Origin of the sequence: Vibrio mimicus CAIM 602, assembly GCF_000338875.1 — a bacterium.
In the GTDB taxonomy this organism is placed as follows: domain Bacteria; phylum Pseudomonadota; class Gammaproteobacteria; order Enterobacterales; family Vibrionaceae; genus Vibrio; species Vibrio mimicus.
This window is the reverse complement of the sequence record NZ_AOMO01000034.1, coordinates 1-57,671: the sequence shown is the minus strand read 5'-3', so window position 1 is coordinate 57,671 and position 57,671 is coordinate 1. Positions and strand designations below refer to the sequence as shown.

46 protein-coding genes and 3 pseudogenes (1 of these 49 running past the window's edge) are annotated in these 57,671 nt (G+C 45.9%); 9 read left to right on the top strand and 40 right to left on the bottom strand.

Annotated features, from left to right (window positions below; genetic code table 11):
* On the top strand, positions 1–485 hold the 3' end of the coding sequence (locus tag D908_RS07910; protein WP_005525035.1) for a methyl-accepting chemotaxis protein. 811 nt of this gene lie to the left of the window's left edge; only the last 485 of its 1,296 coding nucleotides appear in the window; its start codon lies off the left edge, out of view; it ends in the stop codon at positions 483–485.
* 21 nt (positions 486–506) lie between these two features.
* Entirely contained in the window at positions 507–2,345 is a 1,839-nt protein-coding gene (locus D908_RS07915) for a sensor domain-containing diguanylate cyclase (RefSeq protein WP_005525033.1), read from the top strand.
* Between the two features lie 135 nt (positions 2,346–2,480).
* Here the strand turns inward: D908_RS07915 and D908_RS0119535 are convergent.
* Both D908_RS0119535 and ompW read right to left on the bottom strand, forming a co-directional pair.
* Positions 2,481–4,317 (bottom strand): annotated as a pseudogene (locus D908_RS0119535) (M4 family metallopeptidase).
* A 386-nt stretch (positions 4,318–4,703) separates the two neighbouring features.
* Entirely contained in the window at positions 4,704–5,348 is a 645-nt protein-coding gene (gene ompW, locus D908_RS07920; RefSeq protein WP_005525031.1) for an outer membrane protein OmpW, read from the bottom strand.
* 242 nt (positions 5,349–5,590) lie between these two features.
* Here ompW and D908_RS07925 point away from each other — a divergent pair, with 242 nt between their 5' ends.
* From D908_RS07925 to D908_RS07945, 5 genes are all read left to right on the top strand, one after another.
* The gene (locus tag D908_RS07925) at positions 5,591–5,827 is read left to right on the top strand and encodes a hypothetical protein (RefSeq protein WP_000369569.1); all 237 of its coding nucleotides are present in this window, start codon (positions 5,591–5,593) and stop codon (positions 5,825–5,827) included.
* 396 nt (positions 5,828–6,223) lie between these two features.
* Positions 6,224–7,171 (top strand): D-alanyl-D-alanine endopeptidase, encoded by a 948-nt coding sequence (gene pbpG / locus D908_RS07930; RefSeq protein WP_005525029.1) that lies wholly within the window; start codon positions 6,224–6,226, stop codon positions 7,169–7,171.
* Between the two features lie 324 nt (positions 7,172–7,495).
* Positions 7,496–7,873, top strand: a complete 378-nt coding sequence (locus D908_RS07935) for a DUF3316 domain-containing protein (protein WP_005525027.1) — start codon at positions 7,496–7,498, stop codon at positions 7,871–7,873.
* A gap of 98 nt (positions 7,874–7,971) precedes the next feature.
* Positions 7,972–8,664, top strand: a complete 693-nt coding sequence (locus tag D908_RS07940) for a heavy metal response regulator transcription factor (protein ID WP_005525025.1) — start codon at positions 7,972–7,974, stop codon at positions 8,662–8,664.
* Entirely contained in the window at positions 8,657–10,018 is a 1,362-nt protein-coding gene (locus D908_RS07945) for a heavy metal sensor histidine kinase (protein ID WP_005525023.1), read from the top strand. The genes D908_RS07940 and D908_RS07945 overlap by 8 nt, the downstream gene beginning before the upstream one ends.
* 83 nt (positions 10,019–10,101) lie before the next feature.
* Here D908_RS07945 and D908_RS07950 read toward each other — a convergent pair whose 3' ends face one another.
* The 7 genes and pseudogenes from D908_RS07950 to D908_RS07960 form a co-directional block, all read right to left on the bottom strand.
* Complete coding sequence (locus tag D908_RS07950) at positions 10,102–11,133, bottom strand: methionine synthase (protein WP_005525021.1); 1,032 nt, start codon at positions 11,131–11,133, stop codon at positions 10,102–10,104.
* A gap of 30 nt (positions 11,134–11,163) precedes the next feature.
* Positions 11,164–12,138: a DUF1852 domain-containing protein gene (locus tag D908_RS07955; RefSeq protein WP_005525019.1), complete on the bottom strand. Its 975-nt coding sequence runs from the start codon at positions 12,136–12,138 to the stop codon at positions 11,164–11,166.
* 338 nt (positions 12,139–12,476) lie between these two features.
* Positions 12,477–12,638: pseudogene (locus tag D908_RS20505) on the bottom strand (L-threonine 3-dehydrogenase); the annotation flags it as partial.
* A gap of 160 nt (positions 12,639–12,798) precedes the next feature.
* Positions 12,799–13,026, bottom strand: coding sequence for a hypothetical protein (locus D908_RS0119525; RefSeq protein WP_002022671.1), 228 nt, complete (start codon positions 13,024–13,026; stop codon positions 12,799–12,801).
* 281 nt (positions 13,027–13,307) lie between these two features.
* The gene (locus tag D908_RS23275; RefSeq protein WP_005525017.1) at positions 13,308–19,562 is read right to left on the bottom strand and encodes a PLxRFG domain-containing protein; all 6,255 of its coding nucleotides are present in this window, start codon (positions 19,560–19,562) and stop codon (positions 13,308–13,310) included.
* Positions 19,563–21,613: 2,051 nt separating this feature from the next.
* Positions 21,614–26,016 (bottom strand): annotated as a pseudogene (locus tag D908_RS23270) (Eco57I restriction-modification methylase domain-containing protein); the annotation flags it as partial.
* A gap of 1,213 nt (positions 26,017–27,229) precedes the next feature.
* Positions 27,230–27,433 (bottom strand): hypothetical protein, encoded by a 204-nt coding sequence (locus D908_RS07960; RefSeq protein WP_005525008.1) that lies wholly within the window; start codon positions 27,431–27,433, stop codon positions 27,230–27,232.
* A gap of 749 nt (positions 27,434–28,182) precedes the next feature.
* Between D908_RS07960 and D908_RS07965 the strand changes: the two genes are divergently transcribed.
* Together D908_RS07965 and rnr are read left to right on the top strand one after the other, a co-directional pair.
* Positions 28,183–28,395, top strand: a complete 213-nt coding sequence (locus D908_RS07965; RefSeq protein ID WP_005525006.1) for a cold-shock protein — start codon at positions 28,183–28,185, stop codon at positions 28,393–28,395.
* A gap of 308 nt (positions 28,396–28,703) precedes the next feature.
* Complete coding sequence (rnr, locus tag D908_RS07970) at positions 28,704–30,920, top strand: ribonuclease R (protein ID WP_032467622.1); 2,217 nt, start codon at positions 28,704–28,706, stop codon at positions 30,918–30,920.
* A 132-nt stretch (positions 30,921–31,052) separates the two neighbouring features.
* Here the strand turns inward: rnr and D908_RS07975 are convergent, their stop codons facing one another.
* From D908_RS07975 to cspE, 31 genes are all read right to left on the bottom strand, one after another.
* On the bottom strand, positions 31,053–32,531 hold the full coding sequence (locus D908_RS07975) for a hypothetical protein (RefSeq protein WP_005525002.1): 1,479 nt from the start codon (positions 32,529–32,531) through the stop codon (positions 31,053–31,055).
* Positions 32,531–32,791, bottom strand: a complete 261-nt coding sequence (locus D908_RS07980) for a hypothetical protein (protein WP_005525000.1) — start codon at positions 32,789–32,791, stop codon at positions 32,531–32,533. The genes D908_RS07975 and D908_RS07980 overlap by 1 nt, the downstream gene beginning before the upstream one ends.
* Positions 32,792–32,793: 2 nt before the next feature.
* The gene (locus D908_RS07985; protein ID WP_005524998.1) at positions 32,794–33,171 is read right to left on the bottom strand and encodes a hypothetical protein; all 378 of its coding nucleotides are present in this window, start codon (positions 33,169–33,171) and stop codon (positions 32,794–32,796) included.
* 3 nt (positions 33,172–33,174) lie between these two features.
* Positions 33,175–33,825, bottom strand: coding sequence for a hypothetical protein (locus D908_RS07990; protein WP_000509013.1), 651 nt, complete (start codon positions 33,823–33,825; stop codon positions 33,175–33,177).
* On the bottom strand, positions 33,825–34,166 hold the full coding sequence (locus D908_RS07995) for a hypothetical protein (RefSeq protein WP_005524995.1): 342 nt from the start codon (positions 34,164–34,166) through the stop codon (positions 33,825–33,827). Before D908_RS07995 ends, D908_RS07990 begins: the two co-directional genes overlap by 1 nt.
* A 40-nt stretch (positions 34,167–34,206) precedes the next feature.
* Entirely contained in the window at positions 34,207–34,569 is a 363-nt protein-coding gene (locus tag D908_RS08000; protein ID WP_005524993.1) for a hypothetical protein, read from the bottom strand.
* Positions 34,570–34,573: 4 nt separating this feature from the next.
* On the bottom strand, positions 34,574–36,550 hold the full coding sequence (locus D908_RS08005) for a phage tail tip fiber protein (protein ID WP_005524986.1): 1,977 nt from the start codon (positions 36,548–36,550) through the stop codon (positions 34,574–34,576).
* On the bottom strand, positions 36,550–38,157 hold the full coding sequence (locus D908_RS08010; RefSeq protein ID WP_005524984.1) for a hypothetical protein: 1,608 nt from the start codon (positions 38,155–38,157) through the stop codon (positions 36,550–36,552). The genes D908_RS08005 and D908_RS08010 overlap by 1 nt, the downstream gene beginning before the upstream one ends.
* A 167-nt stretch (positions 38,158–38,324) precedes the next feature.
* Positions 38,325–40,748, bottom strand: coding sequence for a right-handed parallel beta-helix repeat-containing protein (locus D908_RS08015; protein WP_005524981.1), 2,424 nt, complete (start codon positions 40,746–40,748; stop codon positions 38,325–38,327).
* Positions 40,748–41,377, bottom strand: coding sequence for a phage adaptor protein (locus tag D908_RS08020; protein ID WP_005524977.1), 630 nt, complete (start codon positions 41,375–41,377; stop codon positions 40,748–40,750). The genes D908_RS08015 and D908_RS08020 overlap by 1 nt, the downstream gene beginning before the upstream one ends.
* Positions 41,377–41,976: a hypothetical protein gene (locus D908_RS08025; protein ID WP_005524976.1), complete on the bottom strand. Its 600-nt coding sequence runs from the start codon at positions 41,974–41,976 to the stop codon at positions 41,377–41,379. The genes D908_RS08020 and D908_RS08025 overlap by 1 nt, the downstream gene beginning before the upstream one ends.
* 2 nt (positions 41,977–41,978) lie before the next feature.
* Positions 41,979–42,443 carry a hypothetical protein gene (locus tag D908_RS08030; RefSeq protein WP_001896392.1) on the bottom strand — a complete coding sequence of 155 codons (465 nt, stop codon included), beginning with the start codon at positions 42,441–42,443 and terminating at the stop codon, positions 41,979–41,981.
* A gap of 57 nt (positions 42,444–42,500) precedes the next feature.
* The gene (locus tag D908_RS08035) at positions 42,501–42,881 is read right to left on the bottom strand and encodes a hypothetical protein (RefSeq protein ID WP_005524975.1); all 381 of its coding nucleotides are present in this window, start codon (positions 42,879–42,881) and stop codon (positions 42,501–42,503) included.
* A 14-nt stretch (positions 42,882–42,895) separates the two neighbouring features.
* Positions 42,896–44,101, bottom strand: coding sequence for a phage capsid family protein (locus tag D908_RS08040; protein ID WP_005524973.1), 1,206 nt, complete (start codon positions 44,099–44,101; stop codon positions 42,896–42,898).
* A 62-nt stretch (positions 44,102–44,163) separates the two neighbouring features.
* Positions 44,164–45,168, bottom strand: coding sequence for a hypothetical protein (locus tag D908_RS08045; protein ID WP_005524972.1), 1,005 nt, complete (start codon positions 45,166–45,168; stop codon positions 44,164–44,166).
* Positions 45,169–45,284: 116 nt separating this feature from the next.
* Entirely contained in the window at positions 45,285–45,545 is a 261-nt protein-coding gene (locus D908_RS08050; protein ID WP_032467626.1) for a hypothetical protein, read from the bottom strand.
* Between the two features lie 11 nt (positions 45,546–45,556).
* Positions 45,557–46,135 carry a hypothetical protein gene (locus D908_RS08055; RefSeq protein ID WP_005524969.1) on the bottom strand — a complete coding sequence of 193 codons (579 nt, stop codon included), beginning with the start codon at positions 46,133–46,135 and terminating at the stop codon, positions 45,557–45,559.
* 2 nt (positions 46,136–46,137) lie between these two features.
* A complete protein-coding gene (locus D908_RS08060) occupies positions 46,138–46,359 on the bottom strand; it encodes a hypothetical protein (RefSeq protein ID WP_005524967.1) in 222 nt (73 codons plus the stop codon).
* 94 nt (positions 46,360–46,453) lie between these two features.
* Positions 46,454–46,630: a hypothetical protein gene (locus tag D908_RS22310; protein WP_022578699.1), complete on the bottom strand. Its 177-nt coding sequence runs from the start codon at positions 46,628–46,630 to the stop codon at positions 46,454–46,456.
* Positions 46,631–46,634: 4 nt separating this feature from the next.
* Positions 46,635–46,793, bottom strand: coding sequence for a hypothetical protein (locus D908_RS22305; RefSeq protein WP_005524965.1), 159 nt, complete (start codon positions 46,791–46,793; stop codon positions 46,635–46,637).
* Between the two features lie 9 nt (positions 46,794–46,802).
* Complete coding sequence (locus D908_RS08065; protein ID WP_005524964.1) at positions 46,803–47,321, bottom strand: glycoside hydrolase family 108 protein; 519 nt, start codon at positions 47,319–47,321, stop codon at positions 46,803–46,805.
* A gap of 68 nt (positions 47,322–47,389) precedes the next feature.
* A complete protein-coding gene (locus D908_RS08070; RefSeq protein ID WP_001128531.1) occupies positions 47,390–47,701 on the bottom strand; it encodes a phage holin family protein in 312 nt (103 codons plus the stop codon).
* A 131-nt stretch (positions 47,702–47,832) separates the two neighbouring features.
* Positions 47,833–48,951, bottom strand: a complete 1,119-nt coding sequence (locus D908_RS08075; RefSeq protein ID WP_005524963.1) for an HNH endonuclease — start codon at positions 48,949–48,951, stop codon at positions 47,833–47,835.
* Complete coding sequence (locus D908_RS08080) at positions 48,948–49,655, bottom strand: OmpA family protein (protein ID WP_005524962.1); 708 nt, start codon at positions 49,653–49,655, stop codon at positions 48,948–48,950. The genes D908_RS08075 and D908_RS08080 overlap by 4 nt, the downstream gene beginning before the upstream one ends.
* A 2-nt stretch (positions 49,656–49,657) precedes the next feature.
* A complete protein-coding gene (locus D908_RS0119510; protein WP_032467621.1) occupies positions 49,658–51,412 on the bottom strand; it encodes a MotA/TolQ/ExbB proton channel family protein in 1,755 nt (584 codons plus the stop codon).
* A 303-nt stretch (positions 51,413–51,715) separates the two neighbouring features.
* A complete protein-coding gene (locus D908_RS08085) occupies positions 51,716–52,972 on the bottom strand; it encodes a Y-family DNA polymerase (protein WP_005524958.1) in 1,257 nt (418 codons plus the stop codon).
* A complete protein-coding gene (locus D908_RS08090; RefSeq protein ID WP_000864710.1) occupies positions 52,972–53,379 on the bottom strand; it encodes a LexA family protein in 408 nt (135 codons plus the stop codon). The genes D908_RS08085 and D908_RS08090 overlap by 1 nt, the downstream gene beginning before the upstream one ends.
* 425 nt (positions 53,380–53,804) lie before the next feature.
* The gene (locus D908_RS08100; RefSeq protein ID WP_032467620.1) at positions 53,805–54,953 is read right to left on the bottom strand and encodes an N-acetyltransferase DgcN family protein; all 1,149 of its coding nucleotides are present in this window, start codon (positions 54,951–54,953) and stop codon (positions 53,805–53,807) included.
* A gap of 267 nt (positions 54,954–55,220) precedes the next feature.
* Complete coding sequence (gene nhaA, locus D908_RS08105) at positions 55,221–56,585, bottom strand: Na+/H+ antiporter NhaA (RefSeq protein WP_005524950.1); 1,365 nt, start codon at positions 56,583–56,585, stop codon at positions 55,221–55,223.
* A gap of 133 nt (positions 56,586–56,718) precedes the next feature.
* Entirely contained in the window at positions 56,719–56,946 is a 228-nt protein-coding gene (locus tag D908_RS22300; protein WP_167733109.1) for a hypothetical protein, read from the bottom strand.
* A 311-nt stretch (positions 56,947–57,257) separates the two neighbouring features.
* The gene (gene cspE / locus D908_RS08115; protein WP_005524947.1) at positions 57,258–57,470 is read right to left on the bottom strand and encodes a transcription antiterminator/RNA stability regulator CspE; all 213 of its coding nucleotides are present in this window, start codon (positions 57,468–57,470) and stop codon (positions 57,258–57,260) included.
* Positions 57,471–57,671: the final 201 nt, after the last annotated feature.

Genomic DNA, 57,671 nt, shown 5'->3' with positions numbered 1-57,671 from the left:
TTGCAAATGATACGGTTGAAAGCTCAAATAAAGGGCATGATGTGATTCGAAAATTATTGAATGCCACCAACAATGTCACCCTATCAGTCGGTCATGTCAGCGAACAAATCAGCATGCTAAATACACAATCTAAGGATATCGAATCCATTATTTCCACCATAAGTGGCATTGCTGACCAAACCAACTTATTGGCACTCAATGCGGCGATTGAAGCCGCACGCGCTGGTGAGCAAGGTAGAGGCTTTGCGGTGGTGGCAGACGAGGTGCGGCAACTTGCCGGAAGAACCTCCAGCTCGGCCGATGAGATTGTTACCGTTATTAGAAAAAATTCAGATATTGCCTCAAAAATAACGAAAACCGTGGAAACGGTTTCAAAAAATGCGTCAGAAGGACAGCTTCAAGCGAATGATATTGCAAGTGTGATAGATGAAATTATGCACGATGCAAATTCTGTATCCGAAACCGTACAGAAATTATCGCTATGAAGCCAACAGGAGTAATTGGTGATGATCTACTTTGATTCAACAAAGGATAATTCGATTAAGCTGTACGATGAAAAAGCAAAAATTGATGCGCTTGATCGAGCGTTTAGCATTGTTGAGTTTGATACACAAGGGAACATCGTCACTTTAAATGATAATTTCTTAAATTTATTTGGCTACACTAAAGAAGAATTAATTGGTTTCCATCATCGAAAGCTTTTGAATAGAAATGATCAGGATAAACATGATGCATTTTGGTCTCGAGTTTTGCGTGGTGACATTATGTCAGGTGAGTTTAGACGCATCAATAAGTTCGGAATGGATGTCTGGATTAATGCGTCTTACACTCAAATTAAAGATAATAGCGGAGCTGTCATCGGCATTTTAAAGCTCGCGGTAGATACTACCGAGAAAAGGAATAAAGAGGCCTATAACAAATCGAGAATCGACGCTATATATCGTTCTCAATCAGTCATAGAGTTTGATTTGGATGGTCATATCTCATATGTAAATGCTAACTACTGCAAGCTATCTGGTTATAATCCAAAACAAATCACGGGGGAACACCACAGCGTATTATGCCCTCCTGAGTTTACTGGCTCCCCCGACTATGCGCTGTTTTGGAATAGATTACGAAATGGTGAGTTCATCAGTGGAAAATTTGAAAGAATCGGTTTTGATGGGAAACATTTTTGGATTCAAGCCTCTTACAACCCCATTTATGATTCAGATGGAAAAATATTCAAAATCACAAAATACGCTTATGATATAAGCGAAAACATTAAAATGGAAAAGTCATTAAAAATGCAGCATGACATTTCCTCCATCATCGCTAATGCCCAACAAAATTTTTTACTGAATAGAAATTTACCTCATGCCTGCGATCAGATATTAGATCCCATCCTACACCTGACTGACAGCGAATTTGGCTTCATTGGGATCATCCAAAAACAGCAAGATGAAGTCTTGCTATATATTCCTTCTATCACAAATTTAAGTTGGAATAAGGACACGAAAGAATGGTATGAAAATCAAAAAAGCACTAATAATGGGCTTTTATTCCGAAACTTTGACAATTTATTTGGTCAAGTTATTAAAGAGAATGTCATTGTTTGCACGAATGACCCCGAATCACATTCAGCCAGTAAAGGAACTCCACCTGGCCACCCAAAAATCAAATCGTTTTTAGGCATTCCGATTCGTACGAACGATACCATTACAGGGATGATAGCGATTGCGAATAGAGCCGATGGATATCATCAAGATATCATTGATGCTCTGATGCCTTTGGTCGCCATGATGGGCAGTCTCATCCATGCCAGAAAGCTTGAAGATGAACGCAACATTATAGAGGAAACACTTCGATTTAATGCCGAGCATGACTTCCTGACTGGCTTACCCAACCGAAATAGTTTCTTCCAACATACTGATAAAATTTTCCATAGTTTTAATATCGCCTCGCATCCTTTGAATAACAATTGCCTGGCCATAATAGACATCGACCATTTCAAAAAAATCAACGATACATACGGCCATATGGCTGGAGACTCGATATTAAAACAATTCTCAGAGCTGCTATCTAAGCAATTTCGGGATATTGATATATTCGCTCGCATTGGTGGTGAGGAATTTATCGTCCTTCTCAAAGCAACGAGTCTACCATTGTCCTTAAAAATTATTGAACGCTGCCGGGAAATTGTAGAAAACCATATTTTTAAATTCGATGATGCAATCATCAAGGTTACATTTAGTGCGGGTGTCTCACAATTTTCAACTGCCTTTAAAAATGTAGATGAATGGGCTCGTGATGCCGACGAAAAACTGTATGAATCAAAGAGCAAAGGACGAAATAACGTATCTTAACCGCCTGACTTTCTCAAATAATATCTTACAGAAACAGGGCTTTGAAAAAGAATAGATTTTCCAACCGAAGAAATAAACGCCCCATAAAAATATGGAGCGTTTGCTTTCACTTAGGTTATTACATTAATCACTCGACTAATTGAGGCTTAATGTGACACCAGAGTAGTTACTGTAACCACGCAACATTACATGGTAAGTCGTGCCCGCTAATGCTGAAATGGTACATTGTTCCGCATTGCCTGGACGGTATGGTCGGCAATCCCAAGACGTGGTTGTCGGTTTGCTACCCGCTTTAACATACAGATCCACATCACCCGTACCACCGCTGGTGGATACGACGACACTGCCTGACGCCGCTACCGTGAATGTATAGAAATCTTCACCATTGCTTGAGCCTGTCAGTCCTGTGATCGGCTTGCCTTTTTCCAAGACGTTATTGTTGGGTGGCGTTGTACCACAAGCGGCGTTCACACCGACTGTGTTAAACGCTGCCACAACATCAGCCGTGTTATAGCTGAGATCCTGAGCCGCTTTCACCACTCCACATGCCCCTTGATCAAACGTGCTGTTTGGCGTCCAGTACAACTGGTTGGCAACGGCAAACACTTCAAAGCCTTTGCGCACGTTCCAACCCGCTTTATTCGCGAGTAAGTAATACGCACGGTTAAAGACACCACTAGAATGGTGAACATCCATACCGCTGTAATACTGAGAGGCGTGATCTATCGAACGTCCATCACGCGATGGTTGATCGAAATAACGCAATCCGCCCGCCGATTTAAAGATATCGGAGCCCACGACCCAGTCGACACTGCCACGCATAAAGAATTCAGCGGCTTCACCAGCGATATCTGAGTAAGCTTCGTTAATACCACCCGACATATCTTTATAGACAAGGCCAGAATTTTGCTCGGTAAAACCGTGGCTCACTTCGTGCGCACTGACGTTAATATCCACTAAAGGATAAAAACGGGTATTACCGTCACCAAACGTCATTGCCCGACCATCCCAGAACGCATTCTCATAGTTACTGCCGTAGTGCACACGCATGGTCAGTTGGAAGGTCAATGGGGAAGTATTCAGCCACTGCTGATACATGTCGAACACGACTTTACCAAAGTAGTGAGCATCGTTAAGCGGTGAATAAGCCCCGTTCACGGTTTTCACACTGTTGTAATTGGTGCTGTCGTTACAGGCATAGTTGAAAGCCGTTGAACCTGTGGTTCCCCCATTGAGGTTCACTGTTTTTACTGCACTGTTATTCATGGTGCAGGTGGTGCCCGTTTTATCAATACTGAAACCGGGTAAACCATTACTGCCATATTCATAACGGCCCGTTTTTTTGGTTGCCGCCAGGACCCGTTCCTGTTGCAACGGCATGGTTGATACCATCCCACTGCTCCAGTACTTCTCCCGTTGCCGCATTAATAAAGTAGAACGGGCGTGCTGGCGTTTCTGAAGCAACAAAGAAATCCACCAAGTACACCAGTTGCGCTTGTTGGTTTTCATCCAAACGCACCAACAACTGTGCATTTTCATTTTCAATTGGCAATGTTTGGCCTACATCGATCGCATGCTGCTGACCAAAATGACTCACCGCCAAAGCAATGGCTTGTTTGCTTTCGATATCAGGTGCCACAGTGGGAAGATCGGCTTCCAACTGTTGTGCCATTTGGCCGTACACCTGAGAAATGCCTTTTTTCGATTCTGTCGCCACCACGACAGTACCGTACACAGGCACGCCATTGTAAAGCTGCTGATAGCGCACTTTCACTTTGCTATTGGGAAGTTGAACCGTATTCACGGCTTTAAAACCACTAGCCGCAGGCACCACGCTGTATTGCTGTTGTGCAAGCGCTTGTTCGACAATCGACACATCATCAATTGTCACCATTTGCGCTGCGTAAAGAGGGAAACCGGTAGCCGCACCGGCCAGAATTAGCCAATTCAGAGGACGTTGTATCTGTTTCATTTCTCAATCCTAGAGATGTTGAGTTTATTAAGCGTTGAACCGCTCCTATCAACGCCGATTGCACGTAAAATTACGTGTCCACTCAAGGTGGTACAGATAAATTGAAAACGCCAAAGCTGGGTTAGAAAAAAGTAAATGCTGGGTGTGAAGTTTACGTGTCACAAACTACTCATTAAGCCCAAGTGCCACACATGAACAGAAAATTTAATGCTTTATAAATCAGGTCGATAATTTTCTATTGATAAATTTGCGTCTTTTTAAATAAACACCCGACGGCAGTAATGAAGAGAAAAGAAAGCGCAGCCGTGAAATTGGAGGGATATCACATTGAAAAATGAGAGAAAACAAAGCCGCTCATTGAGCGGCTTAGCTTAATTCAAACGGGTTTAGAACTTATAGCCACCAGCGATCATAAATACCCATGGATTAATTTTCACATCGGTAGATTTGGCATCAGAACCTGCTTTGTAGGTTGCCGTCGTTTCAATATTGGCATACCACACAGAAGCGTTGAGGAACCAACTGTCATTAAGCATGTAATCCACACCCGCATTTGCAGCCAGACCCCATGAATCATCCAGTTTCAGATCACTCAGACCTGCACCTTCACCTGTGCTGTTGAAGCCTTCATCAAAGAAAGTGGTGTAGTTCAAGCCTGCACCCACGTATGGGCGAATCGTAGAGTTTGCTTCGCCAAAATAGTATTGAACCATGAAAGTCGGCGGCAGATGCTTGGTTTTACCAATATCACCTAGGTTCGAAAGATCGGTAGAAATTTTGTGTGAAAAAGGCGTCGCAGCCAATACTTCGAAACTGATGTTATCAGTGAACATATACCCCAATGTTAATCCCAACTGAGTATCACTGTTGACTGAAAGTTCGCTTTGACTGCCGAGAATTTTGTCACTGCTGTCGTTAGGTACTACCGAAGCAATACCCGCACGTACAATGAAATCACCTTCTTGGTGAGCCAATACAGGAGCGGAGATAAGGGCTGCAAGCACGGCTACGCCGCAAATTGTTTGTTTCATGACGTTTTCCTTTTTTGTAGGGCTATGTTGTTATCTTTGTGTTGCGCCGCACAGTAGCACACAAAAACCACACAAACTTGATGGAAATCAATTTGCATCATTTAGGCACATGAATAATGTGTTTTTGCAACTTGCATCACTTTTTGCAAACATTCTTAACACTCATCTAATGCGGCCTTGCCGTGCCATGGTGGCATCAAATATGCAACAGATTCGTTGTTCCCTTAGTGGAGGATAACGACATGGACAATCTCTACAAGATCGAGTCATACAGTGATGAAGCCGTTAATACGATTGCCGATTTCATTCGATCCAGAGGCGGCAGATGTTGCGTGGCAGGCTTTGCGGTGATCACCAACCACCCTTTTCGCGAGCGTGAAGCTTGGCGCTTACTCCCTTTGGTTGGCAAGGTCACCGACAGTTTAAGTGATTGGGATATCTCTCAGTTTGAAGAGTTGGTCGCCAACGTGACTCATTGAATGCACTTGTCTTTACTTAACCAGATATTCAAACCATCCCAAATGCGCCTCGCAGGAGGCGCACACTCAATCTTTGTGGTTTATCTCGGCTCAAAAAAGTAAAAAACACCCGCTATAACAGGGCTGACGGCTTTAAACCGCGCTTTAGTACTCAAACTTTATCATTAAGTGCGACTCGCATCAGATGTACATCTTTTCTAAATATTGAATTTCACATAAGCTCAGCGCGCAAAACCGTATACCGCAATCCGGAATTGTCCAGTATTTGAGCACAACAGGCGCAGAAATATATTTCCATGTTGCTTCCTACTTCTCCGAAACTAGGCCTCTTATACTTAACATCAGCCCTGTTACATACCGAACCTTTGTCTTAATTAACCGCTTAGTGAATTCAAAATGAAGAAGCTTTCTCTCCTTGGTAGTGTTCTCTTGGTATGCAGCAATTTACTGATTGCCGCACCAACGCATTCCGCCGATTCGGCCACTGCCACACCCAAAGCTACGGTAAAGAAAACCGTAAAAAAGCAGGAACTTGCTGCTAACAGCGCACTGGTGATCGATCTGAAAACCAACGAGGTTATCTATTCGAGCAACCCGGATGCCGTTAGACCCATAGCTTCCGTCACCAAACTCATGACGGCGATTGTCACCTTAGACGCTAAATTACCCATGGACACTAAGCTACCCATCACGATAAAAGAAGCAAAGGAGATGAAGGGAATACACTCTCGGGTACGTATCGGCAGTGAAATTAGCCGTAAAGACATGTTACTGCTCACCTTGATGTCTTCGGAAAACCGAGCCGCCGCCAGCCTTGCCCACCATTATCCTGGTGGCTATAAAGCCTTTATCAAAGCGATGAATAACAAAGCCAAAGCCTTAGGGATGAAAAACACTCGGTTTGTTGAACCCACCGGTCTTTCAGAGAAAAACGTCTCCAGCGCACGCGATCTGGTGTTGTTACTCAAAGCCAGTAAAAAATACCCCATGCTCGGCCAACTTAGCGCTACTGAGAAGAAAACCGTGACCTTTGCAAAACCACGATATTCTCTTGATTTCCGAAACACAAACCGATTGGTGTTTAACGATAACTGGAAGATTGATCTGACCAAAACTGGCTTCACCAATGCTGCTGGGCATTGCCTTGTGATGCGCACCCAAATGGGGAAACGCCAAGTGGCTTTCGTGGTGCTTGATACCAAGGGCAAACTTTCCCCAGTCGGTGATGCTAACCGCCTACGCACATGGCTAGAAACCGGCAAAGTTACCCCACTCCCCGCCGATGCGAAACAATATAAAAAGCAACGCAACCAAGAGCAGATCGCAAAAATCAGTAACCACTAAGTTTTGATAATAGTTTTGTATGCGAATGAAATACCTGTTTCATCAATGTTTCTGTTTTGACCAAGCTTAACAAGCGACTAATAAACATCTGTCGTATATAACTAGAATAGCGACAGGCTAACATGTTAGCGTATTGATCTTCATACATCTTAAAAAATATGATACGAGAGCACTTGCTTATTGGAGGTGGTGATATGCAGATTTAATGGCTACCCAACATGCTCCTTTCAGCTTTATGACAAAAATGTCATTCTGAAGAAAGAGTAGTGTCAGGGGCATTGTTGAAAATAGAGTCATTGAAAACAAGCACTCAAGGTTAAAAATATGAAATCTATCAAAACTGCTCTTATCGCAACCGTAATCGCAATGACCAGTGCCTCTGCACTTGCTCAACCACTTTTCGTTGGTGGAAACTATGTAAACCGCGAAGAAATAAAAACCATCTCAGTCCCCCCTACTTCAACGTCAAATGAAGCTTATAAACAAGCGTTAGCAGAACTCAGCTCTCTGAAATTGATGACCTCTAAAGATTTACTTAAAGAACTGAATATATGGGACTTTGATGTTGCCTCTCGTAGCGTACATCTCAAAGAAGGTGGGTTTGTGACGGTACAAGAACGCATGAATACGGATGGTCAACTGGAATATATGGGCAAAGTGAGCATAAAAGTGCATTATGCGACACGTGATAATAATCGCTAGCCATCCAGCCCATCGAAAAGAGTATAGCTTTTTAACAGCATACTCTTTTCATTTTGTGCAAAGCCATAAACCCACACCACAATTCAAGGTAAAAGACTTTGAAAATACTGATCGTTGAAGATGAACAAAAAGCCGGAGATTATCTGAAGAAGGGCTTAATTGAATCTGGGTATGTTGTGGACTTGGTCTGCGACGGTGTCGATGGGCTCTATCATGCAACAAGTGAGACTTATGACCTTATTCTACTGGATATTATGCTGCCCAAGCTCGATGGCTGGCAGGTGCTGAATACTCTGCGTAGTAGCGGAATTCACATTCCGGTTATCATGCTCACAGCCAAAGAACAAGTAGAAGATCGCGTGCGTGGTTTTGAGCTAGGAGCAAATGATTACGTGGTAAAGCCGTATGCATTTGCGGAGTTATTGGCCAGAATTCAAAATATTTTTCGTCATCATCGCCTTTCGCAACAAATTGAATCGCCCCAAATACTGCGCGTGGCTGACCTCGAACTCGACATGATAAAACGAGTGGCTATTCGCTCAGGACAATCCATGATCCTCACCGCCAAAGAATACGCACTGTTAGAGCTGTTAATGCGTAAAAAGGATCAAGTGCTTTCACGTACCACCATCGCCTCACTGGTCTGGGATATGAATTTTGACAGTGACACCAATGTTATCGATGTGGCAGTAAAGCGCCTACGTAATAAAGTAGATAAGCCGTTCGAACAACCATTGATTCATACCGTAAGAGGAATGGGGTACAAGCTAGAAGATCTATCCAATGCTTAAATTTTCACTTCCGTTTTCCATGAAAAAAAAGCTCATTCTGATGTTCATTGGAACAACGTTTTTGACTTACTTTTCGTTGGCTTTCATTCTTCAATACGCGATAGAGCGTCATTTTTACGTTCAAGATTTCAGTTATATCTCAAGTAAGTTCTATGTCATTAATCAGGAACTAGAAAAGTCGCCAGAAGCATTGTTTAAGCAATCAAGTAATAACTCATTGAATATGTGGGTGTTAGATGGTCAAAACGTTATTTTCCAAAATTCTAGCCTTAAGATCCCCGTCGAGGGAGCCTATCCTCTCAGTTCACCACATACTTTAAACCCAGGGAAAGCAATAGAATGGAGCGAGGATTCCCTATTTATTCGAGCCTTCGCGTTTAAATCAGGAAAATATGTCATCGTTTTAGGTATGAGCATCAATCATCACATGCTCTTTTTGGACAAACTTAATTGGATTTTATTTTGGTCACTCGGCTTCGCATTCTTAGTCTCTTCCGCTTACAGCAGCCTTATTGTGAAGCGTGGACTCGAACCCATTGCAACATTGAATCAGCACATCCAACAAATATCACCTGAACAGTTGAACTTACGCCTCACCCCTGAATCCGTACCTACCGAATTAAGAGATCTGGCGAACACGCACAATGCCATGTTGGATAGATTGCAAACTGGGTTTCTACGCTTAAGCGAACTTTCTTCTGATATCGCCCATGAATTGAAAACACCATTAACCAATATCATGACACAGAATCAGGTCATACTCGGTAACCGTAGAACTCCAGAGGAGTATCAGGATGCCATTGCTTCTACCTTAGAAGAACTTAACCGCATTACTCGAACCATCAACGACTTGTTATACATCGCCAAAGCGGAAAACAAACTGATTAATCGCAACAATGAACTCTTCTCAGTTCAGGACGTGCTTTCACGTCTGACCGAATATTTTGAGATATTGGCTGATGATGCCTCAATAAAAATAAAATGTACTGGTGAAGGTAAACTCTTCATGGATAAAAACATGTTTGAGCGAGCAATTGGGAACTTACTTTCCAATGCGATTCGGCACTCCTATGCTGAATCAACGATTGTCATCGATGTACAAAATACAGGAGGACAGCTCACTATCTCGGTCACCAATCAAGGAGAAACGATTCCTCAACAAAATCTACGCTATCTTTTTGACCGATTTTATCGAGTAGATAAATCACGCCAACACTTCGGTAGCATTGGGGCGGGCCTGGGATTATCGATCGCACAATCAATCGTTCAGGCCTATGATGGAAAAATCATTGTCAAGTCAGAGAATGAGTGTACAGAGTTCCAGATAACTTTACATTCCGCTATGTATTCCTAGCATAGTTGCCCAATGTCCTGTTTTTAAAAGTTGTAAAAAGCCACCTGCATAGAAGGTAGTTTGGGGATTGGAAATACACGTTTTTATTTAGCTAAGAGTTCGTTTCTCACAATTTCAGCACCAGCGCTTAATGAACTGAGTTTTGCGCGTGCAACATCTCGAGACAGTGGTGCCATACCACAGTTTGTACATGGGTAGAGCTTGTCGGCATCGACATATTTCAGTGCGTTACGGAGGGTCGCGGCAACTGCTTCTGGTGTTTCAATGCTGTTTGTTGCTACATCAATAGCACCAACCATCACTTTTTTGCCACGTACCAATTCTAGTAACTCCATTGGTACATGAGAGTTATGACACTCTAGAGAAATGATATCGATATTTGACTGTTGCAGTTTAGGGAACACTTCTTCGTATTGACGCCATTCACTACCTAGCGTTTTCTTCCAATCAGTATTGGCTTTGATCCCGTAGCCATAACAAATATGTACTGCGGTTTCGCATTTCAAGCCCTCGATAGCACGCTCAAGAGCTTCGATACCCCAATCATTCACTTCATCAAAGAAAACGTTGAACGCTGGTTCATCAAATTGGATGATGTCCACACCTGCTGCTTCAAGCTCTTTTGCTTCTTCATTCAGAATTTTAGCGAACTCAAGTGCTAATGTTTTACGAGATTTATAGTGTGCATCGTAAAGAGTATCAACCATAGTCATAGGCCCAGGCAGTGCCCACTTGATGGGTTTATCTGTCTGAGAGCGTAGGAATTTTGCATCTTCTACAAACACCGCTTTTTGTCGAGACACTGGCCCCACAACGCTTGGCACACTAGCTTCGTAACGGTCACGGATTTTCACCGTTTGGCGATTTTCAAAATCAACGCCATGTAGATGTTCTATAAAAGTGGTCACAAAGTGCTGACGAGTCTGTTCACCGTCGCTCACAATGTCTACCCCTGAGATTAATTGCTCATGCAGTGCAAGACGTAGCGCATCATATTTACCGTCTATCAACTCTTGTCCTTCTAATTTCCAAGGAGACCAAAGTACCTCTGGTTGAGCTAGCCATATAGGTTTAGGCAGGCTACCTGCCGTCGAAGTTGGGAGTAATTTTGTCATAATCTGGCTGTTCTACTATCTCGTTGACGATTAAGCGTATTGCGCTGACCATTGTTCAAGAACCGATTGATAAGGTTTGATGAAGACTTCTTCAGCATACTTACCTTGTTTTATAGCGAGTTGAGTGCGCTCTTCGCGGTCATACACAATGCCAGTTAAAGAATGGGTATCGCTTTTCAAATTCGCCTGATAACGTTCTCCTGATACTGTGTTAGCAAAGTAAATCTCAGGGCGATAAATCTTTTGGAATGTTTCCATGGTGCTTATCGTGCTGATAAGTTCCAAATTGGTGTAATCGTTTAGCAGATCGCCAAAGAAGTAGAAAGCAAATGGCGCAACGCTATTTTTCGGCATGAAGTAACGAGCTTGTAGGCCCATTTTCTGGAAGTATTGTTCAGTTAACGACAAATCATTCGGCTCGTATTCAACACCCAGAATAGGGTGTTGGTTGTTCGTGCGGTTATACACTTTGCTATCTGAAACACTTAAACAAATCACCGGTGATTTTGTGAAGTTTTGTTTGTAACTTTCTGAGTTAACGAATGACTTAAATATGCTGCCATGCAAAAGGCCAAAATCTTCTGGTACAGAGAATTGCGATTTGCCTTTATTATGATCAAGTAAACGCACGCTAAAATCGTAATCACGAACATAAGAAGAGAAGTTGTTACCTACAATGCCTTCAATGCGTTGATCTGTCTTGCGATCAACAATATAGGTTTTTAGCACTTCAATGGATGGAATTGTGTCGCTTGTACTTTCCATTTTGATATCAGCAGAGATAATTTCCAACTCGACCGAGTAACGGTCACCCGTTGGGTTATCCCAACAAGCCAAGTCGTTGAAACGGCGGTCTATCATGTGTAATACACCACGCAAGTTCTGCTGACGATGTTCGCCACGAGCTAAGTTTGCAAAGTTAGTCGTGATACGAGTGTTGTCTGATGGATGATAATTTTCATCAAGACGAGTCTTTTTAATAGTAAATGTAAAATTCTGAGTCATGAGCGTTATCTTCCGTGTGAATTAGATGAAACTAAAATCATCCTTCGCTAAATTCATGACTCATTTATAACTGGTTAACTATAACGTTAATAATGTTGTTACTTGATGTTAACTATGAGAAAAATTCATGTTTGGTGTGCTCACATAAAAAATATTAAAACAGAAGATGAAATTACGTCTGTTATAAAACTGATCTACACCATCAATACTGGACTATCACTCTTTTAGGGCTAAATTAAGGCTTTTGAAAGGCTGTATTAGGTCGTGTTTTTCACCTTACTGTTTATAGCCAAAAAACAAAGCGCCCCTTACGGAGCGCTTTGTGGAGAGATTTTCGGTTACTGCCAATCGAGGATTACTTTGCCGGAAGCCCCGCTGCGCATGATGTCGAAGCCTTTTTGGAAGTCATCCACTTTGAAGTGATGAGTGATAATTGGGCTGATATCAAGACCCGATTGAATCAGGCTCGCCATCTTATACCAAGTTTCAAACATATTGCGCACCATTCATTTTTGTTTTTTAAAATCAATGCATTAACGGCAAGGCCACCATCATTGGGGCTAAAATGGGGCTATAAGTTTAAACCCTTGTATTTCTACTGCCTAAAAACTGATTAATCCCATCGATAGTATATTAAATCAGTAAGTTACAATCTCTTCTCTACTCTACAGGTTCTAAACTTTCGCCATTTTTTAATACGATCTCTTCCCCTAAGTAGCTCGCAAAATCTGTCAGTTCGATGCCACTGAGTTTGTTGCCTTTATACGCAAACTGACCTTCATGACAAATCTCATCGGGCGAACCACAAGTGACCCTAATCCTGTAAATAGGGTGACGGCTTTCTACAATACTAAGCCCTCTTGCCGTGGGTTCTGGAAACCAAAGCATACGCCCAATAACCTGAGCATCATCTGGAGTATGAGAAGACTCCAACTTGAACAATAACGTTCCCAATATCACCAGAGCTAAGCTGGTAGATACGAGCAAGAGCAAAACCCATTTGATAAAAATTTTCACATTAAACACCCTAGCCTAATCGCGGAATTTTGTCAGACTACCGAGTTTCAAAGGGATCCTATCTTACGATAACCTTATGAACCAAAGGTATTTATTCATGACATGAGCATTTAGATCATCATAGGCTAAATACTACCTTACAGGCCCAGCACTCAGAAATAGTCATACTGCATAACGAGCGAATTCATTTTAGGGTTCACCTGAACTCCATTTTGCGTAATTGAACGCTTGCGAGCTCGCACTTTCAGCGACTGCCTTAAGATTTCACTAGTGATAGGGTTGCGCTTACCATATTGCGATTGATTGAACTTGTGGATCTTCACCATCACCGACTTCATTGCTTCACCATCTTTCAGGCGATAGGCCGTGTAGTAGGCGTTCATCAAGCTTTGGCGGCGCTTAACGATAAAGGTTTCATAGTTCTTAATCGCATTGTTCTCATCATACTGAAGGTTCGCACGGCCAATCGCAAAACCAGACGCTTGGCCAAGCAGCTCAAAGGCCGTTAGATCACTCACAATCTCGTCGCCGTTCTTCGTCGTCACGCCACCTTCATTGATGTATCGAGCGGTTTTAAGCACATCTTTAATCGCTTTCGGCGGGATACGCTCGATACCGCGAGCAAATTGGTCGTTAGAAATATCGGATAAGCCTTGCGCCCATGAAACACCAATACCACCAATCACCGGTCCTAACGCTTGCTTCATGTATTCCACATACGCGGTGGAGGCATCCACATCACGGTTAATGCTGCGCACCCACAAATCATTAAGTGAGATACGGCCAGAAATACTCGGTAAAGTACCATGCCAGATTAACGCTGCGTTCTCTTTACCAAATGCTTCGGCCAGCATACGTTTTAATTCAGTTTCCGCATCAAACGGCTCGTCGTCATCCCCCACAATCTCTTGCGCCGCGTCAATCGCCGTGGTGATCGCCCACAATGGCAACGCACCCGCACCACCAATAAAAAAGGTCGAGGCCAGCGTTCCTAAAAGCTGTTTACGTGCCATCGATTTGACTTCGGGCGTCTCCCCTTTTAACGCTTTGGCTATGTTCGCCCACAAGTAATAAGTCATGTTCTGGCTGTACTGCTTAAACTGGAGGGCGACCGCCGCCATATCGCTTTGCATAAAGCGCGCACGGTTAATCGATGAGTAGTCAAAATGGCTATCCCACGTATCTTTAATCGCATCCGCGATTGCCTTTTCATGGTCGCCGTGTTTCTTCATAGCAAGACGATAGGCCGCAATATAGCTCACTTCGCGGTTAAACACTTCGGCATGGTGGAAAGCCCAACCAATGATGTTCATCGCTTTATTCCAAGTCCCTGAATACTTCGCGTTGGGGTTTTCTGCCAAACCAGCTAAGTCTGCCGCTTGCGTAACATCAATCACGCCCTGCGCAACCGCACGGCGCATCGCCTCTTTCTCGCCACCAGTGAGCACGCTTCCCAATATCCCCTGACCTTTCGGGCGGTTTCGGGTAAATGCTGCTTTCAGGTATTGCGCCGTCGCTTGGCTCATCATTTTGGAAGACTCCGCCATACCGTAGCGGGAACCCAAAATAGGCAGGGCGACTTGAAGGTTTTGGGTTAAGTTCACCAGTGCTGCGGCAGGCGTTAAACCCAGCATCCACACAAAGCCCAAACTGGTCAGTTTTTGCGCCCAACCAGCGCGGGAAGGATTGCGCACCCATTCATGGCGCTTGTTCAACTCTTCCACTACACGGTCGGCTTCCACATTGTTCGGCAGCTCATGCACGTACTTCTGAATGCTATCGAGGTGGTTATCCAGAATATCCATATGGTCGAGGCGAGCCTGCTGACGCGATTGTCTAAAGCCTTGGTCAGCCAGTGCTCGCACCGCATCTTGGCTAAAACCGGCAACGCCTTTGCGGTGAATGAAGTTACGGCGCATCGAGCGAGCGGGCAACGTGCGCAAATACATCTGGTAAATCTCATCACTCAGCGACTCTTTCGCCGGTGTGTGCATGTTCGCTTGCTCTACCAACTGCAACACATCGGCCACAAACGGCAGCGACGCCTTCTGCACCGCATTAAATTGCGCTTTCATACCAGAGTTGAGAGAAAAGCCAGCCTTACGCAGTTTCTCGGCGGCCAGTTCCATTTCACCTTTGGTTTCAAACATCATAAATTGGCGTTCACCGTTCTCATCGGCAAAGTCAATCCAATAATCACCGTGGCGTGACAATGGGAAGTACAACCCTTTGGCGGCGCGCTCGTGACGCTGGCGCAACTCGGCCAGCATCGCTTTGCGGATCTTGGCATCAAACACCGCTCGTACAATGTTCTCTTCCAGCGCTTTATTCATCCGCTCAGATTGAGCGCGATAGTGATCGCGCATCTGGCGATAGCGGCGCTTTTGCTCAGCGTTGAGGCGGGCAAATTTGGGGCGTAACTCCACATGGCGCTTGCGGCGGTTTGGCTCTTGTTTCAAAAGCTCTCGCTCTTCTTGAAGGGTTTTCCAGGCCTTAGAGCCACGTTCACTGTTTAAGCCGCCCTCTTCTTTCAAAATCCGCTCTTGCTTAGCAATACTCTCTTTCAGCTCTTCCTCGCGGGATTGGAACGCCTCAGACGGGTCCACATCCGCCAAGGTCGCTTCATGCGCAAAAGCAAAGAGTTCATCCGCCTCTTTCGGGTTCGCCTTAGCCCAATCGCTCAGGTCTTCGGCCATCTTGGCCGCCTCTTCGGCCAGCATGTTCTGTGTCACCACCATAGAGTTGATTTCATCTTGGTAGGCGTCAATCATCTTGCCCAAAGGCTTATCAATAACGGTGGAGACTTCCCCCATCTGGCGCAGCGTCAACATCGCGTATTTGTTGCGGCCAAGCGCATCGAGCGATTGCCCAATCACCGGTACACCATACAGCGCCTGTTTGATTTTACTCACCAAAGCGTTTTGCTTTTGTGCCAGCGCCTCATCGGCGCTCATCTGGTATGATGTAGAGGCCGTATCCGCTGGCACGCCCTGCGATCTTGAGCGAGAGAAAAACAGCGTATTATTCTCAGGTCTTGTCACCTTATCTTTTGGCGGTGGCGCTTTTAGCTGCTCCTTTGCTTTGAACACCAAGGTGAGTAATTCATTATTGTTAAACTCAGGGGAGTAAATAAAACCAAATAACGAACGCAGCATAGCGCGTACTTTCGCCAATAAACGTTGAATTGGGGTCGCAAACTTTTGCTGCTCAGCAAGATGCGCCACCAGCTCCTGTACCAGAATTTCCTCGGCATCCGCCTTAGTGAGCGTCTGCGCGGAATTTAAGTAAGGTGCTAAATCCACACCATTTTTCTCTGCAAGCCGTTGAATCCCTTTGATGCCGCCTAACCTTAAGGCTAGGGTATTCATATCCGGTTGCGCCTTGCCTTCTTTGAGCAATCGCGCTAATCCAACGTGACCAGCCACTTCGTGAAAAATCGTTTCTTCTACCTCTGAGGCATAATTATGTTTTTCAGCGACCAACCAGACTTTGTGCTCTTTGATGTCATAAAGCCCGTACACTTCGCCTTGGGCATCATTCTTGGCTATGGCTGTTTTTACATAATCAGGAAGATCCGCCTCCGTATCCACCGTCTCAAAGCGGAGCGTGAAGTTTTTGAGGCCGAGCTTGCCGAGCGCCGTGCGAGTCACCGCATCAATGGTGCTCCGTTTCACAGTGATACCACCGGCTATCTTTCCGGTTTTCACCCCGGTACGCCCTGCATTCGTACTGGTACGACTAAACAAGACGACGCCATCACTCGCCGCTGAATCCCTCGACGGCTCATCCACTGGCGAGCCTATCTCGCGTTTGGCCTCTTCAATTTGGCGCGCTTCATGGCGCGCTTTAGCCTCAGCTAAAAACGCATACTCCGCTTTGGGCGTTTGAGTCGGTTGCGGTATCACCTCAGACAGTACCGGCGCTTCCCCCACTTTTGAGTTGTGTGAAAGAAGAAGATGCACATAATCCCCGTTAGCATCGAGCGCCGGCATCACTGAATCGTATTGCCAGCCGGGATAAGGAATGCGCACACCCACTGTCTGGTAACGCTGGCCGTTATGCTCAACCGTTTCAGGGCGGATAGAGTTCGGGTCAAAGGTGGAGCGCTTCACTTTGCGCAGCGTTTCACGGTCAACAAACTTGTTGGGCGTTTCACTGCGGCGTAGCTCTTCTTTGATATCGGCCATCGAGGCTTCTACCGACAACCACAGGTTGCGGCTTTTCGCCTCATCCAGCTCTTGTTTGAGCGCGGTGATATCCATCTTGGCAATCTGGCGCGAATCCTTGAGCGTACTTTGCAAGCTTTGCAGCTTTCTCTCGAAGCGCTCTTGCTCGCCATTTAACGCCGTGGCAATCGCATTAAGGTGCAGCGCATTCATCAGCTTAGGCGATTGCACAATCGAACTGCTTTGCATCCCTCGCGCCATATAGTCGATGGTCTTACCCTTGCCATCCACCAAGCGCACGTCAATCAGAGGCGTTTTCGTTCCCTCATGGGTGAAATAATCCACGTCCATCACCAAGCCCAATTGCTTACCCAGCTTGATTTCCCCTTGCCAACGCCGAGATTGCTCGATCGCCGCAATCGCGGGCTGAATAATGGCCTTATTCAGCTCGATGGAATACTCATCATCCAGTTCATGGATCATTGGTCGCTTAGGCTTTTGCGGTTTCTTCAAGCCGCGCTCTTTGCGGGTTTTCGCATCCAGCTCAGAGTAAATCGCCATCGCCGCATCGTATTCATTATCCGCCGCTAAATAATCGGCTTGTGCATCACGGTACAGCGTGGTGAACGCCTCGGCATCAAACTCAGTGATATCAGCCTTACGCAGCGTTTCAAGGCGCAATTCAATCGCGGCTTTCTCATCGTCAAAACGCTCAACAAAACGCTTGGCCGCGCCAATCGAGCTGGCTTGCGCCGTGTAAGAGCTGTCTAAATCCAACAGCTTAGCGTCCGATTCCAGTTTCAAACGGTAAATAGGGTTGCCGGTTGACGCGGCTTTAAACTCCGCGTAGCTATCCGCATCCGAATTGCTGTTTTCAACAAACTGATCTAACTCGCCGTTACGGAACTGCTCAATCGCGCCCGCTTTACGCTCTAGGATTTGCCACATCACTGGGTCACTCGAACCTTGAGTGGTATAAGCAATCAACTCAACCTCAAAGCCTTCCGGTTTACCCGCGTTCGCGGCACGTTGGTAAAACTCATTGCCCTGACGCACAATTCGCCCTTCGCGCTGCTCCATATCAGACGGACGCCAAGGCGCATCCATATGATGCAAGGCCACCAAACGATTTTGCACGTTGGTTCCCGCGCCCATCTTCATCGATGAGCCAATCAATACCCGTACCTCACCTCGGCGAACGCGATCAAACAGCGCCTCTTTTTTCAACGTGGTGTTGTAGTCGTGGATAAACGCAATCTCATCGTCGGGAATGCCCTTTTCCATCAGCGAGGCTTTCAGGTCATCGTACACACTAAAGCCGGTATCCGCCGTCATGGTAGAGGCGGTCAGTTCGCGGATCTGCTCTTCCAGCTTCTCGTACTGGTCAGCATCAATCTCGCCGGTTTCCGCTTGAGCGTTCACCTTATCACCCAACTCTTTTAGCGTTTGCGAGTAAGGCATTTCCACCTCGTAGATTTCCAAACGACTGGAAATAAACGCTGCCGCTTTGCCCTTACCTAAGACCGTTTCCGCCAAGCTTTTCAGGTCTGATTTCACCGTTGCAATCGCGTACTTCGCGGGCGTCCCCATATCGGAGAACACCAGTTGTGTACCTTTATCGTCCTGCCACTGGTCGTAAATCGATTTGATCCGCTCGGCGGCGCGAGCCACTTTCCCTGTTGGGTCACGCTGTGCGGTCGGGTCCACCAAGCGCACATCGAGCGAGGCTTTTTTCGCATCGGTCAGTACCCACAGTGGGTTATCAATCTTAGCGTAAGCTGTCCGCTCCTCTTGGGTTTTGAGCTGGTTAAACGCCTCCATACGGGCAATCAGATAGTCGTTGTACTCGCGCTGCGCTTCGGTCGCCGGTGCGATGTTAAGCTGACGTTTGCCGCCTTTGATATTAGGGATAGGGAATCGAGTCGCTTTATTCTCGCCCGTCGCCTTGTTCTTAGCCTCCACATCCTGACGGAAGATGTTCACCATATCTTTTTGGGTGATCACATCGGCAAACTGACGATACAGGGTCGAAAGTTGCTGCATGTTATTGAGTCCCTTCAACACACTGCGCTCTTTCACCGTGCCGGTTGGCGTGTATTCCAAGGTAATTTCCGTATTGAAGAAAGAGCCAGCAAAAGAGTCGTAGAAAGACATCTGCAGCTCTTTCAGCGTGTCGTGGCCAAGGTAATACATCATGGTGTACAGCTCGACCAAGCTGTTAGAAATCGGCGTACCGGTCATAAAGGTCACGCCACCGTTCTCTAAGCCTGAATGCTGCGGGTTTTGATGAGCAAATCGAGCGCCTTTTCAGAGCCTTTCGGATCGTTCATCCCCACTACACGGTCAGTGCGTGTCGCGTAAGTCAGGTTTTTAAACTCGTGCGCCTCATCGACCACCAAGTAATCCACGCCCAAATCCCCAAAGGTAAACCCGATTTGGTCAGCGTTCTTACTCAGCGCTTCCTCTTTCTCTTTGATTTTGTCTTGTAGACGGGAAATCGAGTCCTCAATCTGTTTGACTGTCGCCCCACGCTGCCCAGACTGCTTAGCTTCGGCTTTCGCCTCTTCCAGTGCGCTGCGCTGCTCGTCAATTTTCTCGTTAATCACCGTGCGGAAATGCTCAATATCATTGGGCATGGCGCGCAAATGGCTATGCCCCATCAACACCACATCGTAATCGCCGGTCGCAATGCGTGAGAAAAACTGCTTACGCTTCTTGGCCGTAAAGGCTTTATCGTCCGCGACCAGCACCTTAGCCGACGGGTAGAGCTTCAAAATATCTTTATGGAAGGATCCTAGAATATGGTTCGGAACCACCGCCATCGGCTTTTTGCTTAGGCCAAGGCGTTTACGCTCCATCATGCCGGTAATGGCCGTAAAGGTTTTCCCCGCCCCCACGGTATGATCGAGTAAGGTATTTTTACTCTGGATCATGCGAAGCGCGCCATCGAGCTGGGTTTTACGCATATCGACCGCAGGGTTCATCCCGACGGTTTGCAAGTACAAACGCCCGTTGTATTTACGGTTAACGTGGGTATTAATCCGCTCGTTAAAGTTATCGGCGATTTGCTTAGCAATCTGCGCATCACTTTTCGCCCACGTCACAAACGTCGAAGCGAGCTTATTGGCCAGCGCGTTAACTTCCTTGGTCGCTTTCTCGTTTTTGGTGCGCTCTTTGCCATTGGTGTCGTAAATCACCAGTGATTTACCATTGGCCGCAGAGTTCAATAAATCCGCCAGTGTGGCGCGGTCATGCTTAAACTGTGAGCCTAATGCACTGAGTGTGCCGCCCGACTCGCCCAACACTGAAATAGCCCCGATATGACGGTTAACCGTCACCGTCGCCTTATAACCTAGCGCTTCGGCAAAGCGTTCAAACACATCAGAGTCAATCCATGTTGCACGGATAGAGGGCTTCACTTGCTCTGGCGTTTTGTCTTCGGGAAGCACGGCTTCCAAAAGCTTCACGTTAGTGTCTAGCCCTGCGCTCTTCGCCGCTTGGTACTTCGCCTTCACATTGCCCGATAAGTAATCGTCGATGAACTCATACTTTTGCGTTTCAGGGTTCATCAACAAATACGGCTTTTCACCTTCGGTCAGCTTCGTCAGCACCTCATCATGGCCAAGACCGAGCAAACCGCTCACGTACTCGATATCGACCTTACCGCGTTCACGCATCGAGTAGTTGACCGCATCCGACACATTACTGGCTGATTCAGGGCGCTTGTAAGGGAAGAGCAAGCGTTTGGAGAAGAGATCACTCTTAGTGACTTCGCCGCTGTCACTGACACTATCTAAGCCCGCTTCAATCCCTGTATCGCCATCGAGAAGATTCAAGCTCTCAGTCAGCGTCGCGGGCTTACTGTTTCTGCCTTTGGTCGCAAACGCCTTGGCAAATTCATCGTATTGCACGTTCAGGCGCTGACGCAGACGCTCGATATCCCCCGCACCAGTTTTCTCGGCGCGCAGCAGTGCCAGTGCGCTATTGCGAATGGTCAGCATCGCTTTCAGTTTGCGAAACTTATTAGGACCAAGGCGCGTGTTATCAATGGCGTCATCAAGCGCGTTCAAAGCTTGGTTTTTGGATTGCTGTCCGGTGAGGTAAGCCAGCACCGCCTTGACCGCGCTCTCTTTGAGTTTTGAGCCAGTAAAATCACTTTTGATTTTGCCTTTATTCAGAAACTCATTGTCCGCGAACTGTTGTAGGCGCGCTTTATCGCCCTGCTCGACAAAATGGCGCGCTCGACTCATCAACCAGCCATCATCACTCCAAATCGAATCGGGCGTCACTTCATACACCTGAGCACCCTTCGTCGGGTGATCGTCGCCACGGCGTATCACCTTGCCGTCGGCGTTCACCATCATGCCGCCAATCGCAAGGTCGGATTCCGCCAACATCACCTCACCGGCAATCGCATCTTTGGTTTCAGGGGTTAACGCTAAATCTTGCCCTTGTGCGAGTGAGGCCAGCGCTTTGCTGATTGACTGCTCAAGGTTCGCATGTTGCGAAACAGGGTTCACCGTCGATTCGCTTTCATCCCCACGGTACATCTTGCCTTGCGCGACTTCGCCCAGAATGTATTGCGGGTTTTGCGCAAACCACTGGTTAACACGAAAACCGTTCACCTCGCCGTCTACGTCAGTCCAAACGGTATTCTTGGCCGTCTCCCCCTGCTTAAGCTTGCGAAACACCACGATATCCGTGGTCACTTCCGTACCGGCATTGCTCTTAAACGCCGTATTCGGCAGGCGCACCGCGCCGACAAAATCCAGCTCTTGGCTCAGTTGTTTGTGGTTTTTGTTCAGCGTATCGAGGAAGCGGTTTGTCACCACCATCATCAGCAAACCGTTTTCATGCAAAAGCTTGGCTGATTTAGCGATGAAATAGTTATGGATCGCCATGCCTGAAATATCAGGGTTCTTGTTGTCACGGATAGACTGACTGCCAAAAGGCGGGTTACCAATCGCCAAAGAAAAAACGCCGTGTTTAAACGGCGTTTCTTGGAATCCTTTAACCTGAACATCGGCTTCGGGGTAGATAAGTTTGGCAATATTGCCGGTCACAGGATCGAGTTCGGAGGCAAACCAGCGCGATTGATCGCGCATGTCGGACGGTTGCCAACCAATAAAGTTACCTGAACCCAGCGATGGCTCGACCACATTCATCGGGCTGTTGCCAAGGCCCAACGCTTTCACGCCACTCCACATGCCTTTCACTACGGCCTCTGAGGTATAGAAGGCGTTACGGGTACTCATCCGAACGTTGTTGTATTCCTCTTCGGTCAGCAGCGTTTTTAGCTCTTGGTGCGCGGCTTGCTGTGATTTGGAAGTGTTCGTGTTATCAAACACAGAAGCGAGGCCGCCCCATCCCACATACTGTGCCAGTACCTTTTTCTGCTCAAGCGTCGCGGGCATTCCTGACTGGGTGAGATCCTTCATTAAGCGAATCGCCGCGATATTCGCGGCGATCCTTTGTGTAGCAGTACCATTGGCGAGGCGATCCACCTCATCGAGCGCTAGGCGTTCAATAGCGTCTCTCGATACGCTTCGCTCTGTGCTGTCAGGTAATGTACGCCTAGACTCATTAGCTCGTCTTCCCGCGCTCGCGTCTTCTTCGCTAACGCTTGAGCGATTGGCGTCAGTTCCTCGTTGCTCATTTTCTTGTACTTCGGATTGCGGCGAAGATCTTTCATCAAGTCTTGCTGTATTTGAGGTCTCGTTGCCATGGTCGATATCTCCTTTTGACTGTAGTGGTACTTCTTGGCCAGAATGAATTGAAGGTTCAGATAAAGCAGATAGCTTATCGGTATAGCTCTCTTTTTGCTCACGCTCGAAATCCGCAAGGGACTTATCGCCTAGCGCTTCTTGCAGCGCCTTTGCGGTAAAACCTTTATCTCGATAAGCTTCGCGTACGCCTTTAAGCTTGGGTTTGGCTCCACCATTGTTATCAATGACCTCGCGGATCACCGCTTTTGCTTGTCGAATGATATTGGGCTCGTCCAAGCTTCCTACGGACTGTGTACTAGCCTCCTCCTTAAGCGCGGCGGCGTTCATCATCGCGGCGGTTTTACCTACAAACTGATTCGCCAAATTGCGCACACTGTGTGCCATCTGCTTTTTAATAACCGGTAATGAGCTGGTTTGCCCGTCCAGCTCTAATACCGAACCTTGTGGCGAGGCATCAACTAACGCATTAATTCGTTTGATCGTCTGAGTGATTTCGTTCTCAGCAAAGGCACGCGCCTCAGTGTCGCTAACAAACTCTTTAAACAGCGCTTCGGCATTCTTACGACGCTCGATATTCTCAGGCAGATTCGCCTCATAGTCAGCACGGCGACGGGCGGCTTCTTCATAGGCGGCGAGGCGCTTCTCATGGTTTTGAAATTCCGCTAAAACCGCATCGGTATCAAAGCCTTTAGCACGACTTAAGCGCTTGCGTAAACGCTTCGACATTCTTGATGTTTTTCCCGCAATCCCCGCAAAATCACGGATAGGCTTCTTGCCCTGTTCGCGCATTTTCATCGAGTTAGGGCGTTCCACAAAGCTTGATACCGGCTGACCTAAACGCTCACGGCGCGCATCGAGATCGGCTTGGCGCTCAGAAGCTTGAGCCTGTCCTTTCTGGTTGGCCAAGTCACGCATAAAAGCGCGTGTCGTGCGCTCACCCGATTCAGGATGCACACCAAACCATGCCGGATTCTCATCCGGTGAAGCAGGGCGGCTGTCTCTTTCGCGCTGTGCGGCGGCCAATTGCGCGGCGTTTTTACTCTCCTGCGCCTTCGCTTCAATCGCCGCTTGCGCCGTATCACGGTCAAAACGGGCAAACTTAAACTGCGCTAAGCCATCATCCTGATCGCCGGTCGCTTTTTCCTTCTCAGGCAGTGGGTAGCGGCGGGCGTATTCCAGTTCTACCATGCGCTCTAGAAGCTCAGGCTTATTGCGGTCTTCCTTGAGTAACTGAGGCTCCATTTCTGCGCGAATCGCTGCTTTGCGTGAGCTTACCGTATCATCGAGCTGGTACTCATTCTGCTTGCGCTCGATACGCTGGTGCGGTTTTTCACGCTTGGCCATATCCAAACTGGTTTGTTTTGGCGGTGTTCAATTTGGGTTAACGTCGGGTCGATATCGAGATCACGCCCTTTTTGCGCAAGAGACTCGTACTCTAGTTCTAGCTGTGCGGTCAACTCTGGATTTTGGTCTGCCTCTTCACTTTTCAGGAATTGCTCAATCTCCGCAGCCCGCGTGGGGTCTACGGCGCGAGCCATATCAATCGTTTCTTGGTAAGCGTTGCGCTCTGGCAACACACCACGCTCAGTCAGTGCTTGGCGACTTTGCGCAAAGCGAGAGCGGATTGCCGCATCCCTGCTATTATCTGTTTGTCTTTGCTGCGCACCTTGCAACAACTCATCGTATTGCCCTTGTGGATTCAACGTAGGATCAACCGCATTCATCGCGGCAGTTTGCGCGGGAGCATCCCCATTGTTAGGCATCGCTTGCGCTTCATCTGCGGCTTGCTCTGCGATCTCTTGCTCTTGAGTATCGCTAACATTCTGCGAGTTCGTTTGCGCGGGCGTATTCTCAGTCGGTTGCCCTTTAGCTCGATACCCACCGACAGCGCCAAGAGGACCACCGAGCGCACCACCGATCACCGCACCTTCCAAGCCATCCACCAAAGCACCGGTCGTAGGGTCAATCTCTTGTCCCGTCACCTCATTGGTTACTTGGTTTCGGGCATAAGTCTGACCATAGCCCTCAATAAACTCCGTACCGCCTTCGGTGATCGCACCTTTCGCCGCACCGGCAACCACACCTTTTTTAGCCATCTTGCCGAGTAACGCGCCAAACAAATACTTATCACCCATCGCACCGGCGACAGAGGCCGCCACGGCGGTCGGGTCGGTAGACATTTGCAAGCTGGCATAACTGGCCGTCTCTTCCTTAGCGAGATCGAATAACTCCGCCGCACTCATCCCCTGATATTGCGGATCATCAGCAAACCGGAGCAAGGATTGCTGAAAATACTCCGAGTTATCCGCAAGCCATGAGCTATCCATCTGCATTACCGCGTCACGCGCATCCATGCTTGCGCCACCGAGCGACGTCCCTACACCCGTTGCACCCGCGCCGGTGGCTGCCATTCGTGAGATTGCTTTGTCAGCCACGGCTTGCGCGGCCTTTTCGGTCATGCCCTTTTTCAACATCGACTTAGTAATGGTTGAGCGCAGCGCGACTTTTGCACCCGCACCGGCAAAGCCACCACCTGCAAAGTTAGCCGCCAGCGAGCCTAGCCCATCAGCAATTTTCATCGCCCACACATCGATATCCGCAGCACCTTCTGCAAAGGCGGGATTGCCCTTTTCGTTCTCTTCAAAGAGACGTGAATTCAGGGCGTCACGGCCATCTTGAGTCATGCTCTCTTGCAGATAATCCGAGCCAGACGACATCAAATCTCGAAAGCTCTCACCCACACCAAGGAAGTTCTCCGAGAGTTCACCAAGGCCAGCCAGTGAACGCAGAGCGCCACTACCGACGGCTTTAGCGGTATCACCCAGCGTCACATCATAGTCGCGCTGCGGCACTTTAGGGGCTTCAAACTGAAAGCCTTCCGGTAAGAAAGCGGACTGACTCATATCCGTTGAGGCATTAATGGTCGATTTTGATGACAGTTCTTCGCCCAATAGCTTCTTGTCTTGCATGTGCAGCTCCAAATTTCAGGCATAAAAAAACCGCCACCCCGAAGGGCAGCGGCTTAATTAATAGACTGGTGTTAGTATGGGAAACGCTACCACACTTTTGGATATCCAGCTACTAAACGGAAAATCGCAGAGTTGATTGATCTTGATAAACCTATAATTTCTTGGCAATTTTTGCCTGTGAACTTTTGGAGTTATGATAGACAAGTTCAAAACGTCAGAGATTTCACGCACGCCATGATCGATCTGTTTAATACAGAAATGCAGTATCGTTGCCCCTTTTGGAAAGACCCCGAGACTTGCTCTTGTGCTTCTTGTTTTAACCAAAGATTATTGAACAAACGCTGTTCTGCGTTAAAGGCTGCTGAAGCAAAAATTTCGCAGCAACAGTTATAGCCGGTAGCTTGGCCGTCGTTTTATCGGGAGTTCTTTGGTCCCAATTGAAAAGCAAATCTGAAGAATTTGTACCCTGTGAAAATTTGACTAGAGAATCACGTCATTACTCAGCCACACATATGTAATATCACCTAAAGAGTGTGTACGGCTAGAGAGCGTGAACCGTTAGGTAGTCAGGTTATTCACACTTGAAATTTCATAGGTTTGATGAATGAGCATTATGGATGATAAAAAAGTATTAGAACTTTTTAATGCTCAAAATAAAATAGAGCATAAAAATTTTTGAGTTGGTTTTATGCTGCATCCAGCTAAAGATCATGAAATTATTCAATGTATAGAGAACGCATCAAAGTTTTTCAATTTAAATTTAGATGATAATTATACTCATATATTAAAATTAACTGATGGCATTTCTTGTAAAGGGTTTAATATTTATAGTGACAAACAAAGAGAAGATTCATCTTATTTTGATGAAATTATTGAGATAAACTTGGAGTTCTTCCCTCAGAAAATACTCCGCCTATAGTGAAGAATTAACAAGTCGTATTGTATTTAATATTGAAAGTAAAATGTACGAAATTGTATATAGAGTATCTTGGGATAAACTTTATCATTTCGATAACTTCATAGATGCCTTAAGCTTTAACTTAGAAGAAAGTTTCATATTCTCCGTAAGCGACAATGAAATCGTCAAAATTACAGTAGAATGAAAAACCCTATAAAGATTGAAAATGATTCTTGTTGCTTTGAGTAATGATAATGATGTGAAGATTAATAAAACTTACACACCACAATCACGCTGCTCTATAATAAGTTAATATTATTGATTTTGTCTAAAGAAGCGCTCAGCATGAGCAAATAGGCTATCACAGTGGATCTTCTGTTGAGTATATTCGTCTGAACCCTCAGACATTTCTCCTAGAACAGCTTGCGCTCTATGGTACTCTTTCACCATCTCTTCGAATTTTGCTTCATAAGTGCCTTTCTTATTTTTTTTAGGCAATTTAACTCTTTTGTTTCTCATGGTTGTACCTTTAAAAAGTTACACATTAATATTTACATGCAAGCCATTTAGATATTCTTTAAGGCTTGACTTAAATCTTAAAAATAAGCATTCCTTAAAAACGCAAGTAAAGCGATAGCTCTCAACCCCAACAGTTATATGAGTAAAGCACTATTTTTAACGGATGCAATCTGTTGCTCTATTTATCATAGATATATCTCGTGTGATAAGCATTGAGAAAATCTAATAAAAAAATACGGTACTAAATCTTAGTATGACGATGTCACTCAAAAGAATACCGAGAAGAGATTTAGACTTACCGCGGAATGAATAGTTCGAGATAAAAACGAGGCTTACTATACACAGATTAAATGAAATAGATAGAGATTTTCTTATCCTTTTCTATCGCAACTTTGATCATGAAATGTGAATCCATAGACAATTCAAAATTGATATCCGATATGAAGGTCATTTATACATATGATTAAAGTATAGCTAGCACACAGCGTGTCGACGAATGACTTTCAGCGCTCTTTACCTTAAGCGATCACTACAAAAATAAAAAAAGAAAAAGCTAGCTATTCTCAAATCTATCGGTATACTGCATACCAGCTCCTAAGAAGAGAGCTATTTAATTTAAGATCTACATTTCTCTCAGTTCCTCATCGATACCCTCGTTTACGTTCCTGCGACAAAATATTTATCTCTAAATCATAAAATAGCACTTATTAGCTAAAAATTAATCCAAAAAATCCAATATAGAGGTATCTATGTCTAATAAATCAACTGGTTCAGTAAAATGGTTCAACGAAACTAAAGGTTTTGGCTTTCTTTCTCAAGACAATGGTGGTGATGACGTTTTCGTTCATTTCAATTCTATTGTTTCGGCTGGATTCAAGACGCTAGCTGAAGGCCAAAAAGTGTCTTATCTCGTTGAAAAAGGTAAAAAAGGTTTACAAGCTGCTGATGTAACAGTGTTGTAAGGCAGTATGTGACACCACTCTATCGTGGTGTCACACATCCTTTTGATTTCTCTTCAGTTTATATACCAAAGTTATCTTGAAAAAATTCACAGCATTGACTGCATAAGTCACGGTTAATATCTATTTAATACTTTCCGTATAAATACCTTTGGTATATATCTAACATTAGGTAATGTTTACCTAAATCTTCTATTCCATTTTCTGGAATTCATATTAATAGACTCGCAATAGAGTCAACCTCGCCTAGTGCTTTATCCATATAAATTGGTTTATATATTGAAAGCGGTTGGCGAATAAACGAGAAACACATGAAATTAAACTTATCCGCACCCACAATAAATATTAACCACTATGATCACGTTATCCCTAGTCGAGATTGTATTCTTAGTCTATTCGATAAAGTAAAACACTATTTAAGTCACGAACAAATCTCTCATTCGACTGGGTTAAGTGAAAAAAATCAAAAAGAAGCACTGAAAAAACGGCTCCGAGCGATGGAACGTGATGGTCAACTCACCTTTACACACAGAAGAGGCTATCAAAAAGTTGATCAAACCGCGTTAGTCTCGGGTCGAATTAGCCTACATGCTGATGGTTTTGGTTTTGTCTCGTACGACGATAATCAAAAAGACCTATTTTTACCTAAACATCAGCTCGAACACGTGTTTGATGGCGACATTGTATTGGTTCTAAAAGGTGATGCTCAGCAACAAGGCCGTTCAAATAATCGTTTGGTTAAGATTGTTGAACGAAAAACGACACACATTGTGGGTATGCTTAAGAAAAAAGGCGTTAACTTCTACCTATCACCAGAAAATTCTACGTTTTCACAGATCATTCACGTCAATCCAAATCAATTTACAGTCAAAAGTGTGGGTAAACTGGTTTACACCCAAGTGACCAAATATCCTGATCACAAACACTCTACGACGGTTGAGATCATGGAAGTGTTGGGACGCCCGGGTGACTCAGGGATTGAGGTAAAACTGGCATTACGTCGTCACGGCATCAATGATCAGTGGGATAGTGAAATACTCAGCGCTGCCCTTGCTTTTGGATCCGATGTAAATGAAAAAGACAAAATACAGCGTGTTGACTACCGAGATCTGCCTTTTGTGACCATAGATGGTGATGATGCCAAAGACTTTGATGATGCAGTCTATGGCTATCCGATGGATAATAGTCAATGGAAACTGTTTGTCGCTATCGCAGATGTGTCCCACTATGTCCAACCAAATGCTCCCTTAGATCTCGAAGCCCAAACTCGCGCGACGTCAGTCTATTTCCCTGGATATGTCGTACCAATGCTGCCTGAAGCGTTGTCGAATGGCTTGTGTTCGCTCAATCCAAATGTTGATCGACTTGTCTTGGTGTGTGAGATGACCTTTGATGATTCAGGTACTATGCTGGATGCGGAGTTTTCTGAAGGCCTCATTCATTCCCATGCTCGGTTGACCTATAAGCAGGTCAACGAGACGATTCTGCAATCGAACCAACGGAGCAATTCTCGTTCAAACAAGGTCGAGAAACACTTGCTCAACCTGCATCGTTTATATCTGAATTTGCTGGGACAACGTCAAGTGAGAGGGGCGATTGATTTTGATACTCAAGAACTCGCGTTTACTTTAGATAATAAGAAGAAAATCGCCTCGATCGATCCTGTTATTCGTAACGATGCGCACCGAATGATTGAGGAATTCATGTTGTGTGCGAATGTGGCTACCGCTGAGTTTTTACAAGAGCATAAAATACCCAGCCTGTATCGAGTGCATGCCGGCCCTCAGATGAAAAAGCTCACTTCACTGCGCATGATGCTAGCCGACAAAGGCTTAATCCTCGGAGGTGGTGATAAACCCACGTCACACGATTACAATGCGCTTTTAGATCAAGTCCGTGATTTAGAAGAAAGGGATGTGATTCGCACCTTGCTGTTACGTTCTCAAAGCCAAGCCGAATATTCTCCTAAAAACATGGGACACTTTGGCTTAGCTTATGAGGCTTATGCGCACTTTACATCCCCCATTCGCCGTTATCCTGATTTGCTGGTTCACCGAGCGATCCGTTCTAAACTGCGCGAACAAGCGAAAGGTAAATTCCAACGCCTACTAATCAAACTCAAATCGCTTGGTCAATTCACAGGAGTGCCAACAAATTATCCTTATGATAGCAAGGCTATTGAGCAATTAAGTGTGCATTGTTCTCAACAGTCTCGTCAGGCGGATGAGGTAAGCCGTGAGGTCGAGAATGCGTTGAAGTGCCACTACATAAAGCCATTCATCGGGCAAAGCTTTACCGGCCGGGTATCTGGTGTGACTCATTTTGGTCTGTTTGTTGAGCTAGAATCAAATCGAATCGAAGGTTTAGTTCCCCTATCTAGCTTCCAAAACGGAGAGTTTGAGTTTGATGGAGTGAGACAAAAAATTGTTAGCCGAACCACCACTTTTGCATTGGGCACTCAAGTCAAAATTGTGGTGAAAGAAGTGGATGCTAAACAAAGAAGAATCCTGTTTAGTTTTCCTCAGTAGTGTCAGGAATTTATTACCATGTGCGGTTCTTCACTCGATACACTCCCGAAGCAGCGCCGCCCTATTTGGAATAAACTACGAAATTCAATCCTATCGATTTAAGTGTAACTTTATCTCTCAACTAGGTTTACCCTAAAACCTTAACTCCCCATTTGGTGTGGTATTCCACTCATGGCGGTTGAGTAGGCTGTGGCTACCATACTTCATCGAATCACTACCGTCGGTTGGCTTAGCGGCACCATACACCCCAGAATCTTCGTAAATTTTTTGAGATTGCTGGCTTTGGCGCACTCGTTCTAACTGTTGCTGCTTCTTCAGTTCGGCTTCTTGGTTCGCCTTTAGTGTCAGAACTCGCTGATAGTTATGCTCCAACGCTTCTGGTGTCAGTTCAGAGATATTCATGGATTGCCCCAGCTCACTGATGAATTGGCGCTTTTGTGGGTCTTCGCCTGCCCATCCCTGTGCGGCATTTGATCCGACCTCACGATTGGATTGATTGTCACCTAATCGTCCATACACTTGATTAATCATCGATTTTCTTTCATCAAAGCGAGCATTAACCACGGAAATTTGCTCTGGTGTCGGCTCCAACAAATCATTCAGCGCTGCAGTACGGTCTTTTTCAAGCTCGGTCACCGCCTCTCGCCACTGTTTATCCATTTCAGTGCGTGATTTTGTCTCTGCCACATTGAAAAGGTTGGCATAGTGCTCGTTGGTAAAAAACTGCTTAGCCATATGGATTTGGCCTGTCACGTCTTTCATTAACGCATCGAGCGGGATCACTTTTACAGCTTCTTGGCTACCTGCCAAACGGCTTTCGGTTACTGGCGCGGTTTTAGTCGTGCCATCCTCATAAGTCACTTTCAAACCGACCACCACGCCCGGCTGATCACCTTCGCGATTTGGGTCAATATCGGCAACAAAATCATGACGCAGATACTCTTTATCCTTAATTACCTTACCCGATTCAGGATCTTTATCGCCAATCCCTTGCTTAACATTACGCTCAAGCAACACGCCCATCGATTTGGTGAATTGTGAGTCTTGGTAAGAAATAGAGCCATCAAGCACTTTAGGCATAGTCGATTCGATATCAAAGGCCGCCTGTACCACACGAGGTGTATAACGGCGCGGGTCGTAAGCACTGCCCTTAATGTGTTCCTGCTCAAACAAGGGATCAAGTTCTCCGGTTTCCATGTAACGTTTAAGGCCAGATTGAATTAGCGGCAAATTCTCCTGCATGTAAGCCATTTTCTTTTGCTGATTGAGCTGGTATTGGCTAAGTGCTTTTGCACTTTTCTGTGCATCAACCTGTACATCAAGTAGTCGATCACGCTGGATTCGATCCTCATTTTCTCGTTTAAGGCTATCTTGATAACGTTTATCGGTTTTTTCCGTTTCAGCCTGACGAAAAGCCTTCTCGTCTTGATAACGTTGCTCGTTCTTGGCTTCAATCTGAGAGAGTCTAGACCGCTCATCTTGATAGCGAGCCTCGTTACGCTCATCCAATTTCGCTTGGCGTTCATTATCCGCTTTGCGCTGGTAGTAACCTTCTGCGACCAGAAATCCGCGGATTGCACCATCAATAGCGCTGCGTGTATCTAACTGCATTAGAAAAGCTCCCCTAGAATCAAACCTGCTGCCGCACCCATCGCAGCGCCCATGGGTCCACCCACACTACCCGCTTGCATGCCCGCCATCATGCCCATGCCAGTACCCGTGGTGACACTGGATAAACGCTTGGTACGCTGCGCGTCTTTGAGGCTTTGATTGGTTTGATTACGCTGCTCTTCACGCTGCGCCGATTCTTGCATCCCTGCCAATGCACGTTTGCGGGTATCTGCACCTAAATTCAATAAACTGTATGCCATGATTACCCCACTTTAAGCTGTGATAATTTCCCCTTTGCGCCACCACTGAGCACGCTCATCGCACGCTCTTGCTCGTTCTCACGCAAACTGTTCTTGGCCGTCACCTGTGCCAGAGAGAGCTTGGCGTCATCGTTAGAATTGGTGTCTACCCCAATCCCAAAACGTGCCATTTGGTTAACATTCGCAAGCCGCGCACTCTGTTGCGCGCTCGAAAAATTGGCTCCAACTCGGCCAAGTTGCTGTGTCAGTAACTCGCCATTTTGTGTTTGCTCTAAAAGCTGTTTTTGCTGCGGATAAAATCGCTCTAACCAGTCGTGATACATGGCATGAGTGATATTGGCGTAGTTATTGGCCGCCGAACCTGAAACATTAACGCTCATCACTTACCCTCTGTTGAGTACATAGTTCTGATCCATGCCCGCTTGACCTTTCAGCGTCTTAGTATCGACATTTACAAAGCTCGTATCTGGCTTGGCACGGTTCATGTACATACTGGTTCCAATCCCAGCCAACGTCCCTACAGCCTGAGCATTCGCGCTACGTCGGTTAAACGCTGTGGCGGCATCGCTTGTGGCTTTTTTCAAAGAGAGCCGCGCGGTCTCTTCCATACCAGCTAAGCCTTCGGCTTTCTGACCAGCACCGAGAGCGACGATATCTTGCTTACCCACCACATACTTGTCCTGCTCATTGACTTGAGCGCGGTTTACGGTATCGCCCTGAGCGAGAGTTTGGTCTGTCGCCAAACGGCTTAACGTTGCTTTAAATGTTCCGGAGCTCGGATCAACACCGGAGGCCACAAGATTCTCAGTGGCCGCCTCTCGCGCTTTGCCGTACTCGCTTTGATAATTTAAATCTGCCGCCTGTTTCACGTCGGCCATATTGGCCTCTGAGTTAAGGTTGTTCACTCGCCGTATGAAGATATCTTCAAACGCTTTGAGCTCTGTGTTGTATAAGTTCCACTCTTTCACCGCAACTTGGGAAGCGGCGATTTCCGCCGCGGTTTCCTGAACGCGGCCATCTTTTTTCCCACCCATTAGATCTCCTTGCACCAAGTCTCAACATCACCGGTTTCGATACAACAAAACCCACCGTCAATAAGGCTTACTTGCAAAGCTTTCACGGCAGTATTCAGCAGTAACCTCTTGGCCTTTATCCGCTTAGCTAACTGCTCTACTGTCGCTAAATGGCGCTTAAGCGCACCTTTTTGATTGCTCCAAGCAAACAGTACCCATACCTGCATTTCACCATTGTCCAAACTGGGCTCAAGGACGAAGAATCCCTCCTCCACCAAAAACAGCGAAGCCCTACCATTGAGTAGGGCTTCATCCACTTGTTTGGCGAACCAGTGCTGGTTGCGCTCCTCGGTCTGTTCCATCAACGGCAATACTCGAGATCGCCACGATTCGTAAGACAGTTTATAAAGACTCATCGACAAACCATGTTGGTCTCAATGGGCGAGACTCTTCACGTAAATCGTAACGTCGCACCGCTTCGCGATAGGCTAACATTTCAGCAAGTTTTGGCGATGTCACTAACCGCTCTCCTTGATAGGTCGCCGTTGGCAACTCCATAAAATCGGTAGCCGCAAGTTCAGCGCGCGCCCAAGCCCTTTCATTGACCTCATGACCGTCAAGCCACGTTTGCCGCAGTGCCAATCGCTCATAATAAAGTTCATCGGAGATGTTTCCGGCATCATAAGCCGCCTTGAACGTTTGCCAGTCGGTCACTTCGCCTTGGAAGTAAAAGCGATATGGCTCTTTTTCAGTTGTCACCATCATGCCATCACCTTGGGTCAATACTATTATTGATAGAGGCCGACATGTTGACGATCACCGCACCATCGTGCAGCGATGTTAAACGCAGCCGAAAGCGTAAAGATTGAGAAGCAGAGTAAGTCCAGCCCGAACCCAACAGCGAACGACGACTCGCAATGTGCGCCTCTTCGACAGCATAACCGCTGCTTCCTCCTCGGTAATAAGTCAGCGCAAAATTCACCCCAGCCACATTTACGGTTGTACCTACCGCATTGGCGGTATCGGTTCCGACAATCCTTGCCTCGGCAACGACTCCACCACTGAGATTGATGGCCTGTACAAAGATTTGTAAAAAACCAGAGCCCCCCACTCTTGGCCGCCTCACCGTAAAGTTAAATACTCCATCTGGAATAGTGCGGTAACGTGCTCGGTTCATGGTGTTAATGGACACATCCCCTGCTGGGAAAAAATCCACCGGAGCGGTCGCGCCATCACTGTAGTAGCTGGTTTCCGGCAAGGTCACACGAACCGATTCAGAGGTGACCACTAACCCGCCCCCTAGCGCAGAAGGGTAAGAGAGGCTGGTCGTCGCGTTATCCCCAAATGTGGTATAGAGTACTACCGATTGATAGAAGGTGCTGGCGATAATTGTCGCCCCTTTGATCACACCGCCATTAATGGTGGTTCCTTCGATGTTGCCACGAAAATAACCATTATTGGCCTGTAAATTGTTGGTTTGTAAGAGGCCGTTTGAGTGAATAAAGGTGTGATAGCCGTTATAAGGACCACCCGCACCGAATCCTGCGTTACCACCTCGCAATTGACCGGTATGAATAACAGGCGAAGCGATTTCGATTCCCACCTTCACTTCATCGGCCACAATGGTTTGTGCTTGCAGGATCTGAATAGTCGCTTTTTCAATGATCGCTTTGGGGATCACGACTGCGCCATTATCAATCGCGAACGTCGGCACTAAGGTTCCGGGCTTATTGGGATCGTAGACAAAGAATTGACTGGCACTGACTGCCACTTGGCTGGTGCCATCGCTCTTAGCAATCAAACCAATCCCAGCGCTAATCTCGCCCGCTTGCGCTTTCGCCCCCCACATTGCCTTAAATGCCACGCTCCCATCTTGATTGATGGTCGCTATCGCTTGGGCATTGGTTTGCGCGGCGGCCTTGGCGTTACCTGCGACGGCTTCAACGGTATTCACTCGCTCGGCTAATGCTTGATCTGCATTTGCAAACACCGTCGAGACATCAAGAAGTTTCGCTTCATTCAACGCGGCTTGCGCCTCATCTCTTGCCAGTGAAGATGCATGAAGCTGAGTCACTTGAACCGCGAAGGTTTCTGTCGCACTTTTCAATTGGCGCTGGATTTGCGCGATCAGCTTTCCAGAAGCCGCCAGCTCACTATCCAGTTGTTCCAGCAAAGTCTGTGGCGCTTTAGCGCTTATCTCTTGTTGCAAGAGTTGAATAAGCTCGGATTGTTTTAGCTGCTCGGCCAGCTCATCAATCACTTGACCAATGTTTTGCGAGGTTTCACCCAGTATCCCGTTTACGCCATGGTAAGGTCCCGCAAAATTCTTCGTATTGATGAAGCGAACCCAGTAATAGAATCGGCTCCCTGCGTTGACCACATCAGAAAACACATTAGCCGGCGTTGTCGCCACGACTACGGCTTGAGAAAAGTCATTGCGATTTGCCCGCCATACTTCAGCGTATGCAAATCCTCTAAATTGTGGCGTATCCCATTGCACTAAGATGGCAGTAAACCCACCAAAGGCTTGCACATGGTGAGGTGCATGCGGGACTTGAACCAAACTCGATGAAGATTCGCTGCTTTGATTCACATTCGATTGCGCGTTTTTCGCATTGAGCGTAACCACATCTTTTTCGGTCACCGCTCGGTAACGACCATCGCCACGTTGCCCAGTTAAAATTTCGACGTTTTCGTACAACGCCTCCAGTGAACGTCCTGCCCGAAAAGGCGATCGCTTTGCCATCAGTACAACTCCGAGAGGCTATCTGCCATGACAATCCGCTCGACCTGACTGGTCCCTTCTACCTTGATTTGCCATCTGCTGCCGCGTACTGCTGGCAACCGAAATGGCGCGTGAGTGAGCTCGCCCTGTTCCAGCTTGAAAATCGCATCACCATCGACGATAACCGTTACGCTTAAACGTTCAGGCGCGTTCGCTTCAAGGCGAGCGCAAGTCAAAAAGGCGTGCTGAGGAATAAGAAAGGCTTTGGTTTGCCATGTCATGGTGACCGGTTGATGACCTCGTTGCCAAGCGTTAAGCGTATTGCCCTTGGCAATGAACAACGTATCGTCATGCAAGTAGTGAAATGCACTATCCCAAGTATGCGATAAACGTGTCAGGCTGTGCGTACTTGGGTCAAAAATAAACGCTCCGCCTTGGTATTGAGCGATATATTGACCTTCAGCAACCCACGCTTTGATCGTCGTTGGCATGAAATTCTGCCAACTCTCTCTATCCATAATGCCTTCGGTGATGACAGTCGCACTCGTTCCCGAAATCGCGACTAGGCCATCCGGCGAGGCATACATCGCCATCCCGTTTATAACGACCAAGGAGGGGGCACTCACACACGCTTGCTCAACATTAAGGCGCATGCTGGTAACCATACTCGGTGTGACACCAGAAAAGAGGTACGGTTTGCCTTTAGTGACCACAACCAGTGACGTTTCAATCGGAGCGATGGCCACAATATCGTCATCCGTAACACCACGATGACTCTTACTCCACGCATAGGGCAAATAGGCTTCAGAGAACATCACCTCGTTACCCGCAAAGCCGGCGCAAATGCCATTCGCCATTGTGCACAGTCCCTGCATATTGGCATCGGGCATATCGTAGTCCCATGTTTCAAGCGGTGGTCCATTGACATTGCGTGCCGAATCTAAGTACTCGGTTTGGCTGATGGGAAGCTCAGCGACCAGTAAATAATCCCCAACTCCGCTTGCAGATACCGAACGATACAAGCGAGTGTGAGTTATATTGTGTGTGTTGACAGACATTGGCGCGAGTTGCACGGTCACCGTCGAGCCGGGTTTCTCAATCAATACAGGGATACTCGGCAAACCCGGTGCCCCTTCTTCTCCAAAGCGTGTCATGTAGGTTTGAATGTAGAGCCGATCTTCATCATCGTAGGCGGGTAACTCACCCTCAGGGGGATTGTCGCCGGTCGTAGCATCGACCTTAATCACAACGGGCTTACCCATAGGTCTTGGTACACCTAAGTCATACCACGCTGCTGGCATTTGACCTTGTGTAACCGCAATATCTTGTGCGGTCACCTTGGGTTTACCTTGCCCTGTCCAATAGACTCGTTGATAAGCATCTTGCGCCATCGGATTAGCAATCACACTCACTCGTTGAGTGAAGGTAAACCAATGTGAGTGTGCATAATAAAACAGCGTGACCGGTGACAGAGTCGCCAAGGTGCCATGCTCTTGATCTGAGCGCATCGGCGCAACCACGCCACGCTCATAAGTGCAGTCAAACGCCAGAGAAGCCGCTTCGTTTGGCAATAAATGAGACTCAAGGCGAGGTATTTCACCTTTCATTGTCGAGATCTCAATACGCATAAGCTCCCCTTAAAAAAACAAACCCTGCGGCCAGAGACCGCATCGAAAAATGGCTCAATCTTTCTTTCTGCATTAACTGCCGCCCGTCCAGTTCGCCAGCTCATTCAGACTCACCTTGTATTCCACCGAATAACGAAACCATGGCGAAACGCCTTGACCCGCTAAATTCATAAATCTGACGACCAATCCATTACTGATCGGCTGCACAAAATATGGTAAGCAAGGCTCTTCAGGATGATCTGCGGCGCGAATGGCTCAGCAAGTAACGTCGACCCAGAAAAGGGAAAGTAAAGGTTAAAATCATTGGAGGTTTGGTTTTGGTGCCGGCCATGGCTTCTCACCACGCCATCGCTGTACACCTCAACGACTCGCCAAGCACCACTGACGCCTGCGATGTTTTCCGCAAAGACTCTTTTCAGTAATCGGCGGCTCGACTCTTTACCCACCCAGAGGTACTCAAATTCAATCACCGAAAAACTGAGGCCACTGGCCGTTTCCGCCCTGAGTTTGCGCCCCTCTCCAAACACATAACTTGGGTAACATTGTAAAACGCCCTGCCAACCTATCCCCGTTCCAGCACTGACATACACAGGTCTTGGCAGCGTACCTTCTGCCCCCAAGGCCGGTAGATAAAGCTTATTCCCCCCCATTTTTAGGGTGCATCCCGAAGTACTGGGCTGAGCAAATGAGGCGCAAACAGGCCGCCAGTACTGGGAAACGTCTAGCTCGTTTTCGGTCAATTCCAAGGCAAACGCGAAGAACGCCATATCAAAGAAGGCAAAACTGTTGCCCTCATTCGAGCAGCATTCCAAGCGATTACGATGAACTTTGAGTAATCGCCCCAAAGCAGCACGAGCAATACTGTGGGTACCTAGACGAACTTTGCCGCGGTTATTGGAGAGATCGATGGACCAAGCTCCACCGCTTCTCAGCTCAACCACCAACACGCGATTCACCTCATCCCACTGGTTATTCGCTATCTCTATCGACCACTCATCCACCACGCTGTGACTCACACTGACCAATCCATCACCAAGAAAGTTATTCAACTGACATCCATCCACGCGAATATTGGGATGCATTGAAGCCGTGACCGAAGGATTGGCGTGTGCACGCAGCAATCGGGCTTGAGGATTTAACGAGGTGAGCTTCGCACCTAAAATGGCTACTGAGCCGTAGTTAACCACTCTTTCCCCACTGGGAGAGTCGAGGGTTTCCAGATAACAGGCGTTCCCAGAGGGGCAGCTCAATACAAAGCTGCCCCCGCGAATTTGGATATTGCCGTAAGGAATAGGTTGTCCAGTCACAAAGGTGGAAGCGTTTGGGTAAGCGGCAATCAGCATTTCTGCTGTCCCAGAGCAGTTGACTATCTCTACATTGCCTCCACCCTGTACCTCGACAATTTTTGACACATCATCAAATAAGCAGCCGATGAGCAGACTGGGTTTGCCTTTGACCAAATTTCTTTGTGTGAACTTCACCGAGCCAATGCGCCGCAGCACACAGCCACTGAAAATCACACTCTGCGCACCCGTGTTATTGGTGGTTACCTGCGTACAATCTTCAAAGACGCAACCAATCAACTGAACCCCGTCCGTTCGCGACTCTAAAGCGCCCTCCACAGTATGGCTAGAGAGAGACGCGGCCAGTCGAATTGCGGCATCCCCCACTTTTTTAAACTGACAGCCGATAAACGCCGTATTGGTGGCCCGACGAATATATACACCTTGCTTACCCCACTGCGGATTGCTGTCCTCTCGCTCACCTGTCAAGGAAAGACCAATAAAAGTGACTCCGTCGACTTGGGTATCCGCGCGACCAACCCAAAATGGGTATTCGGTCGCGCCAAGCGTTCGAGTCAGGGCTCCACCAATCACTTTGACCTGATTTTTGTCGATGATGAGTGCAGAACTCGGCGCAACCATCGGCCTATCCAGATAAATGATTGAGCCGTGGGTCACCTGCTTATTGAGCCTATCGAGTCCTCGATAGACAGAGACGGGATCATTGGGATCTGTCACAAACTGGCTGGCATACAGAGTTTGCGTACCAATTTGCACAAAGCAACCTTGACCCACACCCGACCAACTTAAAAATGTGTTTACCGTCCGCTCTTCGCCATCCCAAGCTTTTAGTGCATCCAGTGCTATGACCTCTGCGCCATTATGCTCCGAGAAATCTCGCTCACTATCGAATACAAAGAAGCCGCCACCGGCATAACTCCCCGCGTAAAACCCCGCGACAGAAAACTGTTTCCCGTCAGTCAGCTCGTGGGTAGGCAGCGCTTTTAAATGCGAAACATGAATCACCGCAATCTGCGTCGCCGCTTCAGAGCGGTCGGCATGCAGCGCAGAGCGTGAGGCTTGTTCGGTGGCAATGTGCGCCGATAGCGCAGCTTCTCTTGCTTTCGCCGTCGTAGTGATAGCATTCTCAGCCACTTGCAGCGCTTTCGCGTTGACGTTACTACTGAGCACATGGGCACTCGAATCCACACCAAAGAGCGCTTGAGTGTATAGATCCACCAGCTCTGCGGTGGATTTCTCCAACGCATCAATCGTTTTCACCAGTGCTTCCATCGACGGCGAACTCATTAACGTGCCCCTTCACTGCTCAGGATCATCTGCGCCTTAGCATTATCGGTGGCCGTCTTATCGCCCAACGCGGTGGCAAAGGCTTGTAAATGCAACTGAGCTTTTTGGCCTTCCGCGGGATTTTGCGAATCTTTGTTATAGGCTCGGTACATCACAAAATCCGACACTACCCCTAAATAGATCTCAGGCAGTGGAAAGACATCGCTTTCGCTCACCACTTGTAACGTGCGTGAATAAACCAGCTCCACATTGACTGGCGCTTGAGGCGACGGGTATAAAAACAGGGTGGTTTCATCAAGCTCATTACGCGTCCAACAAACAGGTACACCCGCGGTTTTACGCCACTCTGGATAGAGTTGATTGAGTTTATGAATATTCACAAACTGCGCCGCCTGTTGATTGATGTGGTTGACCGCCAAAATTTGATAGGCATCCGCCGGTAGACTGACCTGATAAGAACTTGATTCGATCATCGCCGTTGTTCGAGATAAATCAGGCCGGCGAATCACCATGGCTGAAATGGCATCATTCACAAAGTCCATCAACTCTGGGCGCGACCAACGCACATGTCGAACGTCGATGAGATCGCGCGCAACGCGATCAATAAGCCCTTTAATGGTGACGCTCATCAGAAGAACTCCCGTTGACGTACCGGATTGGTAAAGGCCTGTTGTTGACCCGTTTCTAAGCCAAAACGCTTAGCGCAGCGGATCGCCTCAACAAACCACGTTCGATACTCACGACCCAGCGATGGATTGTGCCAATCACTATCGGGTTGCAACATCAGACAATGGGCTGCGCCATAACAGATCGCTTGGCCATACTCATCCCAAAGCACTTTGGGTAAGGTCTGTGAGTCACGTTGTGGCTCTATCGCACAGTGGATGAAAAGATCTTCCCCCTCCCTAATAAAGCGCAGCTCATCACGACTGGTTTGCAGATAATCAATACCTTTGATTAATGCCGAGCCTTTATCATCCACCACCGCCATCAACTCAGCGGTGGTGTACCGACCAACACTCGGTGAATTCAACTCAGAGCTACCCACAATCGCGACCACTTGGTGCGCACTAACCCTGTCGATTGTTCTCGTGTAACGCACAAGACCACTTTCTCGGCAAAACTCTTGCCCGGCTTGCAGCAAAGCACTGTGCAGTAATGGCGCAAGTGCGACATTGACCAATTGCCGAAGGGTAGGCACAAACTGTTCGATAGCGACGGTTTCCATAATCACTCCGCGAGGTTTGCCGGTTCACTCTCTTCACTCATGCGACGCAGATAATCGCGCACTCGTACTCGAAACTCTGTCACCTCTTCCTGCGCGCCTTTGGGGGCGATATCGAGTTCATTAGCAGCGATCAGCGTCTTTAACTTGGCTGAGTTGAGCTTATCGAGATCCAACTCCTCACCATTTAGCATGACAACCATGGAAGCCGCTTTTTCTTCTGCCTCCTGCATTGCTTCTTGCACTGCCCGTTGATGAGCCATCGCTTGGGCCTTTTCATCAAGAAGCTTCAGATGATCCTCTAACTCCTCTTCCGTTATCCATACGCTCGGAAAATCCAGTAGTTGATAAGCCAAATCTTGTTCAACTAACACCGGCTTATGGCGCGGAAACACCAGCCTAGAGCCAGCGACCGTGTCTTTTTTCTTCGGCTTAGGCCCGATATAGACCACAGCAATTTTATGCGTCATCACTCTCTCCCAAAAATCAAAGGAGGCTCTTGGCCTCCCTCTCTACAGTGGCTGGGCTTAATACCCAACGTTGACGTACTCCGGCAAGATGAGAAGCTCGCCTGTGGCGACACCACCTTTAATGGTGACGTTCAGGATGCCCTTTTCTTTGAGGTACACGGGCTTGATCGGGATCTGCTTGGCGACTTTATTGGCGACCGCTTCCCCAAGCGCTAGGGCGATATCGTTGACTTTGATATCGACGCTGACCGAGGCTCCAAGCCCATTGGTCACCAGACGTACCCCCGTCAGCTTTAAACCAATCGGCAGCTCCAAGACAGCGAATACCGTGTCGATAGGCGTGTTTTTGACACTGAGTTTTCCTTCTTCAAGCGATAAATTGCCGTGCGCCCCAACGTAGACACGGTTGTTAAAGGTTTCACTTTGTCGATGAGTCATTCACGTTTACTCCACTACAGGTTCACAGCCGTATCGAGCGCAATCACCCCGTGATCGTTCACGCGCCCCGTTTTGTCTTTAAAGCGAATTTTCTTGGAGCCATTCATCCAATACACAGTGACTTCGGTACGGTTACCCGCATCCACATCTTCTTCGTGATAACGGAAGGATTGGCCACCTTGCGTTTTTCCCCACGCGTATGCCAACGCCTGCCCGCCGAGTAACATGGCACGATCTATGGTGGTGGCCGCATTGACTTGACGCACACTGGCTGCTTTATCGTTATTGGATATCGAGACAACAGAACCAGGATTAAAACGGATCGGCATACCTTTGTATTTGCGCACCAAGATATTGCCTCGCATCAGACAATCGCCGCGAAACACCGGATGATTAAAGTTACGCGATCGGGAAATCGCATTCGCAGTGAGGTTTTGCCAATCTTTACCTGAGGTTGAGGTATAGAAGTCACTCCATTGACGTGGGGTAACACTCAGTAAATAGAAGGGCTCATCACCCGCCATCTTGTCGTCATTAAAACGGATTGGCTGTAGTGGATGAGGCATCTCTTCAAGGTAGAGACCGATATTATCCAATGTTTCAATCGAGAAAATATCCGCCGCATCGAGCCCTTCAAAGGAGGTAGCATCGCCCCCAAAGAAGTGACGATCATACGTTGGCGGCAAGACATCATTGACCATGATCTCGGCAAACTCAGTATCACTTTCTAAAGGCACAATGATGTCATCGGTCGCATAATCACCCCGCGCTCCGGCAAGGTGCACTGCCGTAACCTGATCTTGCAGCGTATTCACGTAATCTGGCAGTAAAGCTCGAGTGAGTTTACGCAGTGGATGGCGAGTCTTTTGCTGCGTCATCTTACCGCCAGAATCCACTTGATGGCGGCCTTGGTTGATTTTCAGTGAGAAGTCCGCGAACTCTAAACTTTCACCCCGTCCGGCAATTCGGCGATCGCCCATGGTCGGCTTTTTCGTCAAACCATGCACAATCTGCATTTCTACCTCATCCCCTGCCGATTTACTTAAGTCGGCGCAGCGGACAATCGGAGCATGAGGTGAGGTTTGCTCATTGCCTTTTTTATTACTGGTCACACTCTGCGGCGCATCTTCGGTCAACATATTAGTAAACGAGCGATTGCGCAGGGTCGCTTTGAACAGCGCGGTTTCCTGTAACTTCACGCCGTCAGTAATGGTTGTCATACTTTCACTCCAATAAAAAAGCCCCAGCGTGTCAGCTGAGGCTTAGTGTTTGAAAAACGGGTTTAGAATCCAGCGTTATAAAGCAGTTGCTCGATTTGCGCTTCACTGAGAGAGTCAAACAATTTACCCAGCTCTTCGTGATTAGCACTCTGTACCCGGTTCATCAGATCGGAATCCCCCGTGCGATGAGTATTGCCAAGCTCACTCGGTGATGCAGGCAAAGCGTTTTTTGCTTTACGGCTTGCTTCTTGCGCCGCGCTCAGAGCCTCTTGGGCTGACAATTTAGGTTCGTCACCAAACGCCAGTCGTACCCGCTTACTGACCTCTTCAAATCGCTCTGCGTAGCTTCGATTCGCCCATTCAGAACTTGAAGCCAAATGGTCATCAATTTGCTGCGCGGCATTCCAACGCGCACCACCTTCACTCATCCACGACTGCAAATCCGCGTTTGCTTGTAGCGCGGTCGTCAACTCAGCGTTGTCCACTGGCGCGGCGCTTTCAGTCTCCGGTGGTGTGGTCGAGGCCGCCATCGAGCCACTGGAAACCAACGCCTCAATTTTGTTATTCATAGCCAAAAAGAAGGGTGCGAGCTCGGGGTAATCCTCCTGTAACGCGGCAAGTTTTTTTTCATCAATGGTGGCATCTTCGGGTAAGTCAGCCGGCGCAACGCCCAATTCCTCGAGTTGTTTATTTCGCACATCAATCATGCGCTGCGCTTTTTCAAGCTGCGCTGAATGCGCTTTTAACTCTTCAAGCTCTTGGCGAAGCTGAGCTTTTTCTTGCCGCTCTCGCTCGAGCACCTCCATCGGGATAATGTGCTTTTGGTCTTTGGCAAGAATACCGTCTGGCTTTGCGTTAGGCTCTGCAGTTGGCGAGGCTGCATCGGTATCGCCGTCTAAACCTTCCACGCTTTGCGATTGTGAAGAGGGAGCAAGGTGCTCGTCAGCGCCTTGTTCCTTCTCGACAATTGGGCGACTTTCTTCCGCTTCCATCGATTCCAGCAAAGCTTCCAGCTCTTCCAATGTTTCATTACCAGTGACGGCAATCGTGTCTTGATGGGTATTCATGGTGACTCCTTTGATTAGACGTATCGCTGTCTGTGCGGTTAAACGCTCTCGAAAAAACGCTTAGCGACAAAAACAACAAAGCCGAGCACAAGGCTCGGCACTGCATACTAATGGGGCTAATAGTCGCTGGACTCGAAATGCTGGCAAACCTGCATGGCGGCAGCGTAATCGCAGATCATGCAGGCGTGACTTTGTGTGACCAGTGCGGTGATAATCGCGCTCGCCTCCAGTTCGACAGCTTGGCTCGCCTGACGCATCAGCACCTCCTTTTCCGTATTCAAAAACACCGCCAGTTTATAGCCCTGAACCTCAACCGCATCAGGAAATCGGGATTTAAAGCGCATTTGCCACTCGGGCAGCGAAAGAAAAGCATACATCTGATAGAGGCTCACACACGTCTCCACATCGCTTTGGTATGGTTGATAATGGTCAGCGAATTGCCGTTATCTGGCTGGCTTCTTTGAATGGCACTCTCTTTCTGATCTAAGGGATACACCGCCCCTTGAATGATGAGCTCGCGGATCTGCCCTCTTGTGAAAAGTGAAGTGGTCCAAGAGCGCATCATACGAGTGACGGTGAGCGGCGTTTGAATACCTTCACGGCTGACTTTCCATTCGCCATCAACCCCAATTGAGGCCACTGACCCCACCCGTTTCAGCCGGTAATGATGAGGCTTAGACGCATCAAATTGATTGGTCAACCAAGAGACAATCGCACCACCGATATAGCACTGGATCCCACTGCCACCTTGGAGCAATCGAAAGAAGTTATCGACCGTCTCTCCAGAAAAGAGCGCTTGAAAACTGTCGTTTCTTAACCCTTCGGCCTCAATAGAAATATCAAAATCACCAGTGAAAACCATAGGTTTATCCAATACTGCATATTGCGTTAAACCATCAAAATATGGGGCGTAGCGTTCGCGGCTCACCAAGACTCGGCGCACCCAAAGAGGCTGTTGATCGACCATGCTTACACCAAGGAAAAGTGGGCATTGTTTGGAACAAGGTACCCGCTACGCAAGATCACCAGCTCATAGTGACCTGTCGCAGTAAAAGTTTGTGCGGTGATCCGCTCGCCATCGAGCTCATATTGCAGTTCGACGGAGCCACCCGCCTCAGCTTTTACCAATAATGAACGAAACGGCTTGGATTTATCCACCAATACCGTGAGTTCATGCGCGGTACTTTTCATCAATACTCCCACTTACAACGACTCTAATTCCGCTTTAAAAGCGGCAAGCTTTTCTGCCGAAGCTCGGTCAAGGCAAAGTCCACCATCGGCTAGCTCAATCACGGTCAGGTTGGTTGGCCACATCGGCGAAGGTTTTCTCACTGCGCTGCACGAGACCACCATTAGCAATATGCTCACTAGGAGAATCGGTTGCCGCTTGTTTACGCGACCGGTTAATCGAATCCAAAATTGCATTCACTAGCCTCATCAAAAGGGATAACAACTCGTTCATCGTGTTACTCGATACATTCCATCACTTCACACACCGCCTGTGACACCAGCGACTGAAACTCCGGCGATATCTGGTAGCCTAATGACAGCATCAATGCCGCCAATAACGTTACCAACGCTCGGATCACTTTTCGGTTTTTAAAAATAAGACCTAGCTTGTCCATAAAATCCCCTTAAAGGTCATTGTCCACTGCGGCGAACAGCAAGCACTGCGCGACTCGGCGCATCCACCCTCGCCCGTATTCGTTGAAGGTCGAAACCTTGGTGTAAAACGTGATGCGATAGGCGATGTAGCGCATCAGTAGGTCATTGAGATCCATAGTTTGTGTCGCCAACAACGTCTTCGGACCGATAATGCCGTCAGGCTTTTCACCCACTGCGTTTTGCAGCATTTTTACGGCACGATGCCAACCATGCTGCACCGCAGCATCAAAGAGTTGGTATTGCATCGCCGGACGAAAACGCGCCATACCGAGTGCTTGCCACCAATCCTCGAAGTAAATCGCCTTCACCTGCTCGTAAGAGAGGTTTTTGATATCAAGATGTGGGTAAGTCATCGCGGCAATACCACGATTGGTGCCCTTAAGCTCACCAACGCCGACACGTCCTCCAGTCCAGTTGCCGCGATCTTTGGGGTCACATTGAAAGCCACCTTCGTGGGGCATGAGACGTTCGAACACCACATCAAACATGACGTTTCTCCAATAAAAAGCCCCCACATCCAACCAAGCATGTGAGGGCAATACAAAGCATTCGGCGTTTAAGGCTGATTTGAGATAGAGCTAATAAATTTACGCTCAAATATGGCAAGGATCCGCGAGCCAGCGTAACCACTGATACCACAAGCAAAACCAGCCAATTCTTGCGGCCATTCAAAGTACATCGCGGCCAAAGCACACAATGCACCCGCAAATCCAGAGACGATGATTTGCATCAGCGCTTCTACCCAACGAAAGGGACGATTCTTTTTGCGAATATCGATGATATAAGTCACCAGTCCTCCCCAAATCGCCATCAGCGCAAGGCCTATGGATTGGAGTTGGGTCCAGCTCTCCGGCTCTTTCAATGGCATCTCAACTCCCGACAGCCAATAAAAAACCCCGCCAATGGCAGGGTTCAGAAACAAAAAAGCCGCCCGGAGGCAGCTTTGGTATTGTTGGAAAATCTACCGCAAGTTGGAGGGAAACTCAAGAGTTACCATCTTTAGAATTTGAGGTTATAAGACTGTAACTTGTAGCCATCTAAAAACTCATTCATTCCAACAACACTCCAACCATTACTCCTAGCATCATTAATATCATTTTCTGATATAGCAATACCAAACTTATGTTTCGGCCATGCTAACTCCAGATGAGCGGCTAATTTACCAGAGCTATCTTTTACTAAATAATTAACCACAGGTAATTTTAAACCAGCATCTCTACATGCATGTATAACGCCGTGTAAACCGGGATCAGCATAATCGAACAATTCTTTCCATGTCATTAATCTATCTAAAAGGCCTTGTTGCTTACGCAAATCATTAATAGTTTGGCGCTCACGATGACTCAGAGTCATATGTTCATGCATAGGCTGTTTACTATGACAATCAATACAAAGTGCTTTTAAATTCGAAGGCCTATTGTCAGATTTAACACCATTTATATGATGAACATGTAAAAGTGCTCTATGAGAACGCATGTTCACGCCGCATTGTTCACATTCAAAATTTTTCTCAACTCTATAATGAGAAGATATTTTGGCCCAATCACTTGGGTAGCCGCTTTCCGCTGTTTCAGCAATCCTTGAAGGCATGTGAGGAAAAAAGGAACTGTAGGTTGAAAAGAACTCTGTCATGCTAAAATTATTCAGTATTTTGTTACGTTCTTCACCTGTAGACCACCCTCTATAGTTCAAAGCACTGAGACAACTTTTGCAGACTCTCAATATCGCTTTTCCTTCAATTCCATCTCCAGAAATCAAAAACTCTCCTGAGGTATCATTAGTTGCAACGTACCTTTCAAATCGTCCTTTAGATCTCATTTTCTTCAAGGCTGAACAATCTGCAACATGGAATTTATTACCTGAATATGGAATATTAATTGCAGATTGAGTCATTGAACCATGATCCTTTATATATAAAAGAACCTGTCTACCTTTGTAACTGAGTAGCCCCGAATCAATATCAACATCTTTGAGTTCGACATCCTTACCTTGTGCTAACTCATAATCAATCTTATTTATCGGTGTGACTTCGCGTACCCACGCGAATATGCCTTTTTCATCAGGCTTCATTTCGGCGATAGCATTTTTCAGAGAGAGTAGATTGAGAATTAACTTCATTCTGCCCCCAGTATTTTCAAGATCTGTGCCTCCGCATTTGTGATCACTCGAAACGATACTCTACGGGAGCGTTTTTCATCTTCTAAACCATTTTTAATAACTGCTTTCGATGATGAATAACCAACAGCAGCAACGTTATTCTTTACCCATCCGTAATGATTTATTCTCACTTTATCAATAGCCATAACATAGCTAAGAACAGCACGCGTACGTGACTGAGACAATCCCATATTATTGAAATAGGCTTCATAATCGCTTGAATCATGGTTCCAACGACTAGAGGTATGCCCTTCAATCTTAATTTCTTGAATTGTTGGCTTATACTGTTCAAGGACTTCAAGGTAACGAGGAAAAAAGTCATTGAGAATGACTTGAAATTGCTGTGTCAAATCAGCTTTACCATTAGCAAAAAGCACTTCAGGAGCTGTAAAATTTACACTTAGCGTATCTCTATCTATCTCAGCTCCCCACTTTTCAAGATCTTTAGAAAATTCGTCTAATAGTGAAACATAAATCGCATGTTGAGTTTTTTGATAAGCTTCAGCAACGTCTTTTATTTTGTCACGTTCAACCACTGCATCTCGCATTAAAGCTACGGATATAAAGAGGAAAACCATCATCAAACCAGCCATGAGATCTGATACTGACATCCAATGTTCACCACCTTGCTCGGCAGTTTTAGAAACACCAAATAATTTTTCCATGATTACACTGCAGCTATACTTGCATTGACCACGTTTGACATTTCTCTAACCAGCTTTTGGTAATCTCTAGTAAATTGCTGGGTGATTGTTGCCAGAGCCTCTCCCATTTCATTCATGGTTCTATTAATTTCTTGTTGCATCTGTAGATCTAAAATTTCAACCTGCTTTTCGACTGCACTGCCTGTTTTACTTACCGATTGTGTAATCTGATCTTCAAGACTATCGAATGTTCTACGCACTGCTTGAGCTTGTACCTTGAATATTTCATCCAACGTTGTTTCCAAGCGTTCATGTAGCTTAGTGGTAGCCGAAGCCATTTCAGATTGAACCTCTTTCGTACTAATGATTAGTTCTTGATTAGCATCCTTCAAAACTTTACCTGTTTCACGAGCATCATCTTTGATGTCCGCAACAAGTACACGTAATTGACCATTTAGCTCAGTGATGGAATCTTCAAGATGTTGGCGGATCTGTTCTGTTGTATCAGTCAAGTGACTCGTAACATTGCTTAAACCACCAGTGGCAGTACCGACTTGTTCCTGAATATCTAATGACGCTTCTGCTAGTTTGCCACTTAAAGTATGGGAGCTTTCAATTAGCTGTTGAGATACCTTTTCAGCACCAGTTTCTAAATTCATGCGTAGATGTTCAACACTTTGATTCGCAGTTGAAGTAAATTGCTCGATTATGTTTTGCGACTCATGCAGCATCGCTACGTAGTGGCTTGATGCAGCTTGAACAGATTCAGTGATAACCGACATGGTATTATCCATCTGTTCACGAATTTGAGGCATTGCTTCAATAGCTTTATCACGAAGATCTTTGAAAGCTTCTAATCTATGTTCAAGCTCAATAACTTGCTCGTGACCAAACTCCATCACTTGTTGTAGTTTTTCCATCGTTGCTGGGATCGCTTCTGTACGTTCACGAATACTTGCAACCGATTTTTCAGTAAATGAAATGGCATCAACTCCCATCTGATATTTGATTGCCATATCTGCTAGCTGTGCTTTGTAATTTTCTTGCCAGTCAACTAGCTTCTTGACGGACTCATCTAAACGCTTGAAGTTTTCACCAAACTGTTCTGTCAATTTGTCATTAAACTCAACTATTACTTCTTTCAAAGCGTTAATAACTTGTTCCGTTGCTGATTTTGATAAAAGGTCACCAAACTCATCCATCTTCTGCCACAATTTGCTTTGAAAATTGCTACTGTCTATGGCTGCTTGCTCCAAATAACGATTCATAGACTTTTGTCCATCATTAATGTCAATCCGGAGATTTTTTATCTGCGACGTCAATGATGAGTCCTCATCCCCTTTTATCGCTGTTAACAATTCTTGTGACGAGTTCAGTTGTGCAGACATGACGGAATAGATTTCCTCAGGCCCAACACTTTTTATAACCTCTTTCTCCTTCTGTGAAATCAAGCCTAAGGAAGTTTTGTATAGTATTGAAGCTGCCATGCCCACGAGGCTTGTCAAGAAAGCAGTTTTAAGCCCTGCTAATAGAGACTCTATGCTTTCATCAATATTGGACGGATTGAACTCCATTAAGCCGACAATTATTCCAGCAAAAGTACCAAGGATACCAAGTGATGTTAAAATGTTTGTCGTACTTGAGGTAAATCTTGGGGCTTTCCCTTTGTAAGCCAATGCCGTCGAAAAAATCAAAAGAAATACAATGAGATAAATAAATGCATCTGAAATTGCTGCTGCGGAGTATGATGCTATAAAACTTGCCAATGCGTTTGTCATTGCTTAAAAACTTGTTGTATATGATGACGAGGAACAAAATTTTAAATCAAAGATATGTGGCACGCTATACCTTAAATGCTTATATCGTGAAGTAAGCAATAGTTATGAAAACCTTAGGTTATGGGATCGATGCCATGTATACACACAACAATCACATATGCATTTAATCGCGATTCACTTTTTAAATCGCCGAGATTGAGAATCGCAATTATTGAGTCATTTGTTTGAAATTGACGACCAGTTCAAAACGAAACAATGCTTTTTTACAAAGTCTTAGCCACTTACTCTCAAGATTTTGCTAATTCAACATCTTATCTTGGGGATATCTTGCCAACGCGTTGTGTACTGTGGAGTCAACATATCACGCCGCATTGCCCATTTCTGAGTAATACCCTGTGCCGCCAAAAAAAGGGTATCACTCCCATACCGGCCATTTAGAGTATCGTAGACATGCATCAACGCAGGGTTGTTCGGATTAGGATTGAATAAATCTGGTTGTTCATGTTGCCCATCAACAAGGTCAAGCAAACCTACGCCAATCTTATAAAACCGAATATCCTCCTGAAACAATTGCTCAGCCAATAAAGAGGCAATCTGGGTCAATTGCGTCACATCAGATGTCGGATAAGCAAATCTATGAATCGCTCTACGTACAACCGAATATTCGTCAAACGGAGAGCTATTTGCAAAACAGAGCATGACTCGGCAGAGTGATTTTTGTTGACGGGCCTTATAAGAGGCAATATTGGCATGTTTACACAAGGCTTGTTTCAACGACTCAATATCTGTAATTCGCTGCCCTGCACTACGCGTAGAAAAAATTTGTTTCTTATCGGCTCGAGCCACATCCCATCCTTTGCATTTTTGTCCATTCAACTCACGAACGGTACGTTCAACCTCAACGTTAAACTCTTTCCTAATGAGGGCTGGAGGATAGTTAGCCAGTTGTAAAGCGGTTTTAATGCCCATTAGCTGTAGGCGCTGTCCAAGTTTACGACCGATGCCCCACACATCAACCGCTCGTAATTGAGATAACACTATTTGACGCTCTTTTTCATTATCAAGTACACAAACACCTTGATAAGCATCCAATTTTTTTGCGGCATGGTTAGCCACTTTCGCAAGTGTTAATGTACTCCCAAAGCCAACACTTACAGGAAGACGGCACTCACGCCATACTGTGCGTCTGAGTTCCATGCCTAATTTTCTAAAACACGAGATAGCAGGATAAACATGCTCAAAAGATAAAAACGACTCATCAATGCTGTATATGTGTTGCTCGGGCGCGAATCTCCCGATCACCTGCATCATCTTTGACGATAAGTCGGCATACAACTCATAGTTTGATGAAAGTGCAATAACGCCTTTTTGCTCACAAAGCGCTTTAACCTGAAAGTAGGGTTTAAACTTCTCAACACCCGCTTCCTTTGCTTGGCGGTTCGCGGCCACAACACAACCATCATTGTTTGATAACACTATGATGGGCTTTCCTCGCCAATCCGGACGAAAGACTTGTTCAGCACTACAGTAAAACGAGTTAGCATCAACTAAAGCAAACATCACTGATCACTCAATATCTGATTACTTCGATGGAAACGAATGGAGCTAACCACAACTCCTTCTAAAGAGAAGGTATCAAAATCGTGGATAGCTACAGGTTGCATTTTTTCATTTGCAGAGAGCAATAATCGACGACGAATGTCGAGGATCTTACATACAAACTCGCCATTAAAATTCGCAACAATCACATCGTGATTCATTGCTTCAAGATGACGATCAACAATCAGTAAATCGCCATCAAATATCCCCACTCCTTGCATAGAATCGCCACTCGCTTTACCAATAAAAGTGGCGCTCGGATGCTGGATAAGTAAACCATCAAGATCAATGGAGAGTTGTTTGTATTCAGTTGCAGGACTTTCAAAACCTGTGATGCCCGCACTTGCGTAAATAGGTATGACTTTCATATAACTTTACTGTATTTATATACAGTATTATTTTTATATTGAAATCACGAAAAAGCAATTTAAAAACGATACTAAGTTACAAATTCCCCGTCCTCTCATCGAGCATTTGAGAGGCGTTTGTCCAAATGTTTGTAATCAATACACTTTCAAATCGAACCTGCTACATCTGTTCAATCATGGCCTCTACGGTTTGCAGCATCTGGCTTTGCATTTGGCTCATTTCGAGATTGAGGCTTTCGATTTCTTGCAAAATCCGCTTGGGTTTGGCGTTGTCATAGCATTGGCTCTTGCGATGGCATCTCAACTCCCGATCAACGTATAAAAAACCACGCCATTGGCAGTGTTCAAAAATAAAAAAGCCACCCGAAGGTAGCTTTGATATTTTTGGTCTTAATCTGAGATTGGGAACCATTTAATTTCAATCATTAGACCACATCTAATTCAGGGAACCTGTCAAGAACCATATCCACTAAAACATCATTGGGTAATGTAAACAATTCGGTTACAGGCACTTGATATTTATTGCTATATTCAAAAATTGTTTCTCTGATCGAATGTTCATCCATACCTGTATTGTTCAATGTTATACCAATAACAGGAGCTCCCGAAAAATGTTCTATCAAATCGATTTCTGCTCCCAGTTCAGGCATTAAATACTCTTCGGAGCCACTTAAATAAACACGCATAGGAGAATGTTGTAGAATGATAGCTGTAGGTTGAGAGCCTCGAATGATAGAGGCACTAGTACAAAACGAAGGATGACTAAGTGCACCTTGCCCTTCTATGACTATCACATCTGGCTTCTCATTCTCATAGGCCTCTACAATCACTGCCTCAAGCTCACCCACACAATATTGAGAAGGAACAGCATCTAGCGCAACACCGTAACTTGAGCCTTGAATCAAGCCGGTTTGCCCAGTTGCAATCATAACTGCGTTTAAACCACTATTTTTCAACATTCTTGTTAATGCTAAAGCCGTTGTGCGTTTTCCTATCGCACAATCCGTACCCATCACTAAAATTCTTGTACAAAGTACATTTTGAATACGGTTAGAAAAAATCTTTAAGTCTTTCGTGGGTCTCGGCTTTCTGATATCAACAATTTTTACATGATGCTTCTTTGCCGTTTCAACAAACTCCGGGTCCTCATTTAAGAACTCATGCAAGCCAATGACAATATTCATACCAAGACGCATAGCTTTATGAATTAGCTGTCTTTCAATTAAAGTTAAATGTCCACTATCCGGTGCTAAGCCATAAATAAAATATTCAGGTATATATTCACTAATGGAAATAGCTTGACTTAAGCTCGAGCAAATCGGAATTCCATTTTCAATGCCATTAAGATACAAACCACTGTCTTGTCCCGCTTTTGTACTATCAATGATGGACATAATATTGAAACGATTTGACTCTCGAATAAGACCATTCGCTGTTTTTCCAGTATTTTCACCAAAGTAACCTTCACAATATACAATGGCCGTTTCTCTCTGTTGTGGAAATAAATTAGATTGAGGTAAAGAAGCTCCTTGAAGATACTGACTCGTACTCATTTTTCGTGTTGTAGAAGACATGATAAGACCTAACTCTGTTAGGCTTAGGAGGGCAAAATGGGGAGGCTAGTTTTTCCAGTTTCGACAAAATGTCCCCACTAAGCTGTGGGGGATAGCAAACACTGTAGCACGTATTTCAAAATACCCGTAAGACATTTGAACGCTTTTCAACCAACAATGTTCACATCTAGACAAACCGCATTCTTAGGTACTAAGTAAGTTCATGAATACTCGTATTTTATATTATTAGACTCGTACATGCCTGCGTGAACCAAAGAAAACGGCTGTTTAATCAATCCTTGAGGGTGGAGAACCCGTACAATATCGTAAGAAAAGAAATCCTAAAGATGCTGACAGGATAGAAGCTGAAAAAATACCTATCTTAGCAAACTGAATTTGCTCAGGGGTATACGCCAACTCGGCGATAAATAGAGCCATTGTAAACCCGATACCCGCTAACATCCCCCCACCAATAATCATATTCCACTGCAGATTATCGGGACGCTTTGCTATATTTATTTTAACTGCAAACCAACTAAACAATAGAACACCAATAGGTTTTCCAAAGACAAACCCGGTAAGTACCGCAAGCGTAATTGGTGAGAAAAAACTGGTTCTCTCTAACACAACACCAGCATTTGCTAACGCAAATAATGGCATGATTAGAAATCCGACCCAGGGATGCAACATGATCTCTAATCGCTCAACAGGTGAAAGAACTTCCCGTGCCGCAGCACCTGCAGTTTTCAAAGTAAGACGCTCTATATTATTGCCACTCCAGTGCCCACGAGGTGACGCAGAAACTATCGTGTTCATAATAGTATAGAGGCGCTGTTTGCTAACCCATTTACTTGTCGGTGTTAACAAGCCAAGGATAACACCGGTTAATGTCGGATGTACGCCAGAAGCATCAACGGCTAACCACACTAAACCCCCAGCAATAGAAAATAGTCCAATGCTGCGGATCCCCATAAAAGACATGAGGCGAACCATTAGAAACCCAAGAATTGAAAAACAAATAGCAAGCCACTTGATATCTTCTCCATAACCAATGGCAACCACCAAAATAGCCCCGATATCATCCACAACAGCCATTGACAACATGAATACCCTTAAGCTTTTAGGGATACTCTTCCCTAACAAAGCAAGGCATCCAATAACAAATGCTGTATCCGTTGCCATAACCGTACCCCAACCATTTTGTCCGGGCTCTCCAATTTGAAGGGTTAGGTAGAAAAATGCAGGAACCAACATTCCCCCGAGAGCCGCCGAAATAGAAAGCACGGCTAACTTAGGGTTACGTAGTTCACCCAATACGAGCTCACGTTTAAGTTCTAATGCGATAAGAAAGAAAAATATTGTCATTGCAGCGTCATTAATCCATGAGTGTAATGATCGCTCAAACACAAAAGAATCAATTGTAATACCTAGCGAAAGCTCCCAAAACTTGGCATATGACTCACTAAGAGGTGAATTCGCAATAATAACCGCACATAAAGTTGCAATAAACAATACAATCCCAGCTGCCGATTCAATCGCAATAAATCTAGTAATAGGCTTTGAGAACCAGTCAATATACTCTTTAGGTAATTGAGTTAAATTCGTGGTAGTGGGTTTTCTAGATTTGAAATTCATATTCAGTATATTATCCATCAACGAAAACACGTCACTCCAACGTAATCCATCAATAATCTACGTTAATTCATCAAAGCAAGATTTATTTCGCTAAATATATTGGCACACATAAAAATGCTAGCATTGGTAGGCAAGAGATGATTTCTTGTTTTCAATAATACATATCGAGTTCAAACAGTTTATCTTGTTCTCTTTTCAACAAGATATCTTCAATTCGTCTTCTCACTTGGTTCAAGTTTTCAGTCTTATCCTGATTAAGATCATCATTTTTATTTATTTTTTTCTTATTTCTTTTTTTCATAATCAAATCCTCATAAAAACCGTTAATCTCTAACGATAAAAAATCCCAAGTATAGACTTTTACCATCCAATATTTCACCTCTGCCTGTCTCTTCACAGAAAGAGAAATGAAGACCCTTATCAAAAAAATCTTATTTTAGGTACTCTGTGCCGTTTCAACATATCACTATTAAGCTGATGTATTGATGCAGACCAAGATATTTCATTGAGGTATAGATGAAAATCAACTCTGAACAAATTCTATTTTTCCTGCGCTGATGCTTTATCACGTTTAATATAATACCAATACAATTGGCGACTAGTTCTTCGAGTCATTGGATCCTCGTTAAATTTCAGAAAATCGGAGGTGTTTACAATAAAAGCTGTATATTGATGCACCTCCCTCCACTTTTAAGCAGGAATGACATTCACAGCCTGTGGACCTTTACTTCCCTGCTCGATACTAAAACTGACTTTTTGACCTTCAAATAAAGTTTTAAAACCATCTGAAGCGATTGAATTGAAGTGAACAAATACATCAGAGCTGCCACTGTCAGGAGTAATGAAGCCAAAGCCTTTACTTTCATTAAACCACTTAACCGAACCTGTTAATTTATTAGACATAAATACCTCGATAAACATAAAAAACTAATATACGAAGCTATTTAATGGGATAAAGGTAAGGTACCGAAGGAGTAATATGACGAAACGATTCGAAAGAGAACTAGGAAGATACTTGAACTAAATTATTCATTAATAGCCCGCATTCGTGAGCTCAGTACACTATACACTTTGTACACAGAATAGACAGCCATTTTTTCTTTT

Coding starts and splice junctions, on each gene's coding strand:
- D908_RS07995 (WP_005524995.1), bottom strand. CDS start 34,166: ATGGAACAGACCGAGGAGCGCAACCAGCACTGGTTCGCCAAACAAGTG.
- D908_RS08065 (WP_005524964.1), bottom strand. CDS start 47,321: ATGTTTGATGTGGTGTTCGAACGTCTCATGCCCCACGAAGGTGGCTTT.
- D908_RS0119510 (WP_032467621.1), bottom strand. CDS start 51,412: ATGACAAACGCATTGGCAAGTTTTATAGCATCATACTCCGCAGCAGCA.
- D908_RS22310 (WP_022578699.1), bottom strand. CDS start 46,630: ATGAACGAGTTGTTATCCCTTTTGATGAGGCTAGTGAATGCAATTTTG.
- D908_RS07925 (WP_000369569.1), top strand. CDS start 5,591: ATGGACAATCTCTACAAGATCGAGTCATACAGTGATGAAGCCGTTAAT.
- D908_RS08025 (WP_005524976.1), bottom strand. CDS start 41,976: ATGGAAACCGTCGCTATCGAACAGTTTGTGCCTACCCTTCGGCAATTG.
- D908_RS08015 (WP_005524981.1), bottom strand. CDS start 40,748: ATGAGTTCGCCGTCGATGGAAGCACTGGTGAAAACGATTGATGCGTTG.
- cspE (WP_005524947.1), bottom strand. CDS start 57,470: ATGTCTAATAAATTAACAGGTTCGGTTAAGTGGTTTAATGAAAGTAAA.
- nhaA (WP_005524950.1), bottom strand. CDS start 56,585: ATGGATAATATACTGAATATGAATTTCAAATCTAGAAAACCCACTACC.
- rnr (WP_032467622.1), top strand. CDS start 28,704: ATGAAATTAAACTTATCCGCACCCACAATAAATATTAACCACTATGAT.
- D908_RS08050 (WP_032467626.1), bottom strand. CDS start 45,545: ATGTATGCTTTTCTTTCGCTGCCCGAGTGGCAAATGCGCTTTAAATCC.
- D908_RS07955 (WP_005525019.1), bottom strand. CDS start 12,138: ATGACTCAGAATTTTACATTTACTATTAAAAAGACTCGTCTTGATGAA.
- ompW (WP_005525031.1), bottom strand. CDS start 5,348: ATGAAACAAACAATTTGCGGCGTAGCCGTGCTTGCAGCCCTTATCTCC.
- D908_RS07975 (WP_005525002.1), bottom strand. CDS start 32,531: ATGCAGTTAGATACACGCAGCGCTATTGATGGTGCAATCCGCGGATTT.
- D908_RS08035 (WP_005524975.1), bottom strand. CDS start 42,881: ATGACTCATCGACAAAGTGAAACCTTTAACAACCGTGTCTACGTTGGG.
- D908_RS07990 (WP_000509013.1), bottom strand. CDS start 33,825: ATGGGTGGGAAAAAAGATGGCCGCGTTCAGGAAACCGCGGCGGAAATC.
- D908_RS07915 (WP_005525033.1), top strand. CDS start 507: ATGATCTACTTTGATTCAACAAAGGATAATTCGATTAAGCTGTACGAT.
- D908_RS08010 (WP_005524984.1), bottom strand. CDS start 38,157: ATGCGTATTGAGATCTCGACAATGAAAGGTGAAATACCTCGCCTTGAG.
- D908_RS08005 (WP_005524986.1), bottom strand. CDS start 36,550: ATGGCAAAGCGATCGCCTTTTCGGGCAGGACGTTCACTGGAGGCGTTG.
- D908_RS08075 (WP_005524963.1), bottom strand. CDS start 48,951: ATGAAGTTAATTCTCAATCTACTCTCTCTGAAAAATGCTATCGCCGAA.
- D908_RS08080 (WP_005524962.1), bottom strand. CDS start 49,655: ATGGAAAAATTATTTGGTGTTTCTAAAACTGCCGAGCAAGGTGGTGAA.
- D908_RS08000 (WP_005524993.1), bottom strand. CDS start 34,569: ATGATGGTGACAACTGAAAAAGAGCCATATCGCTTTTACTTCCAAGGC.
- D908_RS07985 (WP_005524998.1), bottom strand. CDS start 33,171: ATGAGCGTTAATGTTTCAGGTTCGGCGGCCAATAACTACGCCAATATC.
- D908_RS07965 (WP_005525006.1), top strand. CDS start 28,183: ATGTCTAATAAATCAACTGGTTCAGTAAAATGGTTCAACGAAACTAAA.
- D908_RS08085 (WP_005524958.1), bottom strand. CDS start 52,972: ATGTTTGCTTTAGTTGATGCTAACTCGTTTTACTGTAGTGCTGAACAA.
- D908_RS08020 (WP_005524977.1), bottom strand. CDS start 41,377: ATGAGCGTCACCATTAAAGGGCTTATTGATCGCGTTGCGCGCGATCTC.
- D908_RS08040 (WP_005524973.1), bottom strand. CDS start 44,101: ATGACAACCATTACTGACGGCGTGAAGTTACAGGAAACCGCGCTGTTC.
- D908_RS23275 (WP_005525017.1), bottom strand. CDS start 19,562: ATGACCGGTACGCCGATTTCTAACAGCTTGGTCGAGCTGTACACCATG.
- D908_RS07950 (WP_005525021.1), bottom strand. CDS start 11,133: ATGACAAAATTACTCCCAACTTCGACGGCAGGTAGCCTGCCTAAACCT.
- D908_RS08055 (WP_005524969.1), bottom strand. CDS start 46,135: ATGGTCGATCAACAGCCTCTTTGGGTGCGCCGAGTCTTGGTGAGCCGC.
- D908_RS22305 (WP_005524965.1), bottom strand. CDS start 46,793: ATGGACAAGCTAGGTCTTATTTTTAAAAACCGAAAAGTGATCCGAGCG.
- D908_RS08060 (WP_005524967.1), bottom strand. CDS start 46,359: ATGAAAAGTACCGCGCATGAACTCACGGTATTGGTGGATAAATCCAAG.
- D908_RS08090 (WP_000864710.1), bottom strand. CDS start 53,379: ATGAAAGTCATACCTATTTACGCAAGTGCGGGCATCACAGGTTTTGAA.
- D908_RS08100 (WP_032467620.1), bottom strand. CDS start 54,953: ATGTCTTCTACAACACGAAAAATGAGTACGAGTCAGTATCTTCAAGGA.
- D908_RS0119525 (WP_002022671.1), bottom strand. CDS start 13,026: ATGCTTTGGTTTCCAGAACCCACGGCAAGAGGGCTTAGTATTGTAGAA.
- pbpG (WP_005525029.1), top strand. CDS start 6,224: ATGAAGAAGCTTTCTCTCCTTGGTAGTGTTCTCTTGGTATGCAGCAAT.
- D908_RS08045 (WP_005524972.1), bottom strand. CDS start 45,168: ATGAATACCCATCAAGACACGATTGCCGTCACTGGTAATGAAACATTG.
- D908_RS07980 (WP_005525000.1), bottom strand. CDS start 32,791: ATGGCATACAGTTTATTGAATTTAGGTGCAGATACCCGCAAACGTGCA.
- D908_RS07945 (WP_005525023.1), top strand. CDS start 8,657: ATGCTTAAATTTTCACTTCCGTTTTCCATGAAAAAAAAGCTCATTCTG.
- D908_RS07960 (WP_005525008.1), bottom strand. CDS start 27,433: ATGAGAAACAAAAGAGTTAAATTGCCTAAAAAAAATAAGAAAGGCACT.
- D908_RS08030 (WP_001896392.1), bottom strand. CDS start 42,443: ATGACGCATAAAATTGCTGTGGTCTATATCGGGCCTAAGCCGAAGAAA.
- D908_RS07935 (WP_005525027.1), top strand. CDS start 7,496: ATGAAATCTATCAAAACTGCTCTTATCGCAACCGTAATCGCAATGACC.
- D908_RS08070 (WP_001128531.1), bottom strand. CDS start 47,701: ATGCCATTGAAAGAGCCGGAGAGCTGGACCCAACTCCAATCCATAGGC.